Here is a 57,671-nt window from a genome sequence, read left to right as displayed (position 1 = left end):
AGAGTTTCAACGTCAAGGTCGTTGGTGGGCTCATCCAGCACCAGAATATTAGCGGGTTTGCTGAACAGCTTGGCCAACAGCAAACGCGCACGCTCACCACCGGAGAACACGCTGACCGGAGAGCGAGCGCGCTGGGGACTGAACAGGAATTCCTGCAAATAGCCCAGCACGTGCTTACTCTGACCATTGATCTCGATAAATTCCCGGCCTTCTGACAGGTTATCCAGGGCATTGCGCTCCAGATCCAGTTCTCCCCGAAGTTGGTCAAAATACGCCACCTCGAGATTGGTGCCGAGCCGGATAGTGCCACCGGTAGGCTGCAAATCCCCCAACAGGAGTCGCACCAGGGTTGTTTTGCCGGTGCCGTTTTCCCCCACCAGGCCGATCTTGTCGCCACGCAATACGGTCAGGTTCAGGTTATTGACGACGTCAAAGCCATCCGGGTAGGAGAACTCTGCCTCCCGGGTTTCCACTACCAATTTGCCCGAGCGTGCAGCGTCCTCCACCGCGAAGCTGGCTGTGCCGCCCCTCACTCGACGCTGCCGGTGTTCCTCGCGCATGGCCTTCAACGCCCGAACACGCCCCATATTGCGCGTCCGACGCGCCTTGATACCCTGACGAATCCAGGTTTCTTCCTGTTTGAGGCGCTTGTCGAAAAGCGCGTTTTGACGCTCTTCTTCCTCGAGTGCTTTTTCCTTCAGCTCAAGGTATTTGTCGTAAGTTGCTGAAAAACTTATCAGGCTGCCACGGTCCAGCTCGACCACCCGCGTCGCCATTTTGCGAATGAAGGCCCGGTCGTGGCTGACAAACAGCATCGCCCCCCGGAATTGCCCAAGCGCCTCTTCCAGCCAGGCAATCGCCGGCACATCCAGATGGTTGGTCGGCTCATCGAGCAACAGAATATCCGGCTCCGACACCAGCGCTTTTGCCAGCAGTACCCGGCGCTGCCATCCGCCTGACAGCGTGTTCAGCCTTTGTTCCGGGTCAATCACGTACTGCGCCAGAATAGCGTTCACTTTCTGATCAAGACGCCAGCCATCCAGCGCCTCAAGACGCTCCTGAACTTTCATCAGCTCATCCAGGCTCGCCTCATCCGCTTGCTGAGACAGAGCATGAAAACGCGCCAGCACTTCCCCGGTTTCCGGAAAGGCACTGGCAACGGCTTCATAGGCGGTGCGGGTATCGTCTGCAGGAAGGTTCTGCGGAAGTACCGCCAGCACCGCGCCGTCATCGAGGCGGACAACACCCCCATCAGGCACCACCTCACCACTGACGATTTTCAGCAGTGTGGATTTTCCCTCTCCGTTTCGCCCCAGAAGGCACACTCGCTCGCCTGCTTCAACATTGAGCGAGGCCTTGTCCAGCAAAGGCTGCATACCAAAAGCCAGTGAGATGGCATCCAGCGTTAATAATGGCACGTTTCATTACTCCAAAGTTCTGTTGATAACCGGATCGCCGACGCTGATCACACCCGGTGATTGATGAATGGCATTCTTGCCGAAGATGACACCGTCATCAGTACGCCGATACTGCCCCAGCGTTCTCAGGGGTTGCAGGTCAGCCGCTTTCATTCCGGTGGCAGGATCGACGGTTGTCATGACACACCGGGAACAGGGTTTGACAAGACTGAGCTGTTGATCGCCCACCTGCAGGCTGCGCCAGTGGTCTTCTTCCCAGGGGTCTGCTCCGGCCACGACGATATTGGGGCGAAAGCGCCGCATCTCGACGGGATTGTCCAGACGTCGGTTTAGCTCATCCAGCGAGGCCTGGTTTGTCACCAGCAATGGAAACCCATCGGCAAAGCTGACTCGCCGGACATCCGTGACGCGATCGGCAGCCACCCGGCGAAAACTGTCGTCCGGCATATAAACAAACTGTACATCCGCGCCGCAAAACCGGCTGAGCGCACTTGAGGCGTCGACAGCGCCATAGGCCGCGATGGTCCAATCCTGCCATACCCGCACCCGATCGCGAATGGTGGTGGGCCGCAAACTGAATTCTCCCTCACCGGGGATGGATACCGTAACACAGTGGTTCCTGATCGCCGTGGTCACTCTGGCCAGTTCGGGCCTATTGCGCTGGGTAACGAATTGGCGGTCGGCATCAATGATCATCCACCGCCGGTCGCCCTGCGGCCCGAAATCATCGAACATAAAGGAGGACACTGAAATCCCTGCAAGGGATTTTACCGGATAGAGAAACAGGGATTGGACACGCACTATGGCTCTCCCGACGTTGCAAAAATGAGAAGTACGGGCCAGAGAGTATACCCGAGTTGTCATGGCAAGAGCGGAATTTGCGCGGACCCGAAACGAGAAAACCCGGCCGTTTTAAGGGCCGGGTTTTCGGAATCTGGAGCGGGAAACGAGATTCGAACTCGCGACCTCAACCTTGGCAAGGTTGCGCTCTACCAACTGAGCTATTCCCGCATTTCGTTGGTGGCTTGATGCCGACAACGGAGGCGTATTCTACGGATTCAAAGGCAGCCGTCAACCACTTTTTTTCGGTTTTAGGCAGCCTGTTTCAGGATCGGTCAGCTTCTGTCCGACACACGTTCGTCCGCTCTGGCCAGGCGCCCGGAATTGCAATTGAGGTAATCCGAGGACTGCAACCACCGCTGGTCAGGGTAATACTTGAAAACCAGTTGACCACCCTTCAGGTTATCCACCACCTGCCTGATAACCTGCTGGTCCACCGCCGGGCACCCATGGCTCCGACCAATACGGCCGTAGTCCCGAACCCAGCTGTCGTTCACGTAGTCCGCACCATGGATCACGATGGCTCGCTGGCGGGCAAGGTCGTTAATACCAGGTTCAAGGCCATCAAGTCGCAGCGAATACCCATGCTTACCGCGATAGGATTCACTGGCTTTGAACAATCCGATGCTGGACTGGTAACTGCCTTCAACGTTGGAAAAAACCGTGGACTCCAGATTCCCGGAGTTGCGCCCATGGGCCACCAGATCCTTGAGCACCAGTTGGCCGTTGGCCAGATCGAAAATCCACAGGCGCTCTTCACTGGAGGGCAAGGAAAAATCGATCACGGCTAGACGTTCCGGCATGTCCACGCCATTGGTGACCGCACAGGCAGACGCCGAGAGCGCATTTTTCAGTACTTCGACGCTAAGCGTTGGTGCCTCACTCGCCAAACGAGCCAGCATTGACTGGTCGAACGGCGACGCAACCGTATGCCCCCCGGGCAAGCCCAGTGCCACCGCCATGGCAAGCGCGGAGATGACACCACGGCCTGATTGTTCACATTTAAGCATTCGGCAAACCCTGTTGGTAAAGCTAAACCTATGGCCGCGGGCAGAGACCCCAGCCTGAACTCAAGTGTCCGCCATATTATCAGGGAAGTTTGCGACGACCGTCATGGCGTACAATAATCATACAATTCGCCACATAATCTGCTCTTAAACCCCCATAACCAGACAGACCATTCGCTGAACAGATGCCTCCAGAGCGGCCTGGTCCGCGGTTCGACGGTTCAGCAACTGGTCATAGTCCAGGCCCAGCACCACTTTTTCGTCTACTCGTTATTCAGAAAAGCCTGGCGGCGATTACTGACCAAAGCGGCGACCGTGTTCAAGATAGGTGGCTTCCGCCGGCGTTGAGGGGCGCTTCAACACACCATTCCGGTGGGGAAATCGCCCAAATTCCTCAACGATGGCATGGTGATCGTGGGCAGCCTTAAGAAAACTCTGCATGAAGTCTCCCAGCAATCCCCCAGTAGCGGCCGCCAACTGTTCATAGCACTCCAGTGAAAGGCGCTGGTCCTCTCGCCGCTCAGAATGTTCCAGCGGCATATAAAGAAACGCTCTTTGCACTGGCGGCAGCAGCATATCCTGCCCTTTCTCCATGGCCCGCCGCGTGAGCTGTCTGGCAGTCCGATCCTGTTCAAACGCCAGCGCGCTGCCGCGGTAGATATTTCGGGAGAACTGATCCAGCAACAGGATTTCAGCGAGTGCACCACCTGGTTGTTGTCGCCAATGGGTCAGGCCGCTCTCGGACGCGAACAACACCAATGACAAAAAACGATGACGGATTTCCTGGTCAAATCGCCGGTCCGAACGAAACCAGCGATTGCGATGAAACTGGTCCGGCAAACCCTCGTCATCCAGTTCGCCGAACCAGAAATCCAGAATGTCTTTCCAATCGAACATATCGCGGTACCCTGATCTCTGAAAAATAGGAAGTTGCCACGTCAGGCTTAACGCCTTTACTGTTACACTCTAAAAGGAGCACTGATGGCACCGCTTACAGGAGAGCCCATGCCCGAACCCCATCGTATCATTCTTCTTGCTCACGGCAGCAGCGACGCGCGATGGTGCGAGACGTTCGAGCGCCTGGCAGCGCCAACGGTCGCCTCGGTGCCAGGCGCGCGCATCGCCTACATGGAACTGGCGGATCCATCGCTTGAAGCCATGATTGAGGAGGGCGTCTGGGAAGGCAGCCGCGCTTTCAAGGTGGTACCGCTGTTCCTCGCGGCCGGTCGTCACCTGCGAAAAGACGTGCCGGCAATGATCAAGGCACTGGAAGAAGCCCACGGCGTTCACATTACGCTGACACCACCCATTGGCGAAAATCCCCAGCTTGGTGAAGCCATTCGCAAAGTGGTGGAGCAGGAACTGGCAGACTGAGCGCTGTCTTAGTACCGAATCAGGATCATGGAGCTATCCAATGAGCAAGCGCATTCTTGTCACCGGCGGTACCGGGTTTATCGGGCAGGTTCTCTGCCCACGGCTTATTGCCCTGGGCCACAGCCTGACGGTGCTGAGCCGCCAGAACGAAGTCGACGTTAGGGCGCGCTGTGGGCGCGTGGAGGCGGTTGCCAACCTGTCGCTACTCAAGGACCACCCGGGGTTTGACGCCATCATCAATCTGGCGGGTGAAGGCATCGCTGATAAACGCTGGTCAGACCAACGTAAACAGACACTCAGAGATAGCCGGATTGCCCTCACTCGCGACCTGGTCGCCGTCGCCAAAACCTGGGCGTCCCCGCCAGATGTTCTGGTGTCGGGCTCTGCCGTGGGCTTTTACGGTGACCAGGGGCAAGCCCTCGTCACCGAGGCTACCGCTCCGCACGACGAATTCACACACCGCCTGTGTCGGGATTGGGAAGCAGAAGCGCTTAAACTCGAGGGCGTTGGCGTCCGGGTCTGCCTGTCGAGAACGGGCGTGGTTGCCGGCCCCGGTGGAGGCTTCCTTCAGCGCATGGTCTTGCCCTTCCGTCTCGGGCTGGGTGGTCGTCTTGGTACCGGAAGACAATATATGCCCTGGGTCCACCGTGACGACGTGGTCGCTGCGCTGATATTCATGCTGGCGACTGAAGACGCGTCCGGTGCTTACAACGTTGTCAGCCCCAACCCGGTGACTAATCGTGAGTTTACCCGCTGCCTTGCCAGCGCGGTGCATCGCCCTGCCCTGTTTCCGGCACCGGAACCTGTTCTGAAGCTGGCGCTTGGCGAAATGTCGCGGTTGCTGCTGACCGGCCAGCAGGCAATTCCTGAAAAACTGCTGCAACAGGGCTTCCGGTTTTCCCAACCGGAGCTCCCCAACGCTCTGGAGAACTGCGTCCGGTGAAAAAGTCTTAGGCCTCAGCATTAGCGATATCCGGCGCAATTTACCAGCTCTACGATTACGACTGCGCACTCGCTGTCTTCAATGGCCTTGCGACTGAATTGAAGCAATGTCTGAATAATCCCTCATCGTAGTTTTTTTCATGAAAACTGTTTGACAGGGAAATCATCGTTACTTAATATACGCGCCACCTCGACGAGGCAAGTCAGTTAAAACGTTGCGTCCCCTTCGTCTAGTGGCCTAGGACTCCGCCCTTTCACGGCGGCAACAGGGGTTCGAACCCCCTAGGGGACGCCAATTTTTTCCGACGTCATACTTGTCCATCGTCAAACCCGCTCCAACCTGCCCAGTCACTACCCTCAGCACAATCAAACCGGAACGCCCCCACATTTCTTCCTGTTTTTCCTGTATTTGCAAGGCACTTGAAAGAAACTGCTGCTATAGTCCTCAGGGTATTTAACGTTCCGTTTCACGTTTCCTGGTGAGGGTGGCCGAAGTACGACATGCTGAAACTGTCGACGCGTCTTCAACGTTTCCGAACAGGCTCTCCCCTGTCATTCAGGTTACTTGCCTGGATACTTCTATTCAGTTCCCTATTTACGCTGATCGCATCCGCCATCCAGCTATACACTGACTACCGCCAGGACCTGCTGCAGATAGACAACCGCATGTTAGTGGTTGAGACCGGGTACTCGCCCAGCCTTTCACGGAGTTTATGGGCGCTTGATCAGACACTCCTGCAGACCCAGATGGAGGGAATACTCAGCTTACCGGACATCGCTCACCTGCGACTCAGGATTGAACCCGACTCCGAACTGGTCATGGGCGACATTCCCAGACATTCCACAACCACGTCCCACAGTTTCGAGCTCATACACCAGGGCGATGAAAAGTTCAGGCTCGGGGAACTGACCGTCACTGCGGATCTTGAGCGAGTGTATAGCGAAATGAAGCAAAAAGTAGGCTTCATTCTTGTCACCCAGTTTTTCAAGACCTTTCTGGTGTCGATACTCATCATCTGGATATTCCAGCATTTTGTCACCCGACACCTGTCCACCATGGCCAATTATGCCAGGAAGTTTTCCCTGACCAATGCCACCAACCCCTTACGGCTGGACCGACCAGATACCCCGCTGAATCAAGGCGATGAACTCGCCCAGGTGACCGACGCCATTAACCATATGCGCGAACGGCTCAACGAAGACGTAGCGCGGCAAGAGCGGGATGCCGCAGAAATACGGAAGTTTTCCAAAGCGATCGAACAAAGCCCTTCCTCGGTTCTGATCTGCGACCGGCAATGGTGCATTGAGTTTGCCAATCAAAAATTCACTCAACTGACCGGCTACGATGCCAACACCATCCTTGGCAAACACCCCGGAGCACTGTCTGACAACGCCATGGAGCACCGCGAAACACGTCACCTGTGGCAGTCCATCCGTTTGCAGGTTCAGCGGGTTGGCGTCTGGCAAGGGGAAGTCAACAGCTCCAGGCGCAACGGCGAACGTTTCTGGGAACAGCTGATCGTCACACCCATCAAAAACTCCGATGGTGAGGCAACCGGATATCTGATCCTGGGCGAGGATATCAGTATCCGTAAACGGTACGAGCAACAGCTGCTCAGACAGGCAAACTACGACATCCTCACGGGTCTTCCTAACCGCATGCTGGCCCTTGATCGTCTGAAGCTGGCTCTGGCCCAGGCTCGACGGGAAAATTCCCTGGTCGGGGTCATGTTCCTGGACCTCGATAACTTCAAGCACATCAACGATACCCTTGGTCACGATGCGGGCGATAACATGCTGATTGAGGCCGCCCGCCGCATTTCCAGCTGCCTGCGCGGCACCAGCACGGTGGCCCGCCTGGGGGGTGATGAGTTTTTGGTGATCCTGCCGGGGCTGGCCGGACTGGAAGCCACCTCTCAGGTTGCCGACCGTATTCTTACGACCTTCCAGCCGGCTTACCGGTTGAACGATCAGGAAGTCTTCGTCACCACCAGCATCGGCATCGCCATCTTCCCAACCGACTCCGACAACAGCGGCACCCTGCTCCAGCATGCCGACGCTGCGATGTATCAGGCCAAACACAAGGGCAAGAGCTCTTTTGCCCACTTCGCCCCGGAAATGACGGAGGTGTCTCACGAGCGCCTGCAAATGGAGTCCAAAATGCGCCGGGCGCTCGAGCTGAACGAATTCGAGCTCTATTTCCAGCCCATTGTGCGCACCGACTCCGGTGCGCTTTACTGTGCCGAGGCGCTTATCCGCTGGAACAATCCCAGTATGGGCATGGTAATGCCTGACCGTTTTATACCGCTGGCGGAGGAAACCGGCCTGATCATTCCCATCGGCGAGTGGGTGTTGTATGAGGCCTGCAAATGGGCTGTTCAGTGGCGGGTCATCACCGGAACCGACATCGGGGTGTCCGTCAACGTATCACCGCGCCAGTTCCGGGATCCGCACTTCACCGCCTGCGTCATGAGTGCCCTTGAGAACAGCGGCCTTGCGCCCGAACAGCTGGAGCTGGAGATCACCGAACGGTTGATTCTCGACAATACCATCGAGACGGCGGAAATCCTGAAACAGCTGGATGCCAACGGCATCCGCCTCGCGGTCGATGATTTTGGCACCGGCTACTCCGCTCTCAGCTATCTCAAGAGCTACCCCTTTGACACTCTGAAGATTGATAAATCCTTCGTACAGGATGTCATGAAAGAGCAGGAAGACGCATCACTGGTCAAAGCGATTATTAATATGGCCCACAGCCTGGGCCTGAGCGTAATCGCGGAAGGGGTGGAGGAGGAAGCCCAGACCCATTTCCTGCAACAGCATGGGTGCGACTATTCGCAAGGTTATTTCTATAGCCGCCCTCTGCCGGAGGCCGAGTTCGAAACCTGGTTACGAACCAATCATCGCGTACAAGCCTGACTGAACAAAGATGCGGCTAAGGTCCATGGACGATACGGTAGGAGCGTCAGCGTTTCTTACTTTTCATCCGGGTTTTCTTCACACGGCGGCCCGCTTTCAGGTCGTTGTCTTTCTTCACCCTCTGGCGGGGAGTAAGCCGGTCGACCTTACCCGCAAACGGGTTTTCACTGGAACGGAACTCGAACCGGATAGGCGACCCCGTCACCTTCAAAACCTTGCGGAACATATTTTCCAGGTAACGCTTATAGGAGCCCGGCAATGCTGCGGTCTGGTTACCGTGCACCACAATCACCGGCGGATTGGATCCGCCCTGGTGGGCGTAACGCAGCTTGATACGCCGACCTTGCACCATCGGCGGCTGATGCTGCGCAATCGCGTCCTGCAGAATGACAGTGAGGCGGTTCGTCGGCCACTTTGCCATGGCGGACTCGTAGCAGGCCTGCACCGACCCGTACATGACACCAACACCGGAGCCGTGTAACGCAGAGATGTAGTGTTTGTCGGCGTAATCCAGGAAATCCAGACGGCGCTGGACCTGCTCTTTCACCCGTGCGCGGTCTTCCGGGTCCATTCCATCCCATTTGTTGACCGCGATCACCAGTGAACGGCCAGCGTCCAGCACAAAGCCAATCAAATGCAGGTCCTGATCCACCAGACCTTCGCGGGCGTCTATAACCAGGATGACTACGTGGGCGTCATCAATCGCCTGTAGCGTCTTGATGATGGAAAATTTCTCCACCACTTCGCTCACGTTCTTACGCCGGCGCACGCCAGCGGTGTCGATCAGCGTGTACTGTTCGCCCTGACGTTCGTAAGGAATATAAATGCTGTCGCGGGTTGTGCCAGGCATGTCGTAGACCACGACGCGGTCCTCACCCAGCATGCGATTCACCAGAGTCGACTTCCCCACATTAGGACGCCCGACTACACCGATTCGAATACCCGGGTAACGGTCGGCGCGATCCTGTGCTTCACGCTCTTCCTCCGACGGCAAAAGAATTTCCAACATGGAGCGGATGCCGCGGTTATGGGAGGCAGCAATCAGAAACGTTGAATCAAACCCCAGGCTGTAAAAATCTGCAGCGGCAATGTCAGGGTCCTGGCCGTCGGTTTTATTGACCACCAGCTGTGCCTGCTTGCCGGACTTCCTGAGGTGATTGGCAATCTGTTCGTCGCCTGCCGTCAGGCCGGCGCGGCCATCAACCAGAAACAGAACGATATCGGCCTCTTCCACCGCCTGCAGTGACTGGCGCGCCATTTCGCCATCCAGCCCTTCTTCATCCCCGGTCAGACCACCGGTATCGATGACGATGAAACGCTGGTCTTCATAGGTGCCCTCACCGTATTTGCGGTCACGGGTAAGCCCGGGGAAATCGGCAACCAGCGCTTCGCGAGAGCGCGTCATCTGATTGAACAGGGTGGATTTACCGACATTAGGCCGGCCGACAAGGGCGATTACAGGGGTCATAGTATTCCGCTACAAAAAAAGAGTAACCGGACCCTTGTGGGCCCGGCGGTGGAAACGGTCAGTCCGTTTCCTTAAGTTCAAATACGCTCATCTTACCACTGTTGCCGAACACCAGCAGATTGCCGTTACGCATGCGCTGCGCCGGCACACGAAGGCCATCGCTATCGAACTCCAACTGCCCCTGTAGCGAGCCATCTTCCAGGGAGAGCATGTGGATGTAACCTTCGAAATCACCCACCAACAGGTAATCATCGTACACCACCGGCTGGGTGGTCTGGCGCCAGGAGAGCTTATCCTGTGTCCACAGTTCACGGCGGTCATTGCCACGGTAGGCCATAATGTCACCATTGGCAGACGACACGAAGATTTTACCATCGCCGACCATCGGAGAATTCAGGCTGGATGCCTCTCGGCTCCAGATTTCCTCACCATTGCGCAGGTTAACCAGCGCCAGTTTGCCCTGGTACCCCACCACCAGCGCTGCACTTTCAAGAATCAGCGGCTGACTGGTGACGTCAACCAAACGTTCGAGCTCTGTGCGGCCCTGCGGCTGTCCTACTTCGTACTGCCAGATCGGCTGGCCGTTCTCAACGGACAGCGCCATCAGTTTGCCATTGGAAAAGCCAGCCAGTACCAGCTCGCTGCCCACCAGAGGGGGCGCGGCTGCGCGCATCGACAGCACTGGCACCACGCCATCGTACTGCCAGGTCTGCTCGCCGGAGGCTGCGTCAAACGACAACAGTTTGCCGTCGGTGGTCTGAACCACAACGATCTCGCCATTGGACTGAGGCGTTGCAAGCACCTCGTTTGGCAAAGCCGCCTCCCAGAGTACATCACCGTTCATCCTGGAAAGCGCCATGAGCCTGGCATCGCGGGTCACCAGATAAAGCTGGTCACGATCTCCGCCCAGCCCGGCAAACACCTCTTCGTCCAGATCTTTATACCAGTCTACCTTGCCGTTTTCGGCCTGCACCGCATACACATCGCCGTTGGCCGCAGCGGCGTAGAGCACGTCCCCGGTGTTCAGCGGCGTCAGATACAGGAACTGATCACCGTGGCCATCACCAACGCCCATGGTCCAGATCTCATCAAGCTCTACCGACGAGTCAATATCCGGGACCGGGGCCGGTTCCTCAATAGGCTCTTTCGTGCTGCACCCGGCCACAACAGCAGCAAACAGCACCGCCAAAAAGACACGGCAGGCAGAAGACCGCTTAAACAACCAGGGCATCAGGCACCCCCTTGAACGCCGAGATCCGACAGTTTAAGTTCAAGAACTCCGCTGCGACCCTGCCGGCTTTGCTCGGCGGCCGCCAGGTAGGCTTCGCGGGCACCGTCACGGTCACCCTGTGCCAGAAGGATGTCGCCCCTGAGTTCGGAATAAATCGCGGTGAAGGCTTCGTTCTCGCCTGCGCCGTCCAGGGTGGCAAGCGCTTCATCGTATTGTTCGGCCGCGAACTGGGCACGCGCCAGGCGATTGCGGATCACAAAGGACAGAGCACTGCCCTCCTCTACCTTTTCCCGGGCCCAGTTCATGGATTCGATGGCCGCCTCGGGGTCTCCATCATCCATCAACTGCTGACGGGCAAGGACCAGCATGCCGTATATCGCATAGGCACTGTCTGAAAATTCTTCCTGCAGGTTGCTGGCAACGAACGCAACGGTCTCGCCACGTTCTTCATCGGCCTGGGCGCTGTAGGCGTTCAACAGGTTGGCAAACTGAGATGCCGCCTCAGCGCGTTGCTGTTGCTGATGGTTCTGCCAGGTTTGCCAGCCGAATACGATGGCCAGGGCCGCACCGATACCAATAAGAAGAGACCCGCCGTTCCTCTTCCACCAGTCCTTGATTGCCTGAACCTGTTCTTCCTCAGTGCGCATTTCAGCCATGATGACTCCTGTAATGAACGTTTTTGTCAGTATTCCGGGTTAGCCTGATCAGGCACCCAGCAAAGTGTTGAGTGTGGAAGCCAGCTCCGCGAGGGGCAACTCCTGCTGCGCTTCATCGGAACGCAGCGGCTTAAGGCCGACCGTCCCGCTATCGATTTCATTATCACCAAGAATCACCGCGTAACGTGCACCGCTACGGTCGGCCTTTTTCATCTGGCTCTTGAAACTGCCACCACCACAATGGGATACAACCACCGCGCCAGGTAGGCCCGACCGGAGAGATTCAGACAGCGACAGCGCCGCGCTAACGGCACGATCACCCATAGCCGTCACATACACATCGGCATCGTTGTTCACATGTGCGGGAACAAGATCCAGAGTTTCAAGCAGCAGAATCAAGCGCTCCAACCCCATGGCAAATCCCACCGCTACCGTCGGTTTTCCACCCAATTGCTCAACCAGCCCATCATAGCGGCCGCCGGCACACACCGTGCCCTGGGACCCGAGGCTGTCCGTGATCCACTCAAAAACCGTCTTGCCATAATAATCCAGGCCCCGCACCAGTCGCGGATTGACGGTGTACTGAATGCCCGCCGCATCCAGCAATGCCCGCAGGCGGCTGAAATGGTCCACGGATTCTTCGTCCAGATAATCATCCAGCTTGGGCGCATCAACGAGAATGGCCTGAGTATCCGGGCTTTTGCTGTCCAGGATTCTTAGCGGGTTGCTCTCAAGCCGGCGCTGACTGTCGGCATCGAGCTGATCCTGAAAGTCAGACAGGTAATTCACCAACGCGTCGCGATAGGACCCGCGGGCAGCGGCGGTACCGATGGAGTTGATTTCAAGCCGGGTGTGCGGCTCAAGCCCGAGCTCTTTCCACAAGCGCCCGGTGAGAATAAGCAGTTCGGCATCAATGTCCGGCCCGCTCATTCCGAAACACTCGACCCCGATCTGGTGAAACTGGCGATAACGGCCTTTTTGCGGGCGCTCATGACGAAACATCGGGCCGGTATACCAGAGCCGTTGGGTCTGGTTGAACAGCAGCCCATGTTCCTCAGCCGCACGCACGCACCCCGCAGTACCTTCCGGGCGCAGGGTCAGGCTATCGCCGTTGCGGTCATCGAAGGTGTACATTTCTTTTTCGACGATATCGGTTACTTCCCCGATAGAGCGCTTGAACAGGTCCGTCTGTTCCACGATGGGCATCCGGATTTCCCGGTAACCGTAACCGGAAAGCACTTTACGAATTTTTCCTTCAACAAACTGCCAGACGGGCGTCTGCTCCGGCAGGATATCGTTCATCCCGCGAATTGCCTGAATCTTAGCCAAGTTAAACCCTTAATCTCGAATCATTGGTTGGACAGTGACCGCTTATTCGCCGGACCGGGCAATGATGGAATCTTCCTGTTCCTTGCGGCGGGCGACCTCTTCCCGGATCAGGCGCTCCAAGTCATCGGTCAGTGTCGCGTTATCCAGTTTCTGGTTTGGTTTCCCGTGCATGTAGAACAGGTTTTTTGGGCTACCGCCGGTCAGGCCGATGTCTGCCACTTTGGCCTCGCCGGGGCCGTTAACGATGCATCCGATGATGGCCACATCCATGGCTGAATTCACGTCTTCAAGGCGGGCTTCCAGATCGTTCATGGTCTGGATCACGTCGAAGTTCTGGCGCGAACAGCTCGGGCAGGCAATGAAGTTGATGCCTCGGCTGCGCAGACGAAGGCTCTTGAGGATGTCAAAGCCAACTTTAATCTCCTGAACCGGGTCGGCTGCCAGCGACACGCGAATCGTATCGCCGATACCGTCCATCAGCAGCATACCCAGGCCAATAGACGACTTTACCGTGCCGGAACGGAACCCGCCCGCCTCGGTAATTCCGAGGTGAAGGGGTTGCTCAATCTGCGCGGCAATTTTGCGGTAAGCCGCCACGGTCATAAACACTTCAGACGCCTTGAGGCTGACTTTAAAATCCTGGAAGTCATGACGATCCAGGATATCGATATGGCGCATCGCGGATTCAACCAGCGCCTCCGGCGTGGGTTCGCCGTATTTGCGCTGCAGTTCTTTTTCCAGCGAGCCGGCGTTTACCCCGATACGGATCGGAATGTTGCGGTCCCGCGCGGCGCTGATCACCGCACTGACGCGATCCTCGCGGCCGATATTCCCCGGATTGATGCGCAGGCAATCGACACCCAGCTCGGCGACCCGCAAGGCAATCTTGTGGTCAAAGTGGATATCCGCAACCAACGGTATGGAGACCTTCGATCGGATCTTCCCGAAGGCTTCGGCCGCTTCCATGCTCGGCACGGAAACCCGCACAATGTCGGCACCCGCTTCTTGCAGCGCTTCAATCTGGCCCACGGTCGCGTTCACATCGCAGGTGTTTGTGTTGGTCATGCTCTGCACCGCAATCGGTGCGTCACCGCCAACGGGTACGTCTCCCACCATGATCTGGCGGGATTTACGTCTTATGATCGGAGATTCCTGTTTCATCTGGTGCTGACCAAAAAATAAGTGTGTTCGAAAATATTCAGATTTCCAGTGAGAACTGGGCCCGGTTGTTTACCACCCGATAATCCGACAGCTCAACAGACTCGCCCTGAAACCGAATGGCTTCGACGGCGTCCACCGCCCCGATGACCACATTCAGCGGAACCTGCCCGGAAACATCTACGCGGTCGCCATCCTGCTGTAGCGAGCTTACCAGCCGGGCACCGCTTGAATCTGTCACCTCAACCCAACAATCCCTCAGAAACGAAATCTCAAGCCGGGCGGTGTCGGGCACATCGCCCGTTGTGGAGCTTTCCGTCAGCGCCGGATCGGTGGAACTCGTCACCTCCGGGAAACGGGATTCATCGACCTCACCGGATTCAACCGCACCCTCATCGTCAGAGGCTGGCGGAACGTCATCGGGGAGCGCTACATCTACTCTGGAAATCTCATTCTCGGGCTCAACGGATGCTTCGGGTTCTGGTTCTGGTTCTGGTTGCATTTCTGCACCCGATTCAGTGGCCGGCACCTGCTCAGTCTCGGTCGACGACGCTGACTCACTGAGCTCTGCGCCCTGGGAAGCCGATTCACTATCGGCTTCCGGTGCTCTGTCGTTCAGAACATAAAGCACCACCCCTGCAGCGATCGCAATGGCCACCAGAAAACCAAGAATGCGGGCCGTCTTACGTTTCTGGCGTTTGCGCCGTTCGATGTCTACCAGGGGATTTGCTTCCAGAGCCTCCGCTTTTTTCAGCCGCAGCGGCTCCAGTTCCTGATCCAGGGTCGCGACAACGGCATCGGCGTCTAATCCGACGTGTTTCGCATAAGCTCTGACATACCCTTTCAGAAACAGTTCGCTGTCTACCTGCTGATAATCCCCATTTTCGATCGCCTGAATGATCACCGGCCGGAGATGTTGGGCGTCCGCAATGTCGGATAGACTCAACCCTTTACGCTCTCTTTCCCGTCGCAGCAGGCTTCCGGCGGACTCACCGTGTATCTGCTGACCGCTTTCTTCATTACTCATTAGAAATCAGCACCCTGTATTGTTGGTATTCAACTGAGTCCGGAAAATTATTCTTCAACTGCAGTGCAAGACTGGACTCCCGGTCCCATTCATCAAAATAGCGGGCTATGCGAATTCCGGTAAACAGGCTCTCCGGGGAGTGCCGGTAATTGGAATTCTGCTGCATCAACGATGAAAGACGCGAATAGTGCCGGGACGCGGCACTCAAATCCCCGGCTTCCACCAGAACACGCGACAACGCCAGCAGCGACTTCGCGTCACCCCGGGACAATTCCACGGCACGCCGGTAAGCATTGGCAGCAGCCTCATCGTTATCCAGTCGCTCTTCGGTCATGCCGAGGTTGAAAAACACAGAGGCCCGATCTGAATAATTGGTGTCACCGGACGCCTCTTTAAACTGCTTTTGGGCATCTCCGAATCGGCGTTCGCCATACAGATAGGCACCGTAATACACCCTGCCCCGGGTGTAATCGCCATCGCTTGAAATGGCTTTGCGGAAGGTTTTGTCAGCGAGCTCATCTTCGCCGTCAGAACTGTAGAGAAGCGCCATCGCCGACAGCGCAGCGGCGTCGTCTGGTGCCAGTTCGAGTGCACGGTCCAGGTGGAGGCGGGCCCGATCCAGGTTGCCCTGGCTAATGTAGGCGGTACCGAGCTGAACGTAATTCTTAACGGCTTTGTCCCGATCCTCTTCTTTCGCAAACCGGCTGTCCGAGACAGTGACACAGCCCGCGGCAAGCATCATGACCAGTACTACGGTAACCACTGCACGGATGGTGTTCACTGGATTGCCTGCCACGGATTGCTAACCTCGCTTGATCGGATTATCGAATTCAGGTTCCGGTCAGGGATTAACCTGCTGAACCGCAATGTATCGTTGACTGCGTTTTGTGCGGTCGTCGACCCGACCGACCAACTGCCCACACGCAGCGTCAATGTCGTCACCGCGGGTTGTCCGCACCGTCGCGATGTAGCCTGCTTCGTTCAGAATTTTCTGAAAACGACGGGTAGCGGGCATCTTGGGCCTGCGGAAGTCGCTTTCCGGAAACGGGTTAAAAGGAATAAGATTGATCTTGCACGGCAGGCCCCGGAGCACAATCGCAAGCTCCCGGGCGTGCTCGGGCTGGTCATTCACGCCTTCAATCACCGTATACTCGATCGTTGCTTTCCGTTTGTCGGGAAGCCGGGCCAGATACCGCTTGGTCGCCGCCAGTAATTCCACAATCGGATACTTTTTATTTAATGGTACCAATTGGTTACGGAGTTCATCATTGGGGGCATGGAGCGAAATGGCCAGTGAAACATCGGTAACCTCGCCGAGACGATCAATAGCCGGTACAACACCGGACGTGCTCACCGTTACCCGACGCTTGGAGATACCATACGCAAGGTCCTCCATCATCAGGTTCATGGCATCAACCACGTTGTCGAAGTTCAGCAGTGGCTCCCCCATGCCCATCATGACGACGTTGGTAATGGGGCGATCAGGACCGGGCTCGAACGGCATAAATGCCTTACGGGCCACCCACACCTGCCCGATGATCTCCGCAGCGGTCAGGTTGCGGTTAAAACCGCGCTTGCCGGTCGAGCAGAACGTGCAATCCAGGCTGCAACCAATCTGCGAGGAAACGCACAGTGTGCCGCGCTCGCCGTCCGGGATGAGCACGGTTTCAACACTGTTGCCGTTGTCCATGCGCATGACCCACTTGCGGGTGCCGTCTTTGGACTTTTCGTCGTACACCACTTCCGGGCCACGAATTTCGGCGACCTCTTTGAGCTTTTCCCGCAGGGCTTTACTCATATTGGTCATTTGATCGAAGTCATCAGCACCTCGCTGGTGAATCCACTGCATCACCTGCGTAGCGCGAAAACGCTTCTCTCCCAGGGTTTCAAAGAAAGCCTCCATTTTGGCTTTCGGCATCCCCAGCAGGTTGGTTTTCTCAGCGTCCGCTGTCATTTCATAACCTCGATCAGATAACCAATCCGGGGCGGGCAGATGCCTGCCCCGGCAGCACAATCAACCGCGTGGGCAGATTTCGCTGTCATTGAAAAAATACGCAATCTCGCGCTCAGCCGAAGCGGCAGAGTCAGAACCGTGTACCGCATTTGCGTCGATGGAAGACGCAAAATCAGCGCGGATAGTGCCGGCGTCGGCTTCTTTTGGGTTGGTAGCACCCATCAGGTCACGATTTTTCAGAATCGCGCCTTCGCCTTCCAGGGCCTGGACCACAACCGGGCCAGACGTCATGAACGCCACCAGGTCGTTAAAGAAAGGGCGCTCTTTGTGCTCAGCGTAGAAGCCTTCAGCCTGCTCTTGGGTCAGGTGCATCATCTTCGCGGCGACAATGTTAAGGCCAGCCTTTTCGAAACGCGTGTAGATTTCGCCAATGACGTTCTTGGCGACCGCGTCAGGCTTGATGATCGAGAGCGTGCGCTCGTTTGCCATGATATTTCTCCAGTATGGTTCAGGTTGAAAAATTCAGGGTTGGGATTATACGCAGTCCAGAGGCTACTGCCTACCGCACCGATCTGAGACGCCCAACAACTTCAATGATTTGTGCGACTGCAAAATCGACTTCTTCGGGCGTAGTGAAACGCCCCATGGAGAAACGCAGCGCCCGATGCGCCTGCTCGTCATCTAGCCCGATGCCGCGCAGTACAAATGACGGCTCAACGGTCGCAGAAGAGCAGGCGGAGCCCGAAGACACCGCCAGTTGCCGCAACCCGAGCATCAGCGATTCCGCATCAACGCCGCTAAATGAGAGATTCACGATGCCAGGCACCCGATAATCCGCGCTGCCGTTAAGGGACACCCCCTGGAGCTCAGACAGACCCTCGAGGAAGCGGGCCCGCAGGCTTTCAAGGGTTTCCATTTCCTGCTCGAGCCGCGTTTCCGCCAGGGCAAAGGCCGAACCCATGCCGACAATCTGGTGGGTTGGCAAGGTGCCGGACCGCATGCCTCGCTCGTGCCCGCCACCATGAATCTGAGCGCTTATACGGACATCCGGTGACCGGCGCACATACAGCGCCCCCATGCCTTTTGGCCCATACACCTTGTGAGCCGACAGCGACAACAGATCGACCGGCATAGCGGTTACATTGACCGGAAGTTTGCCGGCCGCCTGGGCGGCGTCAACATGAAACAGCACACCCCGATCTCTCAGCAGGGTGCCGATGGGCGCAATATCTGTGACACAGCCCAGTTCGTTATTCACCATCATCAGGCTGACCAGTACGGTGTTCTCGCGAAGCGCTGACTCAACCTGACCGGCGGTAATCCTTCCGTCTGCCTGGGGTGTGAGCCAGGTCACATCAACGCCCTGCCCCTCCAGCCATTTGCAGGTATCCAGTACCGCTTTGTGCTCAACAATCGATGTCACCACATGAGCCGTGGTGGTGCCGGACACGACCCCCTTTATGGCAAGGTTATCGGCTTCGGTGGCACCGGAGGTCCAGACAATTTCCCTGGGGTCGGCATGAATGAGCCCGGCGACTTGCCTGCGGGCATTTTCAACAGCCGCCTCCGCCTGCCAGCCATAGGCATGGGTGCGTGACGCCGGGTTTCCAAACACACTATCGATAGTGAGGTATTTGGCCATTTCATCAGCAACGGCCGGATCAACGGGCGTCGTCGCCGCGTAATCCATATAGACGGGCTTTTTCATAATGGTATCGAGATATACTGGGTTCAGGCCGGCGTCTGTTCCGTCAGGCGCTCGGTGTTGATCGTCTGGGAATCGGATTCCGACTGACGGCGGTCCTGACGGTCCGCCACGCTTTGGATTTCCCGCTTTTTCATCAAATCAGCCAGACTGATATCGCTGAGGAACTGGTGGATCTGGTCGCTCAGATCCGACCACAGGTGATGGGTCAGGCACTTCTCGCCATTCTGGCAATCACCCTTGTTTCCACACCGGGTCGTATCGAGAGACTCGTTGACCGCGTCCACCACCTCGGCGACATACACTGAAGCTGCATCACGGCTAAGCCGATACCCACCACCTGGCCCGCGGATGCTGGTCACAAGTTTGTGCCGGCGCAGGCGCGAAAACAGCTGCTCAAGGTAGGAGAGGGAAATTTCCTGGCGGGCTGAAATATCTGCAAGACTGACCGGCCCGTGATCCCCGTGAAGGGCCAGGTCCAGCATCGCCGTGACGGCATAGCGGCCTTTGGTGGTCAACTTCATAGTCTCAGCCCCAATGAGGGAATGAATCAGAGTTCACAGCGCCGAGTATGAATTGACCTACCAAAACAGTCAAGTATTCAGCTGTCCCTGGGCGGGTCGTCTCGGACACAGTCAAAATCCTCTTCGTCCAATGGTGGCAGAGCACCATTCTGGTACTCGCTGTTCACTTTGCGAAGAGCCTTGCACATGTTTTCAATGCGGTCATCCACCACATGCATGTGGTCCAGTAAACTGCGCATGGCGCGAGCAACCGGGTCAGGCATTTCTTCCGTCACGCCATAGGCATCAAACCCCATGCGCTCTTCCATTTCCTTGCGACGCTCTTCTTCGCCTTCAGCGGGCTTGCGTTTGGCGATAATCCGGCCTGGAATACCTACCACCGTGGCCCCGGCTGGCACCGCTTTGGTGACCACGGAATTCGACCCCACCTTGGCCCCCTCACCGACCTCGAATGGTCCAAGGATTTTTGCCCCGGCACCCACCACAACCCCATTGCCAATGGTGGGGTGTCGCTTGCCTTTATTCCAGCTGGTACCACCCAGTGTTACACCCTGGTAGAGCGTCACGTCGTCACCAATAATGGTGGTTTCGCCGATCACTACGCCCATGCCGTGGTCAATGAAAAACCGCCGCCCTATGGTCGCACCCGGGTGGATTTCGATACCGGTCAACCAGCGCCCGAGCGTAGAAAGGGTTCGCGCCAGCCACTTCAGGCCGAGGTTCCACAGCCAGTGTGAAAACCGGTGAAGCAACAGCGCATGCAGCCCCGGGTAGTTGGTCAACACTTCAAACGTGTTCCTGGCAGCCGGGTCCCGGTGGAATACACTGGCTACGTCTTCCTTCAATCGCTCAAACATGATCGTCTTCCTGCCCACTCACGGAGTCGTCGGTTACCGCCGCTGGCTTAACCGTCGCGTTTGCTCCGGAGGATTTCTGCACCGCTGTGAGAATGCCTCTGAGTATGTTGATTTCCATCTGATCCAGCTTGGCCCGCTGAAAAAGCCGGCGGAGGCGGGTCATCAATTGCCTTGGATTTCCCCGTCGGTGGAAATCGATATCCACCAGTACCTGTTCAAGGTGCCCGAAAAATCCCTCGACGTCATTGACTGGCGCGGGCGGCACGTCCCAGCCACCATCGCCGGGTGCCGTCATAGCTTTTAGATATGGGCTACCCTCGCCACCTTCAAGTCCCCGCAAATAGTGCATGCGCAATTCGTAGGTCACGACCTGCACGGCCATCGCCAGGTTCAGCGAACTGTAATCCGGGTTTGAAGGTATGTGAATGTGAAAGTGGCAACGCTGAAGTTCGTCGTTGCTCAAACCGTGGTTCTCCCGGCCAAAAACCAGAGCAACCGGCCCCGCAGAAGTATGTTCTGAAGCTTTGGCGGCGGCATCTGGCGGCGCAATTACCGGCCAGGGTACCTTGCGGCCGCGGGCACTGGTACCCATCACCAGCACACACTCAGACAGCGCTTCATCAAGGGATGAGACCACGCGGGCGTTATCCAGCACATCGGATGCGCCGGTTGATCGTGCGTATGAGGTTTCATCCGGAAACGAGGCGGGATTGACCAGCCACAGGTTAGCCAGCCCCATGTTCTTCATGGCGCGGGCGACAGCGCCGATGTTGCCCGAATGGGACGTTTCCACCAGTACGATGCGGATCTGATCACCGAATGCGTCTGAGCCTTCCTGGGGAAGTGCCGATTTGTGCATGGAACTTTGTCTCTGTGATGGGTTTCAAGCCGGCAATGATAGCAGACATTGCACCGGGACTGCCCTCCGAACATCCCGAAACCCGGCACTATTCGTGACATTGCTAAGGCAAAAATCGTACAAATAAACCTATCTTTTGCTATGATACGCGTCCTTCACACACCCGGATAATGAACACTCAGATGCAACCAGCAATTAAAATGGCCCTGCGCGTTGCGCGTCAGGGGTCCGATTATCTGAAAGCACATTTCGAGCGCCAGGAGCCAGCGGGCAAAGACGACGCCGACCGGCGCAGCCAACTGGAGCGTGTCGAAACATCGATTTACGGCAACTTCACTGAACAGCTCGAGAAAGCCTACAAGGACCACACCATCGCGCCGATGGGTGAATCCGACGCTGCCGGCAACGACAGGAGCTGGCACATCTTCCCGCTGCTGGGCCGTGAAAACTTTCTCCGTGGCCTACCGGACTTTGCCCTGGCCCTGGTTCAGAAAAAGAACAACCGGGTGGAAAACCTGCTGCTGATCAACCCGATCACCGGCGAAGAGTTTTCGGCCAGTCGGGGGCATGGGGCCGCCCTGAACAGCCGGCGCATCCGGGCCAGTGAGATTAAGCATAGCCAACAGGCCGCCCTGTCGACCAACCTTCTGGATCAGGCCCGAAAGGGAGACGACCCGCTGGTATGGGGCGAGATGGCGTCCGTCCTCGCGAAGGACTCAGGCATGTTCCGCACATCCGGGTGCATAGCGCTGGATATCGCCCGGGTTGCCGCCGGCTACCTTGACGCGGCCATCGTTTTCCGCCCGGAAGCGGCAGACCTGGACATCGGCGTGACCCTCGCGATGGAGTCCGGTGCACTGACCGGTGACTTCTCCGGCAACCCCGCCACGGGCCAGGCCAGGCAGCTAGTGGTAGCCAATCCGAAGCTGTTCCGGGAAGTATTAAAAATACTGCACCCGTTTCGCGGTCGTCTGCCGCGCTGACAGCGCTCGCGCCCCGGCCACTCACAAAAAAGCCGCACCCATGACGGGTGCGGCTTTTTTGTGCGCGTTGAATTGGCTGCCGGGTGTTACATCCGGTTCAGCCATTCCGGTGCCTGCTCTTCCTCTTCTTCCTCACCGACGGCCCCTTCCTTGGCGGGCACCATCAGGTCCTCGCGGCTAACGCCGAGCACCATCAGCATATTGGCTGACACGTAGATGGATGAGTAGGTACCAACAACCACACCGATCATCAGGGCAAGGGCAAAGTTGTTGATCGCCTCACCACCGAAGAAATAGAGCGCCAGCAGCACAACCAACGTGGTACCGGATGTGTTAATGGTACGGCTGATGGTCTGATGAATGGACTCATTGATGATATACCAGGAATCGCCTTCCCTGAGCTTGCGGAAATTTTCCCGAATACGGTCCGCAACCACAATGGTGTCATTCAATGAATAGCCGATCACCGCGAGCAACGCTGCGAGTACCGACAGATCGAATGTCCACTGAAAGAGCGCGAATACGCCGAGGACAATCACCACGTCGTGAGCCAACGGAAGCACGGACGCAACACCGAACTTATACTGAAAACGCATGCCGACATAGATCAGCACCACCGCCAGGGCAATAAGCAGGCCCAGCCCGCTGTCTTCCTTGAGCTCATCGCCCACCTGGGAGCCTACGTATGCAGAACTGACCAGTTCCAGCTCAGCACCATTCTCGGTTAGGGTGCCCGTCACTTCTCTGGCCAGCTCGTCGTTTCCAGACTCCCTCATACGCACCAGGATCGTGGTGTCGGAACCAAAGTTCTGCACCACGAAGTTGTCATACCCAGCGGCATTCAAGGTGTCGCGCACCTCACTCAGCACTGGTGCTTCCTGATATTCCAGCTCCACGGACGTGCCGCCGGTGAAGTCCATGCCCAGATTCAGACCACGAGTGGCCAGCAGGGCAATAGAAACAATGATCAGGGCAATGGAGAATACCGAAGCAATCTTCCGTATTCCCATAAAATCAATAGGCTGCTTCTGTGTATCAGACATTAGCCAGCTTCCCTCCGATCGACAGCTTCTTGATCTTACGACCGCCGTATACAAAATTCACGATGCTACGACTGACCATCAGGCCGGAGAACATCGAGGTGAGAATACCCAGGCACAAGGTAATCGCAAAACCCTTGACCGGGCCCGAGCCCATGGCAAACAGGATAATCGCCACCAATAGCGTGGTGATATTGGCATCAACAATTGACACAAACGCTCTTGAGTAGCCAGCATTAATGGCTGATTGGGGCGGAACCCCAGTCTTCAGTTCTTCCCGTATTCGCTCGAAGATCAATACGTTGGCGTCTACCGCCATACCAACAGTCAATACAATACCGGCAATGCCCGGCAAAGTAAGCGTGGCTGACAGGATCGACATGCAGGCAATCAGCATCATCAGGTTCAGCGTCAGTGCCACGTTGGCAATCATGCCGAAACCACGGTAATAGAGCGCCATGTAAATCAGTACGAGCACAAAGCCCAGACCAACCGACATCATACCTGCATCAATGTTCTTCTGACCCAGGCTTGGCCCTATCGTGCGTTCCTGCACGAAATACATCGGTGCTGCCAGAGACCCGGCGCGAAGTAACAGCGCCAGTTCCGACGCTTCCGGGATCGAATCCAGACCCGTTATACGGAAGCTGCTGCCCAACGCGGACTGAATGGTCGCCAGACTGATAATGCCTTTTTCGACCACCCGCTCTTCAACGGTCTCGACCTTACCATCAACCACCTTTTGCTCGGTCTCGGTCTTGTACTCGATAAACAGGACCGCCATACGACGCTGAATGGCGTTACGGGTAGCCCGGTTCATCAAGTCACCACCGACGGAATCCATGGTGATATTCACCTGCGGCTGGCCGTTTTCGTCAAACGCCTGCTGCGCATTGGACACATTTTCGCCGGTCACGATGGTGTCTCGTTCAAGCCGTGCTGTGCGGTTCTGTTGATCACGGAAACCGAAGGATTCCGTCTCAGAGCTTGGCGCGTCTTGCCTCGCTTCCAGACGAAACTCAAGGTTTGCCGTGGCACCCAGCACCCGCTTGGCCTGGGCGGTATCCTGCACACCCGGCAATTCGACAATAATGCGATCCCCACCCTGGCGCTGAACCAGCGGCTCGGCAACACCCAGTTCATTGACACGGTTGCGGATGGTGGTCAGGTTCTGCTCAATGGCATAGTCCTGGATGCTTTTGACTTCCCCTTCGGCTAACGACAACACGATTTTCAGCTCATCGCCATCAGTCTGTTCGTCCATCAGGAACTGATTGTACTGATCACGGATGAGGCCGAATGCCTCGCTGCGGGACCCGTCATCGCGGAAGCTCAAAACGATTTCCCGCCCATTCAGATCACCGCCGCGGTAGCGGATGCGCTCTTCCCTTAATTCGCGCTTGATCTGGCCTGAAAGCGCCTCAAGGCGCTGTTCAACCGCGGTTTCCATATCCACTTCCAACAGGAAATGAACGCCACCGCGAAGGTCCAGGCCCAGTTTCATCGGACCGGCACCTAAACTGCGCAGCCAGTCTGGCGTGGAAGCCGCCATGTTAAGCGCCACCAGATAATCATCGCCCAGCGCTTCCTGGACAACTGGCCGTGCCTTGAGCTGGTCATCGCCGTCAAGCACCCGGATCAATCCGTTTCGGTCCTGCAGATCACTGCCCTTGATGTCGATACCTTCCGATTCCAGGGCATCGATTGCGCGATCGAGCATGCGCTGGTTTACCTCGGTGCTGCTTCTGGCACCGGTGATCTGAACCGCGTGGTCATCGGGAAACAGATTGGGTAATGCATAGATAAACCCGATCACCAGTGCAATCAGGATGATCAGGTTTTTCCAGAGCGGGTACTTGTTAAGCATGGGTTCCCTTTATAGCCGGCACCGGGGCCGGCTCTGAAATGTCAGCTTGGCAAATTCAGTCTGGCGAAAGGCCGGTTCAGATGTCTTTCAGGGTGCCTTTGGGCAGCGCAGAGGCTACGGCCACTTTCTGAACCTTGATCTCTACATTGTCCGCAACTTCGACCACGATGAAGTCATCGGTTACTTTGGTAATGCGACCGGCAACACCACCGGATGTCACTACTTCATCACCTTTCTCCAGACCCGACATCAGCGATTTATGCTCTTTTGCACGCTTGGACTGCGGGCGCCAGATCAGGAAGTAGAAAATCAGGATGAAACCGGCGAAGAAGATCACCTGTCCCATAACGCCCATGCCTCCAGCGGCACCCCCGTCTTGCGCCATCGCCAGTGAAGGCAGAGTGGCAATAAATGCAGCAATAAGCAGCTTGATTGAGTTCATTCAATATCTCCGTGGTTTCAGATAACTGTTACAGTCGTTGAGTTGATCGTTTTGTCTTGCCCGAGCCGGATTACCCGCCCGCCAATGGCGGCACAGACTCACCCCGACGGGCGTAGAAGTCGCTGATAAAGTCCGACAATGTACCTGCTTCAATGGCACCACGCAATCCGGCCATCAGGTTCTGATAATACCTGAGGTTGTGAATGGTGTTCAGTTGGGAACCCAGCATTTCTCCACATTTATCCAGATGATGGAGATAACTCCTCGAAAAGTTCTGACAGGTATAGCAGTCACAGGTGTTATCCAGCGGACCGGTGTCGTGTCGGTTCTTTGCGTTACGGATTTTCACGATCCCGGTGGCGGTAAACAGGTACCCATTGCGAGCGTTCCGGGTTGGCATGACGCAATCAAACATGTCCACGCCGCGGCGCACACCTTCCACCAGATCTTCCGGCCGGCCCACGCCCATCAGATAGCGGGGTTTGTCCTCGGGCATTCTGGGCGGCAAATGGTCCAGAATGCGAATCATGTCTTCTTTCGGCTCCCCGACCGATAGCCCGCCAATCGCGTAACCGTCAAAACCGATATCGGTCAGCCCCTCAAGGGACTGATCACGCAGGGATTCGTACATACCGCCCTGCACGATACCGAACAGGGCGGCGGGGTTACCAGCATGGGCTTCCTTGCTTCGTTTCGCCCAACGCAGTGAAAGCTCCATGGATTCTTTCGCCTGCTTCTCCGTGGCGGGATAAGGCGTGCATTCGTCAAAGATCATGACCACATCGGACCCCAGGTCCCGCTGAACCTGAATCGCAATCTCGGGGTTCAGTTTTACCGGCGAACCGTCTATCGGGGAGCGGAAAGTCACGCCTTCTTCTGTAATCTTGCGCATTTCCCCAAGACTGAACACCTGGAACCCGCCGGAATCGGTCAGTATCGGGCCCTGCCACTGCGTGAAATCGTGCAGGTCGCCGTGAGATTTGATCACTTCGGTTCCCGGGCGGAGCATCAGGTGAAAGGTGTTGCCGAGAATAATTTCCGCACCGATCTCATGGATATCACGGGGCAGCATGCCTTTCACCGTGCCGTAAGTGCCGACTGGCATAAACGCAGGCGTTTCAACCGTTCCACGGGGAAACGTGAGACGCCCCCGGCGCGCACGCCCGTCCTCACCCAGCTTTTCAAACGTCATAAAACAGGATTCACTCACGATGTCTCTCCACTGTGCTGATGGGCATCCCCGTTGTGCGCTATGTTATGCGCCATAAGAGTACCGAGGCTTGGCTCCTGGCCCGCAATAAACATGGCATCGCCATAGCTGAAGAACCGGTACTTTTCCCGTACCGCCTCCGCGTATGCCGCCATCACATTGTTATAACCGGCAAACGCACTGACCAGCATAATCAGCGTGGATTCAGGCAGATGAAAATTGGTCACCATCGCGTCGACGGTCTGGAACCGGTAGCCCGGATAGATAAAGATATCTGTCTCGCCCCGGAACGCTCTCAGTACGCCCCCCCGGCTGGCCGATTCCAGCGAACGAACCGAGGTTGTGCCCACCGCCACCACACGACCGCCCCGGGCCCGTGTTCGATTTACCGCCTCAACGGTGGCTTCGGGTACGTGAGCCACTTCACTGTGCATGACGTGGTTCTCTATGCGGTCAACCCGCACGGGCTGAAACGTGCCAGCGCCCACGTGCAACGTCACCCACGCCACATCGATACCGTCAGACTGCAGGCGTTCCAGCAACGCCTCATCAAAATGCAGACCCGCCGTCGGTGCGGCGACTGCGCCTGCTTCGCGGGCGTAAACCGTCTGATACCGCTCCCGGTCAGAGCTTTCGTCGGGTCGGTCGACATAGGGCGGCAACGGCATGTGGCCAATGCGGTCCAGCAGATCCAGAACATCTTCACCGCTGTCGCACTCCAGGTGGAATAGCGCGTCTTCGCGGCCGGTCATTCTCAGCGTGGTGCCGTCCTCAAGGATGACGTTCTGACCGGGCTTGAGCGCCTTGGAAGCACGAACGTGGGCAACGACTTCCCGCTCGCCCAGTACCCGCTCAACCAGAATCTCGACCTGACCACCGGATTCCTTGCGCCCAAACAGTCGCGCCGGAATAACCCGGGTATCGTTGAAGACCAGCAGGTCGCCGGGCTGGAGCAGATCAGGCAGATCGGTGAACCGCAGGTGGCTGACATTCCCGGACAGGCCGTTCAGGCTCAATAAACGGGACGCGCTGCGTTCTTTGAGGGGGTACCGGGCGATGAGTTCATCCGGCAGATCAAAGTGAAAATCGGAGACATTCATTGAATGGACTGTTCACGACACCGCGTATTGCGGCTTGTAAGTGGTAGCGGCGGGCGGACTCGAACCGCCACGGGTTTTACCCCAACGGATTTTGAATCCGTCGTGTCTACCAATTTCACCACGCCGCCATCGGAGAGTGCTGGGGATTATACTGAGCCTGATTCTGAAAGCAATAACCAACGCCGGACTTCCCTGCTCCGACGGCGATTATTTACAGCCGATCAAACAGCGACAGCTGCGATACCTTGGCAAACGACTGCTGCGCCGCCTGCAACACGAAACTCTGGAAGCTCAGATTACTGATCGCCTCGGCGTAATCCACATCCTGCAACTGGGAGCGGATGTCTTTACTGTAAACCGACGAATCCTCGAGGAACGCCTGGGTGGATTCCACGGCGTTCATGCGCCCGCCCAACTCGGTCTGCTTGAGTACGATCTTGTCCTGAGCGTTGTCCAGGTTGTTAAGCGAGCCGGCAATCAGTTCCTCATAGGCTTGCTGGCCACCTTTGAAGTTCGCTGACAGTACGCCGCCAACCACATCCAGATCGTCGGATTTGGCACCGGTGACCACAAGCGGCCCACCAAAGGTCTGCGTCGGCGGGTCTCCGCCATCCTCGGCAGACAGCGCCAGGTCACGCCCTTCGCTGGAAATCACCACCTCGCCGCCCTGCAACTCGGCCGTAATGCCCTGCTCTTTCAGAGCCGTGTTGGCGTTGACCGCGTCCACAAGCTCCTGATCACCATTGCCTGCATCAAAAGGTCCCAGCGCTTCGCCATTCAGGTAAAGAACGTCACCGGCATTCGGTGCAAAGTCTTCCACCGTCGCCGATGCGGGCCCTTTTACCTCGTTTTCCAACCCGTAAATCAGCTTCTCGATGCTGGCGAACACCGATTGTTTCTCGGTGGTTTTCAGAGTGAATTCCAGCGGCGAGTCAGCGGCATCGGGCGCATCGCCAAACACTTCAAACTGCATGCCCCGAAAGGTAATCGGTTCGCCGCTGGTGAAAGTGCCGCTCTCCAGAGCCGTTCCATCGCCATTGCGCTCGGTAATGGTGTACTCGTCATTCTCATCGATTGACACCACGTAATCGGTTTTGGAGTTGGCATAGGCAGCGTTGAACTCTTCCTGATCAACCACCGCACCGGAGGAAATCCGCGCCCCGGGAGCGTTGTCCGGTGAAGCTTCCGCAATGAACGTCGGCTCCGTGGAGGGGATATCCTCGAAGACATCACGGCCATGGTCACTGATCGGCACTGTAACGCCGTCATCAATTTCCAGCATCCGCTGGCCTTCATCGCCCTGATAAACCCAGTCACCGGAGACGTTCTGGGCAAACGCCTGCTGATTGCCCTGGAAGCCGCTGAAAATATACTCGCCTGACGCATCCTGGGTATTGGCTATATTGGCCAGTTGCCCCAGGCGCTCTCGCATTTCCGACGCGATGGACTGGCGATCGTTGGCTGACAGCGAGCCGCTGCCCGCCTGAACGGTCAGCTCCCGCACCCGCTGGATAACATCGATGGAGCTCCCCAACGCACTTTCTTCCTGCTTAAGGCGGTTGTCCGCCAGCTGGGCATTGCGCTGATAGGTGTCGACACGCCCCAGCTCCTGATTGAGCTTGAGGATACGCGCGGCAGCCACCGGATCGTCCGACGGGCGATTAACCCGCTTGCCGGTGGAGAGCCGCTCCGACGTTTTGTTCAGGCCGCTGTTCAGGTCCTGAATTCGGTCAATCCCGCCTGAAAACACCTGTTGTGATGAAATTCTGATCATGTCACATCACCTCTCTCTGTTACCGGAACCTGTTACCGGAAACTCTGTAACAGAGTGTTGAACAAATCCTGCGCCACACTCATCACCTTCGCGGAACCGTTATAGGCCGCCTGGAACTGAATCAGCTTACCGGCCTCTTCATCCAGATTGACCCCCGAGACTGACTCACGCTGGTTGGTCGACTGCTCCAGCAGCGTCCGGCCCGCGTCCAGATCAAGCTGGCTCTGGCGGGTTTTCACACCCACATCCTCCACGATTCCGGCGTAACCTTCGGTAAAGCTCTGAGTGCCACCGTTCATGGTGTTGGCAGTGCCAAGCGCGGCCATGAACTCGGCATTGCGGTTATCCGATACGCCGTTCTCGTTGAACTCGATGGAGAAAATATCACCCGCCGCCGGATTACCGGAAATCTCGAACTGGAAACCCTGATACTCGTCGCCATCGCGGGGATTTTCACTGAATAGTTTATTGGAAATACCCGGCTGATAGGGTTTCTCGTCAATGATGGCGTCACCGTTGTTATCCAGCACGCTGAACACCAGATTGCCAGCGCCATCATCAGTGAACCGGACTTCCAGAGGGCCGTTCGCCAGCTCCCCCTCTGACCGGAAACCCGGCAGCAGCGAATTGGTGAACGGATTGCGCACGTTCAGCATCTTGCCCTGATCAATCTTGCCGGTGCCGCTATTGCCCTGATCGGAACCGGCGCGCACCGGGCTGGCAAACGCCAGATCTTCTTCCCGATCCACTTCCAGATTCATATTGGCGGCAGCATTGCGGGTGGGCTGAATCAGGAACTTGTCGCCGGCATTAAAAGTGCCGCTCTCAACCCGGATATTGAAACCCGGCATGGAGATTTCAGATGCCACCGGATCAGGCAACCGGCCCTGATTGACGGTGTCACCCGTTACGCTGTCAATCACCTCATAACTGCGACCGTCGCCACTGAACTGGAGCGTCCAGCTTCCGGATTCCAACGCCTTACTGTCGGTAATTTCCACTGCGAGCTCTGCGTCTCTGGGGGCCTGGTTGTCCCCGTTCGCAATCACACGACCGCGCTGGGCTGCCGGGTCATTGATGTCGGAAAAGAACAGCCCGCCCAGTTCTCCTTCCAGGTCCAGGCCAATCTCATGCTGATGATTCATGGTGTCAGACAAGGCGATGGCAACACGGCCAAGCTCGTCGAATGCCGGCTTCAGGGCTTCGGTCTCGAACCGTCGCAGACCCCCGAGTTTGCCACCGCTGATCTGCTCATCCGCCACCACGGTGCGACCACCATTAGTCAGGGTGAACTCGAGGGAGGTCGGGTCATCCAAGCTTTCCCGTGTGCCCAATTGTGCCGCGTTGTCACCGACTACCAGTGCCTGCCCATTGCTCAGGGACACGTTCACCTGACTGCCCTCGGTCTCGGATACCCGGATACCGACCAGCTCTGATAACTCACGCAGCGCTTCGTCCCGCTTATCCAGCAGATTATTGGGCATCTTGCCTTCTGCCAGCCCCGGCGATTCGGAAATGGAGAGGTTCAATTCAGCGATGCGTTTCAGCAGCGTATTGGCATCCTTTGCACCCTGCTGCATTTGTGTTTTCACCGACTCGCGCTGCTGGACGAGCTCCTGATTCATCGCCTGAAAACGGTTCACCACCTGCTGTGCTTCGCTCATGACCAGCTGACGTTGCGGCAGGGAGCCCGGGTCCTCCGCCGCGTTTTGCAAGCTCGCAAAGAAATTGTTCAGTGCATCGCTGAGGCCCGTGGTTTCGCCACCCAGGAGGTTATCCAGACGGCTGAGCTCAGAGTTCAGCGCCTGCTGTTCACCATTGAGGGTAGTGTCCTCACGCAGCTGCTGAGTCAGGAACTCATTGGCCAGCCGCCGAATATTGGTCACGCTGACACCGCTGCCGATGTTGCCCGCACCGGTTTGCCGACCCGGTTGGGTGTCAAACTGAACTTCCTGCCGGCTGTAACCCGGGGTGTTGGCATTGGTAATGTTGTTACCGGTGGTGTTCAGCGCCGCCTGATGGCTAAGGATGCCTGTCAGACCAATTCCGATCAGTCCTGCCATAATGTGTTACTCCTCAGCCTCTGAATTGCCCATTGAGAGCGTCATCAGCGAATCGCGATCCATAATGCGCTGAATTTTTTCACCGTATTCAGGGTCGGTTGCGTAACCGGCATCCTGAAGTTTCCGGGCAAAGACCTCCGGCTGGTCCGCACTCGCCAGAACGTCCCGATAACGGGGATTGGATTCCAGGAACGACACATAATCCCGGAAACTGGATTCGTAATCCGGATACGAACGGAACGCCGCCCGCTCAGTCATTGGCAGGCCTTCACGATATTCCGTGGTGGTAATGTCCACCGCGTCACCCTGCCAGCGATGATCTGCCTTGATGCCAAACAGGTTATGGCTTGGCACGCCCTTTTCACCTTCAATCATGTGCTTGCCCCAGCCGGTTTCGAGTGCAGCCTGGGCGACCATCAACCGTGGGCTGATTCCGCTTTCCCCGGCCACACGCTCAGCCATGGGCAGCAACGTCTGTACGAATTCTTCCGGGCTGCTGAAGCGTGCAGGCAGGGCTGCGGCACCCTCGGCCAGGGACGGGGCCGAAGTAGTTTTCGCGTCGATGCCAGCTTCCTCAGGTGCCATCCGCTCAACTTCCTCTACCTGCTCCGGTAACTGTGTGGACAAGGCCGGTACCGTGCGCTCGTAATCCGCCAGCGAAGCCTTGTGACCGGAGAGCTTATCGCCCTCCTCATTCATGCCCGGGATCTGCCGGCTCAACTGCCGCACCAGCGCTTCCGCCAGACCCGTTCCCCGGTTCTGCGACATGCTCAGGCTGAGCTGGTTATCGAACATATCGCGATACTGCTCGGATTCATTGCTGTTCAGGTAGTTGTCTTGGGCAAACACATCACCGGCTTTGCGCATGGACTTCAACATTTCGCCCAGAAACAGGCTTTCGAACTGACGAGCCACCTCTTCCAGCGCGGCTTTTTTGTCCGTGCGGGCCTGGGTCTTGAGGTCATTCAGGCCGCTGAAATCGGTATAGATACCCGCCTTTTGAACGCTGGAATGCTGCATCACACCACCTAGATCACAATCAGCTCGGCACGCAGTGCGCCGGCCTGTTTGAGAGCTTCCAGAACCGCCATGACATCACCCGGCGCTGCGCCTACCTGATTCACCGCCTGAACAATCTCGTTCAGCGTGACCGCCGGGCCAAACTGGAACATACGGGCGGGGTCTTCAGTAATCGCGATCTGGGTATTGGGTTCAACCACCGTTTCACCACCGGCGAACGGGTTTGGCTGTTCTACTTCCGGATTTTCCTGGATGGTGACCGTCAGGTTGCCGTGGGTCACCGCCGCCGGGCTGACCCTGACGTTCTGCCCGACCACGATGGTCCCGGTACGGCTATTGATCACCACCTTGGCAGCGTCCTGAGCCGGGTTCACTTCAATGTTTTCCAGAATAGAAAGGAAGCTGACCCGCTGATTCACATCCCGCGGGGCCTTGACCGACACCGAGGTGGCATCGTGGGCGTAGGCCATGTCTGGCCCCAAGGTTCCGTTGATGGCTTCCACCACGCGGCGGGCGGTGGTGAAGTCCGAACGCAGCAAATTGAAGGTAATGGTGTCGCCTTTGCTGAAAGGCGATGTCACTTCCCGCTCAATGGTCGCCCCGTTGGGAATACGCCCCACCGACGGTACGTTCACCGTAATGCGCGAGCCATCGCGACCCTCAGCACCAAAGCCGCCGACCACCAGGCTGCCCTGTGCCATGGCGTACGCCTGACCGTCAGCGCCTTTCAGCGGCGTCATTAACAGGGTGCCGCCACGCAAGCTGTCGGCGTTACCGATCGACGACACGGTAATGTCCATTTCCTGGCCGGGCTTGGAGAACGGCGGCAGCGATGCGCTGACGGTCACCGCGGCAACATTCGCAAGGTTGGGGTTTACGCCTTCGGGCAGCGTAACGCCAAACTGATTCATCATGTTGCGGAAGGTCTGATTCGTGAACGGCGCTTTATCCCCTGTGCCATCCAAGCCGACCACCAGGCCATAGCCCACCAGCTGGTTGTTACGAACCCCTTTGATGCGTGCCAGATCTTTCAGCCGATCCGCCAGTACCGGTGCCGCCACGACAGACAACGCCAGAACCACCACACAGAAACGGATCATCTTCATAGCGGCCACCACTCACTGTTAAAGAAGCGGGCCAGCCAGCCCATCTGATTAGCCTGATCGAAATCGCCGGTACCGCCATAGGCAAAGCGTGCATCTGCAATACGGTTGGAGGCCACGGTGTTGTCGGGCGCAATGTCCTGAGGACGAACCAGACCGCTGAGGCGGATGTACTCATCGCCGTTGGTCAGCGACAGCCACTTTTCGCCACGAATATACAGCACGCCGTTGGGCAACACCTCGGTAACGGTCACCGTAATGCTGCCGGCCAGGCTGTTGCTCTGATCCGCTTCCGCCGAGCCTTCAAAATCCCGCGCCTGCTGCAGATCGGTATCCACATTCATGCCGGTTTTACCGAGCAGTTGCGCCGCCAGCAACGAAAGTTCCTGGTCCTTGGTGATGCTCGTTTCCGCATTTTTGCTGGCGCGAGTGGATTCTTCCAGGGTCACGGTCAGCACGTCGCCCACATTCAGGGCCACGGTATCGCCATACAGATTGTGGTTCCGCGAACTCTGGTAAATGGCACCGGAGTGCGGGTCACGTTGCATCATGGCCTCCGCCCGCACCGGCGAGTACGCGGGGTCATCCGGCATCGCCCGTGGCCGGCTCATCGCCGTGCATCCCTGCAACACGATCAACAGGCCCACCAGTGCCAATGTAGCGCCCGGAGTTCCTTTTCTCGATATCGTGATGCGTTTCATGTCGTTTCCCCTCACCGAACCGTCAACGGTTACCCGATGTTGTTCGTAATGAACTGCAGCATCTGGTCGGTAGCAGACACCACCTTGGAGTTCATTTCATAGGCGCGCTGAGTGGTGATCATGCTCACCAGCTCTTCCACCACTTCCACGTTGGAAGACTCCACCATGCCCTGCTCGAGCGTTCCCAGGCCGTCGAGGCCAGGTTCACCCTCGGCAGGATCGCCACTGGCGTTGGTCGCTTGGTAAAGGTTGTTACCCACGGCCTGCAAGCCCTGAGGATTGATGAAATTCACCAACGTGATTTCGCCGAGGTTGACCGGTGCTGCTGCGTCATCCGTAACCGCCGTTACGGTGCCGTCCTTGCCGATGGTGACACTGGTGGCGTTTTCCGGAATGTTGATATTCGGCTCAAGCGCAAAGCCACCAGGAGTAACGATATCGCCGTCGGCATTGACCTGGAACTGACCATCCCGGGTGTAAGCCAACTGGCCATCCGGCATCAGGATCTGCATAAAGCCACGACCATCGACCGCCACATCCAGGGGTTGCTCGGTCACTTCCAGGTTGCCTTGGGAAAACTGTTTGGTGGTACCCACCACCCGCACACCGGTACCCAGTTGAAGCCCGGAAGGCAGTTCCGAGTTCTCCGTGTTCATTCCGCCGGGCTGGCGGTTAACCTGATAGAGCAGATCCTGAAATACCGCGCGGTCACGCTTGAACCCGTTGGTATTCACGTTAGCCAGGTTATTGGAAATGGTGGACATCTTGGTGTCCATCGCGCTTAACCCGGTTTTACTGACCCAAAGTGCTGGATGCATGACTTTACTCCTTGCCGGGGGCGGGCTTATAGCGGCGATTAATTGCCGCTTTTCCGCCCTGCCGGCGAATGTTCCTGTGGTTTATCAGAGGTTCTGCAACAGCCGTGCCGAGGCCTCGGAATTCTCGTTGGCAGTGGTCATGACCTTCACCTGCATTTCGTATTGGCGGGACAACTGCAGGTTTGCGATCATTTCCTCCACCGCATTCACGTTGGAGCTTTCCAGAAATCCGGCGGCCACTCGCAGGTCAGCGTCCGGCGGCTCAGGGCCATCCAGTGCCTGGTCCGCTTTGCGGCGGATATAACCGTCCTCGCCTTTTTCCAACGCCTCGGGAGGCGGATTCACCAGTTTCAGGCGGTCCACTTCCACCAGCTGATCGGGCGGACCGCCCACGGGAATGATGGAAATGGTGCCGTCGGAGCCAATCTGCAGGTTATCGAAGGGCGGCAGAGCCACTGGCCCGCCGTTCCCCATGACCATATCGCCACTGGCGTTGCGGACCAGACCGTTAACGTCGACCTGCAGGTTGCCGGAACGTGTGAACACCTCCTCACCCTGCTGGTTCTGAACCGCCAGCCAGCCATCCCCCTTGACAGCCACATCCAGCTTGCGGCCAGTGTCCATCAGCGCACCGGCGGAAAGGTCTGTGCCCGGGCGTTCTGCCATAGCGTAGGCGCGGGTCGGGTGATGCTCACCAAACACCGGCATACTGCGGGCCTGTGCGAGATCTTTTTTAAACCCTGTGGTGCTGACGTTCGCCAGGTTGTTGGCATGGGCCTGCTGCGAGAGCATATTCTGCTTCGCGCCAGACATACCGATATAAAGGGCTTTATCCATGGGGAAAACTCCTGCCGGAATTTTGACTGTTTCCAGTCATCCTGCAGGAGTTGTGCCAGAATTACGGTTTAGGGATTACCGCAGGTTGATGATGGTCTGAGTGACCGCATCGGAGGTTTCGATGGTCTTGGCATTGGCCTGATAGTTACGCTGGGCAATAATCAGGTTAACCAGCTCTGCCGACAGGTCAACGTTGGATTCCTCCACCGAACTGGCCGCGATGGACCCGAGAGTTCCGGTATCCGGTGCACCGATGATCGGCTGTCCCGATTCAAAGGTTTCCACCCAGGTGGTGTCACCCACCGGCGACAGCCCATCGGTATTATTGAATGCAGCCAGAGCCACCTGCCCCAGCCCCTGGGACTGACCGTTGGTATAACGGGCAAACAGAATACCCTGGTCCGACACATCCAGCCCGGCCAGCCGACCGGTGGTGTAACCGTTCTGGTTCTGGTCATTCACCCCGAACGCGCTGCCGTACTGAGTGGTGTTGCCAAGGTCCACCACAAAGGCTGACGTGGTGGGTGGTTCGGGAATCGGCGTCAGCACCTCCTCGCCATCGGCGGGAGGCCCATCGGCACCGTTCGGAAGACCATTTTCGTCCTTCGGCACCCAGTCATCAATCAGAACCTCGCCATTGGGGTCGCCATTGATGGATTGCAGTTTACCGTCCTGGTTAAACCTGGCCGTGTAAGGTGTCTCGTCGGTACCGGCGACCACCTCACCATCGATCTGCATGTAGATGGACCACTCACTCTGCCCCACACCATTACCCGGAGAAGGCTCCTTCACGAAGAACTGCGTCAGTTCGTGGGAGTTGCCCAGGCTGTCGTAGATGGTGGTCGATGTAGCATGGTTGTAGGTACGCTGATCCAGCGGATTGAATTCGTTGGTGATGCGGGTTTCGCCGGCATCGAACGCGGCCTCGAATGCACCGGTTCCAGAGGGATCAGTCAGTACACCCGTCACTTCGCGCTCGGTGGTCACAAACAGATTACCGCGCTCACTCTCAGGGGAGGAGTCCGAGAACGATTGATTACCTGCGCCGCCGGTTGTATAGGTCATTTCGATAGTGAACCCGCGACTGTCGGTGATGGACATATCATCGCCGGTGCCGTCGCCGTCGGTATCAAGCACCTGCGCTTGCAGGGTATTCAGCTCCGAATCGTTGATGGCGGCAGCCATGGAATCTAGGTCGGTGATGCCGTCGCTACCACGAAACGTGACGTTATCACTGCCGTTCAGGGAGATGGTCAGCTCGAAATCCGGATCAGACAGGTCACTGACCAACTGACTCATGTCAAACTGTTCGGACAGATCAAACTGTGTCCTTGCGGAGGCATTGACCCCCTTCTGTGAACCCAGCAGCTCAGCCACTTCGTTGGCGGGCTGATCGGTACCAATCGTGATGGGCTGTGACGTGGTGCCATCGGAATACTCGATCTGAAAAATGTCACCATCCAAATCGGCCACACTCAGGTCCTCGCCCAGATCCCGTACCCTGTTCTCCAGAATGCTTTCACGGGAATCCAGGTTCAGATCCGAGCGCAGGTTGGTCGTGCGCTTGGGTGCCAGGTTGTCCGTTTCGACCTGCAGGTCACCGCGAACACCGGATAAATTACCATCACCATCGGCGGTATAACCCTGAACGCGCATGTTCTGGTTGTTGGTAACGAAACCTTCCTTATCGATACCGAACTGACCGGCGCGGGAATAGCGGGTTTCACCACCGTTACTCAAAACAAAGAAGCCGTCGCCGTTAATCGCCATATCGAGGCCATTGCCGGTATCGCTGATATTACCCTGGCCAAAGGACTGCTTCACATCCTGTACCCGCACACCGTTACCGACCTGGTTGTTACCGGAACTCAGAAAGCCACTGGCGTACAGATCACCGAATTGTGCCTTGCTACCTTTGAAGCCCACCGTGCTGGCATTGGCAATGTTGTTACCGGTGACATCCAGGTCAACGGACGCTGCCCTTAAACCGCTAAGCCCTGTGTTAAAAGCCATAATTCACCTCGTGGTTGTGCACCGGTATCAGTTAATTTGTTCAACGTCCGACAGAGCTATGGAGCCCATGCCTGCAAGATTCAATGTCACTTTGCCTTCCTTACCAAGGGACACACTGTCCACGTTGGCGCTAACCATGGTAGCGAGCTGCTCCTGGCCATCCGGGTAAGAACCTTCCGCCACAATTTTGTATGGGCCTGGCGGCAAGGCATTGCCGTTACCGTCTTTACCGTCCCACTGGAAGGAGGCCACTCCGGCCTGGCTGGACCCGAGATCAATCTGGCGAACACGCTCGCCGTTCGGGCCCTCAATGGATACCCTGAGCCCACCCGTGGAGGCAGGCACCTCAACAGTGCCGCTGATTTCGCCCTCAGCACCAAGAATGCCGATATCCGAAGGTGCCAGGACGGTACGACCCACCATGGCAGAGGCCTGTAGCGCCTGCGTGGAACGGAACTGGCTGGCGACATCGTCCACACTCCGTGACAGGCCCTGCATCTCCTCCAGGGAGCTGAACTGGGCCAACTGGGAGATGAACTCACCGTTATCCTGGGGCTCAAGCGGGTTCTGATTCTTAAGCTGGGCAATCATCAGTTCCATGAACTCATTCTTGCCCAGTTCGTTTTCACCGGTCGCCGACGAGCCCTGCTGAGCACGATACTGTGCCAGCACATCCGGTGTGTTTGTTGCGTTAATCGCGCTCATTGGTCAGTCCTCGCCCGTTTACTGCTGCCCAAGTGTAAGAATGCGCTGCATCATGGATTTCGCCGTGTTCATGATGTCCACGTTCATCTGGAAACTTCTGGAAGACGACATCATGTCGGCCATTTCCTCAACGACGTTCACGTTCGGATAAAACACATAACCATCCTCGTTAGCCGCAGGGTGATTGGGTTCGTAACGCATCTGCAGTTCGGCATCGCTTTCAACAACGCCTTCCACCCGCACGCCGGCACCCGGGCCCTCTTCACTTCCGAAAGCCTGGCCTTGCTGATCCGGACTCAGCATTGCCTGTTGAATGGAAGAAAATATCGGCTTGCGTGCCCGGTAGGTTTCCTCGGTGCTGGAACTGGCCGTTTCCGCGTTGGCGATGTTGGACGCAGTGGTGTTCAGCCGCAGTGACTGTGCGGTCATGCCGGAACCGGCGATATCAAAAATGCTACCCAAGGACATAATGCTGCTCCTGTGCTATCTGGCTGCGTCCGTTTTACTGGCCGGTCAGGGCTTTTTTCAGGCCCGAAAATTTACTGTCCAGGAACTGGAAACTGGCCTGGTAATCCATCGCGTTTCTCATGAACCGGCTTTGTTCCTGCTGGGCATCCACGGTGTTGCCATCCACTGACGGCTGATGCGGGGTGCGATACAGCAATTCGCTGTCGGCACCGCCCATCGAGGTGTCCATATGACCGTCATCCGTGCGGGACATACCAAAACCGCTGGCGTCCTGTTGGGCCCTTTCCATCATCGCGCGGAAATCGACGTCCCTTGCTTTGAAACCCGGTGTGTCTGCGTTCGCCATATTGTTGGCCAGCACTTCTGCGCGCTTCTCCCGCGCTAGCAGTGCCTGCGGGTGAACACCCAGTGCGTTATCAAAGGAAATTGCCATACTGCCTCCAGAACCTTGTGCCCGGCCCTGCATCGGTTTGCCGGTTCAACTCGTTGGAATAGACAAAGCAACGTCGGTGCCAGTTTTCAGAAAGGGGCTGTTTCAGGGGGCTGGGGGGAATCAGATAAACATTGAGGGGTACGCGGCGCGCGTATGCGGCAGGGGAAGCGGCAAACGCTTTCCCCCTTGCGTGCAGCGTCGCCCGTTACTCCGGCCAGCGGCTTACAAAATCGGACGTCGCCGGGCGGGGAACCGGTGGTTTTTCGCTGGCAACCGTTCCGGTGTAAAGAAAGCCAATGATCCGCTCATTAGCCGCCAACCCAAGGCCGTCCAGAAGAGCCTGACGATAGGCGATACCACCGGTGCGCCACATAACCCCGTAACCCGCTGCCTGCAACGCCAGGGAAAGCTGACCCATGCCGACGGCGGCTGACATCGCCTGCTCGCTGTCCGGAACCTTAGGGTGCGCCCGGTAAGCGGCGATGCCCACGATGACCATCGGTGCGCGCAACGGTGCCCGCCTGAGTTTTTCCCGCTCTTTTTCCGTGCTGTCTTCACCACAGGTTGAGGCAAACAACTCCCCCAACGCCTTCAGGCCCTCGCCTTCAACCACCAGATAACGCCAGGGTCTCAGCAGCGCATGGTCCGGCGTGTTCGCCGCACACTGAAACGCCTGTTCCAGGATGTCAGGCTGCGGGGCCGGGCTTTCCAGTTTGGGTTCGGAGCGTCTGTTAAGCATGAAATCAATGACGGCGGTCATAAATGCTGCGGTCCTGTGTCGTATAAAGATGGGCTTGTCGCCAGAAAGGCCCCTTCTAAATTGTGACTTTCCTGTAATACTGTTAATCTTTAGTCGTAGTCCGACTGCCAACAAAATTATAAATTAGCCGGTAGCGAAACCATGAGTAACCAAAGCCCTTTGCGCCCATATCATCGGACGGGCCCGTTTCTGACATGTTGAGTGCTCCGGTGGAAATGAGCGCTGCCAGTGCCAACGCTGGTAAATCCGCCGTCGCGGACGCGCAGAACAATCCCATCGCCATCCCCCCAATGCCGGACTACAACGGCCGTATACTCGCCTACACCGCAACAGCTGTCATTATTGCCGCTGGCGTGATTCAGGGCGCATTCCCGCAATGGCTAGTGTACACCATTGCCGGCGCACTGAGCTGGCCCCATGTGGCGAACCTGCTTACCCGACGCACCTTCCTCAGGCACTCCCCCCGCATTCGCCAGAAGATGCTGATCATTGACTGCCTGATCGGCGGCAGCTTCGTGGGTGCCGTCGGGCTGGTGGCCATTCCATCGGTCTCGGTCATGCTGATGCTGATGTTCAGTTGCCTGATTATTGGCGGGCTCAGGCAATGGTTGTTCGGAACGGTGTTCATGTTTACCTCCCTGTCTATCGCGCTCGCCGTTTTTGGCCCGGCGGATAATTTTCAGCCACCGCTGCTCACCAGTATTCTTTCCATCCTGGCAACCGGTCTTTATATCTGCGTAACGGCGTTCTATTCCCACCAACAGGCTCGCGCCCTGATGATGGCGAAAACCCAGATCCAGAACCAGCGGGAGCAGTCCATAGCGCTGTCCCACAAGCTTTCCAAATACCTGTCTCCGCAGGTGTGGCAGTCCATTTTTACCGGTGAGCGCGACGTACGCCTGGAAACTCAGCGCAAGAAGCTCGCTGTGTTTTTCTCAGACATCAAGGGCTTCACTGAACTGTCTGAGGAAATGGAGCCGGAAGCGCTGACCGAACTGCTCAATCACTACTTCAACGGCATGTCCGAAGTGGCCCTGAAATACGGCGGCACCATCGATAAGTTCGTCGGGGATTCCATCATGGTGTTCTTTGGCGACCCGACCAGCCGGGGCCAACGGGAAGACGCGTTTGCCTGCGTATCCATGGCCATCGATATGCGTAAACATATGAAAATCATGCGGCAGAAGTGGCGAAGCCAGGGCATTAAAACGCCACTGGAAATCCGTATGGGCATCAGCACCGGTTACACCACCGTGGGCAACTTCGGCGCGGAAAACCGCATGGACTACACCATTATTGGCAAGGAAGTGAATCTGGCCAGCCGGCTGGAATCGCTGGCGGAGCCGGGGGAAATTCTGGTCTCCTACGAGACCTTCTCGCTGATCAAAGACCGCATTATGTGCCGGGACAAAGGCGAGATTACCGTAAAGGGCTTTGGTAAGCCGGTTCCCATATACGAGGTGGTGGACTTCCGCCGTGACCTGGGCCCCAACCGCAGTTTCCTCGAACATGAACACAGCGGCTTTGCCATGTATCTGGATTCCGACAAGATCACCGAACGGGAACGCCAGTCGATTCTTACGGCTCTCGAGGACGCCGCAGACCGACTGCGTCAGGAAGAAGAAATCCGCTAACTCCCCCGTGATGCGTTACCACGGTTACTGACGAATCAGCCGCGCGCCCGCGCCATCTTCCGGCTCGGTACTGCGCCACGGATTGATGTCCAGCCCCCCCCTGCGGGTATAACGTGCACACACCATCAGCTGCTTTGGCGCGCACCGGTTCATGATGTCGGTGAAGATTGTCTCCACGCAGTGCTCATGGAAGTCCTGCTTCTGACGAAAGCTGACGATATACCGCAGCAACCCCTTGCGGTCGATTGCCGGCCCGGTGTATCGAATCATCACCGTGGCCCAGTCGGGCTGACCGGTGACCGGGCAATTGCTTTTGAGCAAATGCGAGCAGAGGCTTTCGGACACCTCACTCTCGCCAGCCTCGCCGCCTGAAACAATCAGCGATTCCGGAGCGTATTGGTAGGTCACATCGTCCAGGGTTTCTTCGTCGATCAGCTGATACCCCTGTGGCCGCCCTTCCGCAACGCCGCCTTCATCTACACTGAGCATGCTGACCTGCACAGCCGAGCCGCTGGCGCTGGACAGATCGCGAATCATCACATCGGCCACCTGCTGGGGCGAGGTGAATACCGCCTGATTCAGCGAATTCAGGTAAAGCTTCAGCGACTTTGACTCGACGATGCAGGGTGCGGCCGCCGGAAACCGGATTTCCGCCCAGGCCACCGCTGGCACACCGTCTGCCCGCAACCAGGAAACCTCCCAGGCCTGCCACAGATCTTCACCGAACCACGGCCAGCGGCCATCGTCGATCCCAATGCGCCGGCGATTCTCTTCCCGTGGAACCGGAAACAGCAAGGCCGGGTCGTAGCGGTCGGGGTAGTCACTGGATTTGCCCAGTGGGGCATCGTTAAGCGCCATGCGGTGTCCTGCTGAAGAGACCTGAAAACTCAGTGTCGAATGCCTTTGCCACGCTGCAACATCCGCAACGCGATGACGGAAAGCAGCGTGATGAACACCACAATCATCCCCAGCGCCACGAATGGATTGACATCGGAAACCCCGAGAATACCAAAGCGGAAGGCATTCACCATATACAGAATGGGGTTAATCATCGACACGCCCTGCCAGAAATCCGGCAGCATACTGATGCTGTAAAACACGCCGCCAAGGTACGTCAGCGGTGTCAGAATGAACGTGGGCACGATGGAGATATCATCAAACTTCGTCGCCAGCATGGCGTTGATAAACCCACCCACGGCGAACATCGCCGAGGTCAGAACCACCGTAATCACCACCATCGGCAGGTTATGGATTTCCAGCCGGGTAAACGCCAGCGACAACAAGGTCACGATCAACCCAATGCCCAGCCCCCGCGCCATACCGCCGCACACGTACCCCGCCAGAATGATCCAGTTGGGCACCGGCGATACCAACAGCTCTTCAATGCTGCGCTGGAATTTCATGGAGAAAAACGACGACACCACGTTGGCGTAGGTGCTGGTAATCACCGACATCATGATCAGCCCGGGTACGATGAACGACATATAATCAAAGCCGCCCATGTCACCGATCCGCGAGCCGATCAGGTTACCGAAAATAATGAAATAGAGCGTCATGGTGACGGCAGGCGGCAGCAACGTCTGCGGCCAGATACGGGTAAAACGGCGTATTTCACGAGTAACGATGGTACTGAACGCCGTCAGCATGGCTTGTGGGGTCATACGGCGTCTCCCTTGGCTTGTTCTGCGACCTCGGATTTCTGAGAGTCCCTGGCGTCGGCCGCGTTGTCTTCCACCATTCGGATAAACAACTCTTCCAGCCGATTGGCCTTGGTGCGCATACTCATTACCTTGATGCCCTTATCTTCAAGTTGCACGAACACCCGGTTCAGGCCCTGGCCTTTTTCGACATCCACTTCCAGCGCGCCCTCATGATCCAGGCGACACGGAAAGCCCTCCAGAGCCGGTGCGGTTTCCAGTGCCGAATCGGTATCGAGCACAAACGTCTCAACGTGAAGCTGCTGCAGCAGCTCGCGCTTGCTGGTGTGCTTGATTATCCGGCCGCGATCAATAATTGCGATGTTACGGCACAAGGCTTCTGCTTCTTCCAGATAATGGGTGGTCAGAATAATCGTGGTGCCCTGCTGGTTCATCTCCTCAAGGAATGTCCACATGGAGCGTCGCAGTTCGATGTCCACCCCGGCAGTGGGCTCATCCAGAATCAGCAGTTTCGGCTCGTGCACCAGAGCGCGGGCAATCATCAGCCGGCGCTTCATTCCGCCAGACAACATGCGCGCCGGCGTGTCTTTTTTGTCCCAGAGACCCAGTTTGCGTAGGTATTTTTCGGCAGAGATTTTGGCTTTGTTCAGCGGAATGCCGTAATAGCCCGCCTGAGTGGTGACAATGTCGAACACCTTCTCAAACTGATTAAAATTGAACTCCTGGGGTACCACGCCAAGATTCAGTTTGGCATCGGAGAGGTGCGTATCGATGTCATTCCCGAACACCCGGACCTTGCCAGCACTCTTGTTAACGAGAGAACAGACAATCCCCAGCGTGGTGGATTTGCCCGCCCCGTTCGGCCCCAGCAGGGCAAAAAAATCGCCCTGCCTGACGTTCATATCAATACCCTTGAGTGCCTCAAACCCATCACCATAGGTTTTGGTCAGGCCCTCAATCTCCAGCGCGTTGGTCATAAACTACCCAGAATAGTGGCTTGCCAGGCCAGAATGGCCCGCCGATGTCGTGTTCCGTACAACCGGAGTTTCCATAAGTTGTGGCAAGCACGAAATTTTCAAGGCTCTGGGCCGGTTTGAGGTGAAGCGGAAAAACACCAAACTGCGACAGCGAGGACGAAGATCTGCGGGACCCGAAGGGGGAATACCAGGAAGATCCGGAGAACAAGCGCAACAGGATTCTGGACGGCGTCAGCTTCCGCCCCGACAACACCTACCGCTGGCTGCGCAAGAGCCTGAGGGTGATCATTCTCTGATCAATCACCCCTCATCCGCCCACGAGGCGAGACAGATTCCAGCGCGATTCGGTACCGGTCACATCGTAGTGCGCAGGATTGAGACCCGAGGTTCCGTGGGGCAGGCACTCAGCAATGATCAGCGTGCTGCCTCCTTCCTGCTCGGCGTTGAAGCTGGCCAGATCGATAACCCGGGCCGATTTCAGTGGCTGCTGTTCCTGATCCGTCATCACCATCACTCTGGGCCACAGGCGTCGCGCCGGCGAGTGAGAGACCACGATCCCGCGCTGGCCGTCGTTTAGCTGAACCAGAGTACCGGTCGGATAAATACCCACGGCCTGAATAAACGTCTCAATGAGATCTTCCTGAAACTCGATATTGCGCATGTCGTAGAGCAGGTTGACGGCTTTGGCCGGCGTCATTGGCTCGAAGGTGTCCCGCGGGCCAATCAATGTTTCGAAATACTCAGCCAGCCCGGCGACCTTTGCGAGCAATGGAATGCGGTCACCACGAATACCTTCCGGGAAACCGGAGCCGTTATGCCGCTCACGGTGGCCCTGAACCACGCTGACCACCGCCCTGGAAACACCGGAGCCCTCGAGCATGGCCACACCGCGGTTCACGTAGCCGCGATAGCGGGCGAAATCGTCTGACTCCAGCCTGCCTTCGTTTTCCAGCATGGCCTTGGGCAGTTCTGTCTTGCCGACCTGTGACAACAGGCACCCCAAACCGAGGTGGTTCAGCAGCCCCTCATTCAGCCCCAGTTCACGGCCGCAAACCAGTGCCCACACCGCCGCGTTCATCGCGTGGCGGTAGATAAAGTCATCGTGCTGGCGGGTACGGCTCAGCCACAACAAGGCATCGGGGTTACGTGCCACACTGGCGACCATATTGCGGGTCACACCTGCCATTTCGCGCAAGTCGGGCGTTTCCCGCCGATTGACCGCCGCAAACACGCGCTGCAACGCGGCCTCGGCGTCCTCCAGCACCATTTTCGATAGCTTCAGTTCTTTTTTAAGCGTGGACGAGGTGCTGTATTTTACCGGCTCGCGAATGTGAAGCGGCGGTAACTGGATGACTTCCCGGCCCACGGTTTCCTTGCGGGTGCGATGACCGAACAGCGGCGAGGCCGACTTGCCAGACTCCTGATTTTCTCGCTTTTCGGCAACGTCAATCACCACCCACTTACAGTGGGACACCAAGGAGCGCATGTCGTCCTGGGAACGAATGTGGAAGCCCTGGATGGGGAACGGGGTCTGGTGCCACGGCCGGTCCAGGTCGGACACAAACATGCCGATTTCCAAATCATGAACGGCGATTTTCTTTTGACGAACGCCCACGGTGCACCTCAAATCTTGCGACAATCGATGCTGACTATTCTGACGGCTTCAGTGATAGAGTCCATTACATATTTGTAGTGCAAAGTAACCCGAAAGCAACAGGGGGTAACGCTTGCTATCAAGAGGAAACAAAATGTAGCAACGTGACGCGACTCACACTTTTGGTACAAAACTGTCACTCTGCGTCACACACCGCCTCATCCATTTCAAGCGGACGCCCGCACAGCGCACCCACCCAGGGTAAAACTCAGGGCAAGCAACAACAGGCAGCGACGCATAGAACGGCAAAGCGTCATCATCATTGGTCCGCAAACTGCAATCCGAAGCCATCAACGGTCTGGCGAACGACTTCCATACTCAATACCGGTGCCGACACCGGCAGGCCCTGCACCTGAACTTCCACCTCATCTCCGATGGCAGGCTCGAAGGGGTCGCTTTCAACTACAATAAAGATGCCCCCATCCGAGATATCCCGGGTGACGAACACAAACTCGCCCTGAGTGGGGTGACTCACCCTGACTTTCGCACTCATGGCAGTGCGGTTGTGTGTTCTCCGGTCATCAGCCATAGGCCGTGTTTCCACCACTTTTTGCATAGTTTTTATAGTCTTCGGAAGCATAGCACCATTTCCTTCCGAATTTGCAACGCTGGCTTGACTTACCCCTGAACACAAATGAGAATAGTTGCTGTTTTTAATGTTGTCGCGACTTCAGATTGCGAATGCATCCATCCGCCCGATAAAGGACTTCACACCATGCGAATGAAACTGGCTGCTACTGCCGCAATGGCTCTCTCTGCCATGCCCATGACTGCCTCCGCAGACGGCGAAGTGAACATCTATTCTTACCGTCAGGCCTACCTGCTTGAACCCCTGCTCAACGCCTTTGAGAAAGAGACCGGCATCACCTCCAACGTGGTCTTCGCCAAGCAGGGTCTGGCGGAACGCCTCGAACGTGAAGGCCGCAACAGTGCTGCCGACGTTGTCATGACCGTGGACATCTCTCGTATCAACGAACTGGTCGAGCGTGATCTGGTTGCCGGCGTGGAAAGCGACACTCTGACCGACAACATTCCGGACAACCTCCGCCACCCTGACGGCAAGTGGTTCGCACTGACCACCCGCGGCCGGCTGATCTACACCTCCAAGGAGCGTGTCGAAGAAGGCGAGATCACCACGTACGAAGAACTGGCCGATGACAAATGGAACGACCGCATCTGTACCCGCAGCGGCAAGCACCCTTATAACATCGCGCTGATCTCCTCAATGATTGCCCACCACGGCGAGGAAGACACCCAGGAATGGCTGCAAGGCGTGAAAGACAACCTGGCACGCAAGCCCCAGGGCGGCGACCGCGATCAGATCAAAGCCATCGCCGAGGGCGTGTGTGACGTTGCCATCGGCAACAGCTACTACTACGGCAACATGCTGGTCGATGAAAATCAGCGTGACGCCGCCGAAGCGGTTCGCCTGGTCTTCCCGAATGCGGACGATCGCGGCACTCACGTCAACATCAGCGGCATTTCCCTGACCAAGAGCGCGCCTAACCGCGACAACGCCGTGCGCCTGATGGAGTTTCTTTCCACCGACCAAGCGCAGCGTATTTACGCAGAAGCCAATACCGAATACCCTGCCAACCCGGATGTAAAGCCAACTGGCCTGGTTGCCGAATGGGGTGAAATCAACCCGGACGATCTGTCGCTGCAAGAGATTGCCAACCATCGCAATGCGGCCGTAAAACTCGCTGACCGCGTCGATTACGACGGCGAATAAAGGAAACCGATGACTGAGGCCGTCGCCAGCAGTGAACAAGGGCTGAATCCGCCACTGCTGGCGAAACGCACCTCAAACCGTTGGCTGATATCCGCGGCAGTGACCACGGCCATCGTGGCACTGCCGGTTCTGTCCGTGATTTTCCTGGCGTTCTTTCCGGATGAGAACATCTGGCCACACCTGCTCGATACCACCCTGCCCCGCTATCTCTCAACCACCATCAAGCTCATGCTCGGCGTTGCCGGCATCACCCTGCTGATCGGGCTGGCAACGGCCTGGGCGGTGACTATGTGTGAATTCCCCGGCCGTCGTTTTTTCGAATGGGCCATGTTGTTGCCGTTTGCGGTGCCGGCTTATGTGATCGCTTACGTCTACACCAGCCTGCTCGACTACGCAGGGCCGGTTCAGATCGCCTTGCGGGAATGGTTCGGTTGGGAAAATGCCCGGGATTACTGGTTTCCCGAGATCCGCACGCTGGAAGGTGCCACGCTGATGATTGGTCTGGTGCTTTACCCCTACGTATACCTGCTGGCGCGGGCGGCGTTCCTGGAACAATCGCCGTCACTGTTTGCCGTCAGCCGTAGTCTTGGGCACTCAGCGATCAGCACGTTCTTTCGCGTGGTGTTGCCCATCGCCCGGCCCGCCATTGCAGTGGGCCTGTCGCTGGTGTTGATGGAAACCCTGAACGACTTTGGCACCGTGGACTTTTTCGCCGTGCAAACCCTGACCGCCGGTCTGTTCGACACCTGGATGAACCTCGGCAACCTGGGCGGCGCAGCGCAAATCGCCACCACCATGCTCATATTCGTGGTGATTCTGGTCACTCTTGAGCGTTATTCCCGCCGTCGCCAGCAGCAGTTCGCCGCCCGGGATAACCGCGAGCCGATTCGCCGCTTCACCCTGTCAAAACCCCGCCAGTATGTGTGTGTGGCGGTCTGTGCCATTCCGGTCATCCTGGGGTTTGTCATACCCGCCGTCACATTGGGCCAGTATGCCTGGGAATACTTTGATGAGAGCTGGAACCCGGCTTTCGTACGCAACACCCTGAACAGTCTGCTGCTGTCCAGCGCCGCCGCGCTGACAACCCTGATCATCGGCGTTACCCTCGCCTACAGCCGCCGCCTGCACAACACCCGTGGCATGCAGATCATGATGCGGCTCTCGAGCCTGGGTTATGCCATGCCCGGTGCGGTGCTGGCAGTAGGTGTCATCATTCCCCTCGCGGGCTTCGACAACTGGCTGGATTCCATGATGCGCAGCGCCTTCGGCATCAGCACGGGCCTGCTGCTCAGCGGCTCGGCGTTTGCGCTGATCTTCGCTTACACCGTGCGCTTCCTGGCGGTATCCGCTGGCAGTGTGGAAAGTGGCTTGCAGAAGATTACCCCGAGCATGGATATGGCATCCCGCTCACTGGGCCACAGTCCCGGCAACACCCTGGTGAGAGTTCACCTGCCGATGTTGCGGGGTAGCTTGATGACCGCTGCTCTGGTGGTGTTCGTGGACTGTATGAAGGAATTGCCCGCCACGCTGATTCTACGGCCGTTTAACTTCGACACCCTGGCCACGTACGTGTACCAGTTTGCCTCCGATGAAAAGCTCGCTCAGAGCGCGCTGCCGGCGCTGGTGATCGTGCTGGCGGGGATCGTACCGATCATATTGATGAGCCGGTCAATTGCCGGCACTCGCAGCATCGCCTGAAGCTGAAAAATCAATACCAGGCGCTCAGAGCACCGGCCGGGAACCGGCATCCTGAACCACGAAACGGCCCTGGAACGTCGCGACCGGCGCGCCTTTCGGTTCCATCGTGGGTTCGCCGCAATACACATCCGCGTGTAACGCTATCCGGCCCTTGCCATGACGGGCCAGGCTCTTGCGGAACCGGTCTGGCACTTCTCCGGCAGGCAGCCGGCACAGGGCGTAAAAATCACTTTTAACGGGTGTCATGTAATCGATACTGCCACTCTGAACCAACACATTGCCTTTCAGCCCCATGTCGGCAATGGCCAGTTCAATTAACCCCCAGGCCGCGGTGACCGCCACCGAATACACGCTACCACCAAAACCGGTGGCCTGGTGATTATGGTTGGGCTCCAGCGGTGCACTGACCAACAGCGTACGGCCATCGTACGCAAGCACCTCCAGACCCATGGCCTGGGTAATCGGAATCGTATCGTTAAGGCGCTTCTGGAAACGGCCTAATTGAGTCATGGTTCCTCCTTGTATTACCTCCAGTTTAGGCCGGGGTGCGGATTCGCCCTATGCGACTTATGTAGACATTGTGTGACCAAACGCAAAAGACCCGGCCAATGGCCGGGTCTTTTGCTTAACACTATCGTTGCCGTTACTCCCAGATGACGGCCTGACGCTGGCCATACCAGCCGTCTACCTTCTCCTGGTAGGCGTCTTCCACCACGTTACGCTTCAGCTTCAGCGTCGGCGTAAGGAAGCTGTTCTCAATCGACCATTCATCACTGACCACCGTGATGAATGCCAACTGCTCGTGGGGATCCACGGTTTTGTTCACATCAGCAATCAGCTGGCTGAAACTTTCCTCAATTTCCTTGCGGAAGGCTTCATCGGCCATTTTCGGGCGAATTTCCTCGCCCAGCATCACCAACGCGTGGGGGTGAGTCTGGTTAGCACCAGACACACACACCATTTCGATGGCATCGTGCGACATCAGGCGGTTCTCGATGGGCGCAGGCGCGATGTATTTGCCCTTGCTGGTCTTGAAGATTTCCTTGAGACGGCCTGTCAGTTTCAGGCGGCCCATCTCATCAATCTCGCCTTTGTCACCCGTTCTGAGGAAGCCGTCCTCAGTAAAGGCTTCGCGGGTTTTCTCTTCATCCTTGTAGTAGCCCATCATGGTCGCCGGACTTTTGATCAGCACTTCGCCAAGCTCGCCGATTTTCACTTCCACGCCCGGCAGCGCTTCACCCACATACCCGGTACGGGAACGTCCCGGCTTGTTCATATGGGAGTACGCAAAGTTCTCGGACATGCCGTAACCTTCAAGCAGTTCCAGCCCCAGGTTGCGGTACCAGTCCAGCACATCGCTGGACAAAGGCGCGGAGCCACTGCCGGCCAGTTTGACTTTACCCAGGCCTAGTCCTTTCAGAATTTTCTTTTTAATCAGACCACTTACTACCGGAATCTTAAGCAGTTTCTCAAGTTTTTGCTTGGGCAGTTTTTGCAACACACCGTGCTGGAACTTCACCCACAGACGCGGCACAGACAGGAACAATGTCGGCTGTGCACGCTGCAAATCCTGCACAAAAGTATCCAGCGATTCCGCAAAATACAGCTGGAAGCCAGAGTACAGCGAGCCCAGCTCAACAAACGTACGCTCGAACACGTGGGCCAGCGGCAGGTACGACATCATCCGCTCTTCAGGTCCGACACCCAGCACTTGCGCGCCGCCAGCTGCGGAGTAGGCCATGTTGCCGAAACTCAGCATAACGCCCTTCGGCCGACCGGTGCTGCCGGAGGTATAAACGATGGTCGCCATTTCGTCCGCTTCCCGGGTGGTGTTCTCTTCCATCGGCGGGTATGTCGCGATCAGATCGTCCCAGGTCTCGAAATCGTTGGGCGGGCTCAGCGGATAAGACACGCAACGCAGGCTCTCCGGCACGCCCGGCTTCATCACATCCCAGTCATCCAGCTTGCCGACAAACAGCAGTTCGCAACCGCTGTGTTCGAGGATATAGCTAACGGTATCGGCGTTCAGAGTCGGGTACAGCGGTACGGAAACATGGCCGGCCATCCAGATCGCCCAGTCGGACATGATCCAATGGGCACAGTTTTTGGAAATAATGCCGATCCGGCTCTTCTCCGGAAGATTCAGAGACTTCAGGTAAGACGCCATACGACGGGCTTCGTCAACGGCCCGATTCCAGGTGTAATCCACCACCTTGCCATCGCCAATCGGTTGGGTCATGTACAGGGAATCCGCTTTGGCTTTTTCCCAGTAATAGACCATATCCAGTGGCAGTTTATTTGATGTGTCCATGGATCTTTCCTTGCTTGCTTTATTGGTGTTATTCCGCGTTTGACGGTGTCACTTGAGAGCCAGGCCTCTTGGCGGGCTTATAAGACTTTCGTAGGGTATTCCAACACACAGCCCTGCGTCAAAACGTGATCGCAATATAACTATTGCACTTATCATGTATTTTTCCGCCTGTTTCCCCTGCCCCATAAGCGATTGGGCTGTGATAAACTCCCGCACCTTTCGTAAAGCACGTTCATATAGTGCGCTCATGAAAACGACAGCTCATTACACTCGGGAGAAAGGGCTTATGGCCAAGAGAACTCTGAGAACCCTGATTGGTGCAACGCTGCTGGCAGCGGCCAGCCTGGCGCAGGCAGACGAACAAAAAGTGGTAGCGATCACCCAGATCGTGGAACACCCGGCGCTGGATGCCGTGTATCAGGGCGTCAAGGATGAGCTTGCCGAAGAAGGCTTCAAGGAAGGCGACAACCTGCGGATCATGCACGAGAGCGCCCAGGGCAACTCCGCCATCGCCTCTCAGATTGCCCGCAAATTTGTCGGTGAAGGTCCGGATGTCATCGTTGCCATTGCGACGCCTTCGGCACAGACCATGGCCGCCGCCGCCCGGAACATTCCGGTGATCTTCTCCGCCGTCACCGACCCGGTCGGGGCCAAGCTGGTCAAGAGCCTGGACAAGCCCGGTGCCAACATCAGCGGCGTGACGGACATGCTCCCCATCGAACGCCATATGGACCTGCTCGAGCGCCTGGTGCCAGACGCCAAAACCATCGGCACGGTTTACAACCCGGGCGAAGCCAACGCGGTTGCGCTGGTGGAACTGCTGGAAAAAAGCCTGGAAGCCCGCGGCATGAGCCTGGCCAAAGCCGCCGCCACCAAAACCTCAGAAGTGCTGGGCGCGGCCCGCTCGCTGGTCGGCAAGGCAGACGCCATCTACCTGACCACCGACAACACCGTCGTCAGTGCAGCCGAAGCCGTGGTCTCTGTGGGTGAGCGCGCCAAGATTCCGGTATTCGCCGCCGACACCGCCACCGTCAGCCGTGGCGCGGTCGCCGCTCTTGGCTTTGACTACTACGATCATGGCCGCCAGACCGGCAGCATGGTCGCCCGTGTACTGAACGGAGCCGACACCGCCGACATGGCCGTGGAATCCGTCGATACACTCAACCTGTTCGTCAATCCGGAAGCGGCCGAGCGCATGGGCATTACCCTGTCCGCCGACGTGCTCGAAGACGCCCAGGAAATCGTCAAAAGCGATCGGTAAGACCTGATTCACAACGGGCGGGCCTCACAAGGGCACCGCCCGTTCTATTTTGGAAGCGAACCTACCCCATGCTTAGTGAAATAGCCCTGTACGGCGCAATCGAAACCGGCCTGATATACGGCCTCGTTGCTTTCGGTATCTACATCTCCTTCCGCGTTCTGGATTTTCCGGACCTGACCGTTGACGGCAGCTTCCCCCTGGGTGCCGCCGTTGCCGCCATGTTGATTGTTGCCGGATGGAACCCCTGGGTTGCCACCGGTGCCGCCGTGCTGGCCGGTATGGCAGCGGGTGCCGTCACCGCGATTCTGAACGTGAAACTGAACATTCTGAATCTGCTGGCGTCGATCCTCACCATGATCGCGCTTTACTCCGTTAACCTGCGCATCATGGGCCGCCCCAACGTGGCTCTGCTGTCGGAGGAAACGGTGCTCACGCCCTGGTACGACCTCGGCCTGGCCTATCATCAGGTGCCGGTCCTGCTGTTCGTCATCGTCGCGGTGGTGTCACTGATATTGCTGTGGCGTTTCATGAAATCCGAAACCGGCCTGGCGATGCGAGCCACCGGTGCCAACGCTCGCATGGCAAGAGCCCAGGGCATTGCCACCGGCGGCATGATCATTCTCGGCGTTGCGCTGTCCAACGGCCTGGTCGGGCTGGCGGGTGCCTTGTTCGCCCAGAGCCAGGGTGCCGCAGATGTCACCATGGGTGTGGGCGTGATCGTGATTGGCCTGGCCTCGCTGATTGGCGGCGAGGCGGTGATTACCCCCAACACCGTGATCAAGGCGCTCATCGCCTGCGTGGTGGGTGCGATTATCTACCGGCTGGCCATCGCCTTCGCACTGAACGCTGATTTCCTCGGGCTGAAGTCTCAGGACCTCAACCTGATTACGGCGGTTCTGGTCACCCTGGCCATTGTTCTGCCGGGGGTGCGCACAAAGATCATCACCCGTTTCACCCGCAACAAGGCCTGAGAGGTATAGCATGATTAGCGCAACGGATCTCAGACTGACCTTTGGCAAGGGCACGCCCCTTGAAAATCCGGCCCTGCGGGGCATGAGCCTGACCGTCAACCAGGGCGAATTCGCCACCGTGATCGGCAGCAACGGCGCGGGCAAGTCCACCTTCCTTAACGCCCTGGCCGGCGAAGTGATGGTCGACAGCGGCAAAATCATTGTCGATAACCTGGACGTCACCAAACTGCCCACGCACAAACGCGCCGACCGCGTAGCGCGGGTCTTCCAGGACCCATTAGCCGGCACCTGCGAAGGCCTGAGCATTGAGGAAAACCTGTCACTGGCCATCAAGCGCGGCCAGCACCGGGGCCTGACCTCTGCGGTTAAAAAGCAGTACATGGAGAAGTTCCGCGACAGCCTGTCGTCCCTGAACCTGGGCCTGGAAAATCGCCTGGGCGACAAAATGGGCCTGCTCTCCGGTGGCCAGCGCCAGGCAGTGAGCCTGCTGATGGCCAGCCTCACCCCGTCTGCCATTCTGTTGCTGGATGAGCACACCGCCGCGCTGGACCCGAAAACCGCCGCGTTCGTGCTGGATCTCACCACCCGCATCATCGAAGAACAGAACCTGACAGCGCTGATGGTCACCCACAGCATGAAACAGGCGCTGGAAGTGGGTGACCGCACGGTGATGCTGCATCAGGGCGAAGTGGTGTTTGATATCGAAGGCGAAGACCGCAAGGGCCTGGAAGTAAAAGACCTGCTCGAACTGTTTGAAAAACAGCGCGGTCTGGAAGTGGATGACGACAGCTTGCTACTGGGCTAATCGGGGCAAGGTCGAATGTGATCGGTAAAAAAAGTGGGGCCTCGGCCCCACTTTTTTATTTACCCCAAACCTTCAGTGACCGTAAATGATCATCTGGGTGTCCCTGATGGCCAGGTCATCCATAAAAATACTGCCAATGGATGTGCCGCCAACAATTACACTGCCAATGCTCATGTCCGCTTCGAACTCCGGAATTTCAATCGCAAGGCTACTGATACCCTGGGAATTGGCGGTTTTATAGATACCCATTTCCACCCGGGTGAACACGTCCAACGGCTGGGGTGCGTCCAAGTCGTAATCGGCACCGGTCAGTCTCAGGTCTTCAATACCCAGGGCCAGAAAGGGCACCTCGAAATCCATATCGTCAATCGCGATATCCGCCCGGAAACTCAGCACATCCGTAGCGGTGTCCACACGAAGGGTGCCCGAGCCGATCAGCGCATCCATATGGAAGTTATCCATGATAGTGGTGCTGTTGCTATCGCCTACCAAATTCCACGCACCGGTGGAGATGCGCATATCCACGGCACCGAAGGTCATCGGCAGTATGTTGATAATGGCGTCGCCGTCGCTGGCGATATCGATGTTGATGCGAATGTTATCCAGAAGATCACTGGGGGCCGCGCCGGTCAGGTTCGTGCCCATCTCCGAGAACATATCAACACGGTTGGTGCCACCCACCGAGATATCGTTGATCTCCAGAGTTCCTTCATCGGTATAAAGGAAGCGATCAATGTTGAGCCTGGTTTCCAGTTCAATCGTCACACCGACCTGGCCGGTGATGTTTCCCATGGCGCTGTCGTCCAGCATCTGGATGTCCGCCATGGCCATGGCCGGCACCCCCGCGATGCCCAGCGCTATCAACGTATGTTTCAGGCCTTTCATTATTATGTTCCTTTTATGGTGTTATCACTTCCTGTGGTCCACTGCAGTTTTCAACACCACCCTCATACTTTAACGACACGTCTGCGAGCGGTACGTGCACCGGTCACAATTACCTGACTTTATCAACTAACAGACGCATTTTTCAGAACATTTTTTAACCACTACATATTGTGCTTACCGGCCAATGCCCTGTACACGCGGGTTTCACAGGCCATTCAGCGGATACAAGCCCATATCCATTGATTTTCTTTGCCACCCAGACCCAAGCGATAGTTGTCTTCTTCTTCACAGACCACTATATCCTGTTATACTTCTTGAAAAGACGCCTATATATGGGGCTGACCGTCAATGTCCAACACGGCAGCCCCAGCCGCCTTACAGGCTGCTCCGGCGCGACAATAACGGGCTTCAACGCCCATCCCGCCCATCAACACCGGGCGGGGCCAACACCACATCTAGTGGCTTTGTTCGACAAGAGCACAATCCGGCTGGGGTTACGCCCAGGCACAGGTTTTACACACAGATTGACAGGGGTAAGGCGGAATGAACGCTAAGGCACAGGCAGTGATAACAACAATTCCAATGCAGGAAGCTTCGCTGGATATTTGGAACAGCAAGTATCAGCTGAAAACCAAAACCGGCGAGCCCGTCGATAAGGACATCAACGCGACCTATGAACGCGTGGCCGTTGCCCTGTCACAGGTTGAAGCCAAGGCGGACCGCGCCAAACACATGAAAGACTTCGCCTGGGCGCTCAAGCACGGCGCGATTCCCGCGGGGCGCATTACCTCCAACGCCGGTGCCGAAGCCCACAAGCCTGCCACCTCCACCATTAACTGCACCGTGTCTGGCAGCGTTCGTGATTCCATGAACGACATCCTGGAAAAGAACCACGAAGCCGGCCTGACCCTGAAAGCCGGCTGCGGCATCGGCTACGAATTCTCTACCCTGCGCCCCCGTGGCGCGTACGTGGCGGGCGCTGGCGCAACCACATCCGGCCCGCTGTCGTTCATGGATATCTTCGACCGCATGTGCTTCACCGTGTCGTCCGCCGGTGGCCGCCGTGGTGCCCAGATGGCCACCTTCGACGTGCATCACCCGGACATCATCGACTTCATCCAGGCTAAGCGTGAAGACGGTCGCCTGCGCCAGTTCAACCTGTCGCTGCTGATCACCGAAGACTTTATTGACTCAGTACGCAACGATAAAGACTGGCACCTGTCCTTCCCGGTCACCGAAAAAGAAGTGGCGGAAGAAGGCCTGGACCTGAACGACCCCTCCCAGTTCGTGTACCGCGACTTCCCCATTCTGGACGGCTATGTGGTCAATGCCGAAGGCAAAGTGGCCTGCCGCATCTACCGCACCCTGAAAGCCCAGTTCATCTGGGACACCATCATGACCAGCACCTACGACTACGCTGAGCCAGGGTTCATCCTGATCGACAAGGTCAACCAGATGAACAACAACTGGTTCTGCGAAG

Annotated in this window: 53 protein-coding genes and 3 tRNA genes (1 of these 56 running past the window's edge); 12 read left to right on the top strand and 44 right to left on the bottom strand. The window is 57.1% G+C overall.

Going from position 1 to position 57,671, the window contains the following annotated elements:
- From WD429_RS08230 to WD429_RS08210, 5 genes are all read right to left on the bottom strand, one after another.
- A protein-coding gene (locus WD429_RS08230) for an ATP-binding cassette domain-containing protein (RefSeq protein ID WP_368421693.1) crosses the window boundary here: on the bottom strand, positions 1–1,418 show its 5' portion. 511 nt of this gene lie to the left of the window's left edge; 1,418 of the gene's 1,929 nt are visible here — the first part of the coding sequence; the start codon lies at positions 1,416–1,418; its stop codon lies beyond the left edge, outside the window.
- Positions 1,419–1,424: 6 nt separating this feature from the next.
- The gene (locus tag WD429_RS08225) at positions 1,425–2,219 is read right to left on the bottom strand and encodes an MOSC domain-containing protein (RefSeq protein ID WP_368421692.1); all 795 of its coding nucleotides are present in this window, start codon (positions 2,217–2,219) and stop codon (positions 1,425–1,427) included.
- 134 nt (positions 2,220–2,353) lie between these two features.
- Positions 2,354–2,429: transfer RNA gene (locus tag WD429_RS08220), tRNA-Gly, on the bottom strand.
- Positions 2,430–2,533: 104 nt separating this feature from the next.
- Positions 2,534–3,220, bottom strand: coding sequence for a murein L,D-transpeptidase catalytic domain family protein (locus WD429_RS08215; RefSeq protein WP_368421741.1), 687 nt, complete (start codon positions 3,218–3,220; stop codon positions 2,534–2,536).
- A gap of 339 nt (positions 3,221–3,559) precedes the next feature.
- Complete coding sequence (locus WD429_RS08210) at positions 3,560–4,162, bottom strand: DUF924 family protein (protein WP_368421691.1); 603 nt, start codon at positions 4,160–4,162, stop codon at positions 3,560–3,562.
- Positions 4,163–4,246: 84 nt separating this feature from the next.
- On the opposite strand from WD429_RS08210, the gene WD429_RS08205 reads away from it, so the two are divergent.
- The 4 genes from WD429_RS08205 (at position 4,247) to WD429_RS08190 (ending at position 8,500) form a co-directional block, all read left to right on the top strand.
- Positions 4,247–4,639, top strand: a complete 393-nt coding sequence (locus WD429_RS08205) for a sirohydrochlorin chelatase (RefSeq protein ID WP_368421690.1) — start codon at positions 4,247–4,249, stop codon at positions 4,637–4,639.
- Positions 4,640–4,679: 40 nt separating this feature from the next.
- Entirely contained in the window at positions 4,680–5,582 is a 903-nt protein-coding gene (locus WD429_RS08200; RefSeq protein WP_368421689.1) for a TIGR01777 family oxidoreductase, read from the top strand.
- 218 nt (positions 5,583–5,800) lie between these two features.
- A tRNA-Glu gene (locus WD429_RS08195) sits at positions 5,801–5,876 on the top strand.
- A 206-nt stretch (positions 5,877–6,082) separates the two neighbouring features.
- Positions 6,083–8,500: an EAL domain-containing protein gene (locus WD429_RS08190; protein ID WP_368421688.1), complete on the top strand. Its 2,418-nt coding sequence runs from the start codon at positions 6,083–6,085 to the stop codon at positions 8,498–8,500.
- A gap of 46 nt (positions 8,501–8,546) precedes the next feature.
- Here WD429_RS08190 and der read toward each other — a convergent pair whose 3' ends face one another.
- The 13 genes from der to trmJ all read right to left on the bottom strand — a co-directional run bounded on the left by der (position 8,547) and on the right by trmJ (position 21,268).
- Positions 8,547–9,968 (bottom strand): ribosome biogenesis GTPase Der, encoded by a 1,422-nt coding sequence (der, locus tag WD429_RS08185; RefSeq protein ID WP_368421687.1) that lies wholly within the window; start codon positions 9,966–9,968, stop codon positions 8,547–8,549.
- Positions 9,969–10,026: 58 nt separating this feature from the next.
- Positions 10,027–11,199: an outer membrane protein assembly factor BamB gene (gene bamB / locus WD429_RS08180; protein WP_368421686.1), complete on the bottom strand. Its 1,173-nt coding sequence runs from the start codon at positions 11,197–11,199 to the stop codon at positions 10,027–10,029.
- The gene (locus tag WD429_RS08175) at positions 11,199–11,855 is read right to left on the bottom strand and encodes a YfgM family protein (RefSeq protein ID WP_368421685.1); all 657 of its coding nucleotides are present in this window, start codon (positions 11,853–11,855) and stop codon (positions 11,199–11,201) included. The genes bamB and WD429_RS08175 overlap by 1 nt, the downstream gene beginning before the upstream one ends.
- Before the next feature lie 48 nt (positions 11,856–11,903).
- Positions 11,904–13,184, bottom strand: coding sequence for a histidine--tRNA ligase (gene hisS / locus WD429_RS08170; RefSeq protein WP_368421684.1), 1,281 nt, complete (start codon positions 13,182–13,184; stop codon positions 11,904–11,906).
- A 42-nt stretch (positions 13,185–13,226) separates the two neighbouring features.
- Positions 13,227–14,345 (bottom strand): flavodoxin-dependent (E)-4-hydroxy-3-methylbut-2-enyl-diphosphate synthase, encoded by a 1,119-nt coding sequence (gene ispG / locus WD429_RS08165; RefSeq protein ID WP_368421683.1) that lies wholly within the window; start codon positions 14,343–14,345, stop codon positions 13,227–13,229.
- A 37-nt stretch (positions 14,346–14,382) separates the two neighbouring features.
- Positions 14,383–15,369, bottom strand: a complete 987-nt coding sequence (locus WD429_RS08160) for a RodZ domain-containing protein (protein ID WP_368421682.1) — start codon at positions 15,367–15,369, stop codon at positions 14,383–14,385.
- Positions 15,362–16,111 (bottom strand): type IV pilus biogenesis/stability protein PilW, encoded by a 750-nt coding sequence (pilW, locus tag WD429_RS08155; RefSeq protein ID WP_368421740.1) that lies wholly within the window; start codon positions 16,109–16,111, stop codon positions 15,362–15,364. Before pilW ends, WD429_RS08160 begins: the two co-directional genes overlap by 8 nt.
- 99 nt (positions 16,112–16,210) lie before the next feature.
- A complete protein-coding gene (gene rlmN / locus WD429_RS08150) occupies positions 16,211–17,323 on the bottom strand; it encodes a 23S rRNA (adenine(2503)-C(2))-methyltransferase RlmN (RefSeq protein WP_368421681.1) in 1,113 nt (370 codons plus the stop codon).
- Positions 17,324–17,383: 60 nt separating this feature from the next.
- On the bottom strand, positions 17,384–17,812 hold the full coding sequence (ndk, locus tag WD429_RS08145) for a nucleoside-diphosphate kinase (protein ID WP_368421680.1): 429 nt from the start codon (positions 17,810–17,812) through the stop codon (positions 17,384–17,386).
- 70 nt (positions 17,813–17,882) lie between these two features.
- Positions 17,883–19,031, bottom strand: a complete 1,149-nt coding sequence (locus WD429_RS08140) for an IscS subfamily cysteine desulfurase (RefSeq protein WP_368421679.1) — start codon at positions 19,029–19,031, stop codon at positions 17,883–17,885.
- Between the two features lie 23 nt (positions 19,032–19,054).
- Complete coding sequence (gene iscR, locus WD429_RS08135) at positions 19,055–19,552, bottom strand: Fe-S cluster assembly transcriptional regulator IscR (RefSeq protein WP_368421678.1); 498 nt, start codon at positions 19,550–19,552, stop codon at positions 19,055–19,057.
- A gap of 77 nt (positions 19,553–19,629) precedes the next feature.
- Positions 19,630–20,409, bottom strand: coding sequence for a serine O-acetyltransferase (gene cysE / locus WD429_RS08130; RefSeq protein ID WP_368421677.1), 780 nt, complete (start codon positions 20,407–20,409; stop codon positions 19,630–19,632).
- The gene (gene trmJ, locus WD429_RS08125; protein ID WP_368421676.1) at positions 20,402–21,268 is read right to left on the bottom strand and encodes a tRNA (cytosine(32)/uridine(32)-2'-O)-methyltransferase TrmJ; all 867 of its coding nucleotides are present in this window, start codon (positions 21,266–21,268) and stop codon (positions 20,402–20,404) included. The genes cysE and trmJ overlap by 8 nt, the downstream gene beginning before the upstream one ends.
- Before the next feature lie 182 nt (positions 21,269–21,450).
- Between trmJ and WD429_RS08120 the strand changes: the two genes are divergently transcribed.
- Positions 21,451–22,251: an inositol monophosphatase gene (locus tag WD429_RS08120; RefSeq protein ID WP_368421675.1), complete on the top strand. Its 801-nt coding sequence runs from the start codon at positions 21,451–21,453 to the stop codon at positions 22,249–22,251.
- Positions 22,252–22,337: 86 nt separating this feature from the next.
- Here the strand turns inward: WD429_RS08120 and secF are convergent, their stop codons facing one another.
- The 18 genes from secF to WD429_RS08030 all read right to left on the bottom strand — a co-directional run bounded on the left by secF (position 22,338) and on the right by WD429_RS08030 (position 40,605).
- Positions 22,338–23,294, bottom strand: a complete 957-nt coding sequence (gene secF, locus WD429_RS08115; protein WP_368421674.1) for a protein translocase subunit SecF — start codon at positions 23,292–23,294, stop codon at positions 22,338–22,340.
- Positions 23,287–25,158, bottom strand: coding sequence for a protein translocase subunit SecD (secD, locus tag WD429_RS08110; protein WP_368421673.1), 1,872 nt, complete (start codon positions 25,156–25,158; stop codon positions 23,287–23,289). The genes secF and secD overlap by 8 nt, the downstream gene beginning before the upstream one ends.
- Positions 25,159–25,234: 76 nt before the next feature.
- Entirely contained in the window at positions 25,235–25,600 is a 366-nt protein-coding gene (yajC, locus tag WD429_RS08105) for a preprotein translocase subunit YajC (RefSeq protein WP_368421672.1), read from the bottom strand.
- Positions 25,601–25,670: 70 nt separating this feature from the next.
- Positions 25,671–26,792: a tRNA guanosine(34) transglycosylase Tgt gene (gene tgt, locus WD429_RS08100; protein ID WP_368421739.1), complete on the bottom strand. Its 1,122-nt coding sequence runs from the start codon at positions 26,790–26,792 to the stop codon at positions 25,671–25,673.
- Between the two features lie 14 nt (positions 26,793–26,806).
- Positions 26,807–27,910 carry a tRNA preQ1(34) S-adenosylmethionine ribosyltransferase-isomerase QueA gene (gene queA / locus WD429_RS08095; RefSeq protein WP_368421671.1) on the bottom strand — a complete coding sequence of 368 codons (1,104 nt, stop codon included), beginning with the start codon at positions 27,908–27,910 and terminating at the stop codon, positions 26,807–26,809.
- Positions 27,911–27,951: 41 nt separating this feature from the next.
- A tRNA-Leu gene (locus WD429_RS08090) sits at positions 27,952–28,038 on the bottom strand.
- 83 nt (positions 28,039–28,121) lie between these two features.
- Complete coding sequence (flgL, locus tag WD429_RS08085) at positions 28,122–29,684, bottom strand: flagellar hook-associated protein FlgL (protein WP_368421670.1); 1,563 nt, start codon at positions 29,682–29,684, stop codon at positions 28,122–28,124.
- A 32-nt stretch (positions 29,685–29,716) separates the two neighbouring features.
- The gene (gene flgK / locus WD429_RS08080) at positions 29,717–31,747 is read right to left on the bottom strand and encodes a flagellar hook-associated protein FlgK (RefSeq protein ID WP_368421669.1); all 2,031 of its coding nucleotides are present in this window, start codon (positions 31,745–31,747) and stop codon (positions 29,717–29,719) included.
- A 6-nt stretch (positions 31,748–31,753) separates the two neighbouring features.
- Complete coding sequence (gene flgJ, locus WD429_RS08075) at positions 31,754–32,767, bottom strand: flagellar assembly peptidoglycan hydrolase FlgJ (protein ID WP_368421668.1); 1,014 nt, start codon at positions 32,765–32,767, stop codon at positions 31,754–31,756.
- Positions 32,768–32,775: 8 nt separating this feature from the next.
- Positions 32,776–33,873 carry a flagellar basal body P-ring protein FlgI gene (locus WD429_RS08070; RefSeq protein ID WP_368421667.1) on the bottom strand — a complete coding sequence of 366 codons (1,098 nt, stop codon included), beginning with the start codon at positions 33,871–33,873 and terminating at the stop codon, positions 32,776–32,778.
- Positions 33,870–34,571 carry a flagellar basal body L-ring protein FlgH gene (gene flgH, locus WD429_RS08065; RefSeq protein WP_368421666.1) on the bottom strand — a complete coding sequence of 234 codons (702 nt, stop codon included), beginning with the start codon at positions 34,569–34,571 and terminating at the stop codon, positions 33,870–33,872. The genes WD429_RS08070 and flgH overlap by 4 nt, the downstream gene beginning before the upstream one ends.
- Before the next feature lie 29 nt (positions 34,572–34,600).
- On the bottom strand, positions 34,601–35,389 hold the full coding sequence (flgG, locus tag WD429_RS08060) for a flagellar basal-body rod protein FlgG (RefSeq protein ID WP_368421665.1): 789 nt from the start codon (positions 35,387–35,389) through the stop codon (positions 34,601–34,603).
- Positions 35,390–35,473: 84 nt separating this feature from the next.
- Positions 35,474–36,226, bottom strand: a complete 753-nt coding sequence (locus WD429_RS08055; protein ID WP_368421664.1) for a flagellar basal body rod protein FlgF — start codon at positions 36,224–36,226, stop codon at positions 35,474–35,476.
- A gap of 75 nt (positions 36,227–36,301) precedes the next feature.
- On the bottom strand, positions 36,302–38,239 hold the full coding sequence (locus WD429_RS08050) for a flagellar hook protein FlgE (protein WP_368421663.1): 1,938 nt from the start codon (positions 38,237–38,239) through the stop codon (positions 36,302–36,304).
- A 27-nt stretch (positions 38,240–38,266) separates the two neighbouring features.
- Positions 38,267–38,944: a flagellar hook assembly protein FlgD gene (locus WD429_RS08045; RefSeq protein ID WP_368421662.1), complete on the bottom strand. Its 678-nt coding sequence runs from the start codon at positions 38,942–38,944 to the stop codon at positions 38,267–38,269.
- Positions 38,945–38,962: 18 nt separating this feature from the next.
- Positions 38,963–39,412 carry a flagellar basal body rod protein FlgC gene (gene flgC / locus WD429_RS08040; RefSeq protein WP_368421661.1) on the bottom strand — a complete coding sequence of 150 codons (450 nt, stop codon included), beginning with the start codon at positions 39,410–39,412 and terminating at the stop codon, positions 38,963–38,965.
- Between the two features lie 34 nt (positions 39,413–39,446).
- Positions 39,447–39,845: a flagellar basal body rod protein FlgB gene (gene flgB, locus WD429_RS08035; protein WP_368421660.1), complete on the bottom strand. Its 399-nt coding sequence runs from the start codon at positions 39,843–39,845 to the stop codon at positions 39,447–39,449.
- A 205-nt stretch (positions 39,846–40,050) separates the two neighbouring features.
- Positions 40,051–40,605 (bottom strand): nitroreductase, encoded by a 555-nt coding sequence (locus tag WD429_RS08030; RefSeq protein ID WP_368421659.1) that lies wholly within the window; start codon positions 40,603–40,605, stop codon positions 40,051–40,053.
- 194 nt (positions 40,606–40,799) lie between these two features.
- On the opposite strand from WD429_RS08030, the gene WD429_RS08025 reads away from it, so the two are divergent.
- Positions 40,800–42,239, top strand: a complete 1,440-nt coding sequence (locus WD429_RS08025) for an adenylate/guanylate cyclase domain-containing protein (protein ID WP_368421658.1) — start codon at positions 40,800–40,802, stop codon at positions 42,237–42,239.
- Between the two features lie 24 nt (positions 42,240–42,263).
- Here WD429_RS08025 and queF read toward each other — a convergent pair whose 3' ends face one another.
- The 5 genes from queF to WD429_RS08000 all read right to left on the bottom strand — a co-directional run bounded on the left by queF (position 42,264) and on the right by WD429_RS08000 (position 47,057).
- A complete protein-coding gene (gene queF / locus WD429_RS08020) occupies positions 42,264–43,097 on the bottom strand; it encodes an NADPH-dependent 7-cyano-7-deazaguanine reductase QueF (protein ID WP_368421657.1) in 834 nt (277 codons plus the stop codon).
- Positions 43,098–43,126: 29 nt separating this feature from the next.
- Positions 43,127–43,900: an ABC transporter permease gene (locus WD429_RS08015; protein WP_368421656.1), complete on the bottom strand. Its 774-nt coding sequence runs from the start codon at positions 43,898–43,900 to the stop codon at positions 43,127–43,129.
- Positions 43,897–44,874, bottom strand: a complete 978-nt coding sequence (locus WD429_RS08010; RefSeq protein ID WP_368421655.1) for an ABC transporter ATP-binding protein — start codon at positions 44,872–44,874, stop codon at positions 43,897–43,899. The genes WD429_RS08015 and WD429_RS08010 overlap by 4 nt, the downstream gene beginning before the upstream one ends.
- A 307-nt stretch (positions 44,875–45,181) precedes the next feature.
- Positions 45,182–46,489: an HD-GYP domain-containing protein gene (locus tag WD429_RS08005; RefSeq protein WP_368421654.1), complete on the bottom strand. Its 1,308-nt coding sequence runs from the start codon at positions 46,487–46,489 to the stop codon at positions 45,182–45,184.
- Positions 46,490–46,787: 298 nt separating this feature from the next.
- Entirely contained in the window at positions 46,788–47,057 is a 270-nt protein-coding gene (locus WD429_RS08000) for a PilZ domain-containing protein (protein WP_368421653.1), read from the bottom strand.
- Positions 47,058–47,243: 186 nt separating this feature from the next.
- Between WD429_RS08000 and WD429_RS07995 the strand changes: the two genes are divergently transcribed.
- Both WD429_RS07995 and WD429_RS07990 read left to right on the top strand, forming a co-directional pair.
- Positions 47,244–48,260 carry a Fe(3+) ABC transporter substrate-binding protein gene (locus tag WD429_RS07995; RefSeq protein WP_368421652.1) on the top strand — a complete coding sequence of 339 codons (1,017 nt, stop codon included), beginning with the start codon at positions 47,244–47,246 and terminating at the stop codon, positions 48,258–48,260.
- Between the two features lie 9 nt (positions 48,261–48,269).
- A complete protein-coding gene (locus WD429_RS07990; protein WP_368421651.1) occupies positions 48,270–49,958 on the top strand; it encodes an ABC transporter permease in 1,689 nt (562 codons plus the stop codon).
- A 24-nt stretch (positions 49,959–49,982) separates the two neighbouring features.
- On the opposite strand, the gene WD429_RS07985 is transcribed toward WD429_RS07990, so the two are convergent.
- Both WD429_RS07985 and WD429_RS07980 read right to left on the bottom strand, forming a co-directional pair.
- Positions 49,983–50,468 carry a thioesterase domain-containing protein gene (locus tag WD429_RS07985; RefSeq protein ID WP_368421650.1) on the bottom strand — a complete coding sequence of 162 codons (486 nt, stop codon included), beginning with the start codon at positions 50,466–50,468 and terminating at the stop codon, positions 49,983–49,985.
- 133 nt (positions 50,469–50,601) lie between these two features.
- Entirely contained in the window at positions 50,602–52,269 is a 1,668-nt protein-coding gene (locus tag WD429_RS07980; protein ID WP_368421649.1) for an AMP-binding protein, read from the bottom strand.
- A gap of 286 nt (positions 52,270–52,555) precedes the next feature.
- Here WD429_RS07980 and WD429_RS07975 point away from each other — a divergent pair, with 286 nt between their 5' ends.
- The 3 genes from WD429_RS07975 (at position 52,556) to WD429_RS07965 (ending at position 55,306) form a co-directional block, all read left to right on the top strand.
- The gene (locus tag WD429_RS07975; RefSeq protein ID WP_368421648.1) at positions 52,556–53,530 is read left to right on the top strand and encodes an ABC transporter substrate-binding protein; all 975 of its coding nucleotides are present in this window, start codon (positions 52,556–52,558) and stop codon (positions 53,528–53,530) included.
- Positions 53,531–53,598: 68 nt separating this feature from the next.
- Positions 53,599–54,501, top strand: coding sequence for an ABC transporter permease (locus WD429_RS07970; protein ID WP_368421647.1), 903 nt, complete (start codon positions 53,599–53,601; stop codon positions 54,499–54,501).
- Positions 54,502–54,511: 10 nt separating this feature from the next.
- Positions 54,512–55,306 (top strand): ABC transporter ATP-binding protein, encoded by a 795-nt coding sequence (locus WD429_RS07965; protein ID WP_368421646.1) that lies wholly within the window; start codon positions 54,512–54,514, stop codon positions 55,304–55,306.
- Positions 55,307–55,378: 72 nt separating this feature from the next.
- On the opposite strand, the gene WD429_RS07960 is transcribed toward WD429_RS07965, so the two are convergent.
- A complete protein-coding gene (locus WD429_RS07960; RefSeq protein ID WP_368421645.1) occupies positions 55,379–56,191 on the bottom strand; it encodes a DUF6160 family protein in 813 nt (270 codons plus the stop codon).
- A 543-nt stretch (positions 56,192–56,734) separates the two neighbouring features.
- On the opposite strand from WD429_RS07960, the gene WD429_RS07955 reads away from it, so the two are divergent.
- Positions 56,735–57,671, top strand: a 937-nt coding sequence (locus WD429_RS07955; protein ID WP_368421644.1) for a ribonucleotide reductase N-terminal alpha domain-containing protein, incomplete at its 3' end; no start/stop codon positions are given.

The organism is Marinobacter sp. (assembly GCF_040904845.1).
GTDB lineage: Bacteria > Pseudomonadota > Gammaproteobacteria > Pseudomonadales > Oleiphilaceae > Marinobacter.
The sequence above is the reverse complement of the archived record's forward strand: the minus strand, read 5'-3'. Positions and strand labels throughout refer to the sequence as shown.

Bases quoted from the DNA above. Each gene is read 5' to 3' on its own strand.
- WD429_RS08215 (WP_368421741.1), bottom strand. From the start codon at position 3,220: ATGGCGGTGGCACTGGGCTTGCCCGGGGGGCATACGGTTGCGTCGCCG.
- WD429_RS08210 (WP_368421691.1), bottom strand. From the start codon at position 4,162: ATGTTCGATTGGAAAGACATTCTGGATTTCTGGTTCGGCGAACTGGAT.
- WD429_RS08205 (WP_368421690.1), top strand. From the start codon at position 4,247: ATGGCACCGCTTACAGGAGAGCCCATGCCCGAACCCCATCGTATCATT.
- WD429_RS08200 (WP_368421689.1), top strand. From the start codon at position 4,680: ATGAGCAAGCGCATTCTTGTCACCGGCGGTACCGGGTTTATCGGGCAG.
- WD429_RS08190 (WP_368421688.1), top strand. From the start codon at position 6,083: ATGCTGAAACTGTCGACGCGTCTTCAACGTTTCCGAACAGGCTCTCCC.
- der (WP_368421687.1), bottom strand. From the start codon at position 9,968: ATGACCCCTGTAATCGCCCTTGTCGGCCGGCCTAATGTCGGTAAATCC.
- bamB (WP_368421686.1), bottom strand. From the start codon at position 11,199: ATGCCCTGGTTGTTTAAGCGGTCTTCTGCCTGCCGTGTCTTTTTGGCG.
- WD429_RS08175 (WP_368421685.1), bottom strand. From the start codon at position 11,855: ATGGCTGAAATGCGCACTGAGGAAGAACAGGTTCAGGCAATCAAGGAC.
- ispG (WP_368421683.1), bottom strand. From the start codon at position 14,345: ATGAAACAGGAATCTCCGATCATAAGACGTAAATCCCGCCAGATCATG.
- WD429_RS08160 (WP_368421682.1), bottom strand. From the start codon at position 15,369: ATGAGTAATGAAGAAAGCGGTCAGCAGATACACGGTGAGTCCGCCGGA.
- pilW (WP_368421740.1), bottom strand. From the start codon at position 16,111: ATGATGCTTGCCGCGGGCTGTGTCACTGTCTCGGACAGCCGGTTTGCG.
- rlmN (WP_368421681.1), bottom strand. From the start codon at position 17,323: ATGACAGCGGACGCTGAGAAAACCAACCTGCTGGGGATGCCGAAAGCC.
- ndk (WP_368421680.1), bottom strand. From the start codon at position 17,812: ATGGCAAACGAGCGCACGCTCTCGATCATCAAGCCTGACGCGGTCGCC.
- WD429_RS08140 (WP_368421679.1), bottom strand. From the start codon at position 19,031: ATGAAAAAGCCCGTCTATATGGATTACGCGGCGACGACGCCCGTTGAT.
- iscR (WP_368421678.1), bottom strand. From the start codon at position 19,552: ATGAAGTTGACCACCAAAGGCCGCTATGCCGTCACGGCGATGCTGGAC.
- cysE (WP_368421677.1), bottom strand. From the start codon at position 20,409: ATGTTTGAGCGATTGAAGGAAGACGTAGCCAGTGTATTCCACCGGGAC.
- trmJ (WP_368421676.1), bottom strand. From the start codon at position 21,268: ATGCACAAATCGGCACTTCCCCAGGAAGGCTCAGACGCATTCGGTGAT.
- WD429_RS08120 (WP_368421675.1), top strand. From the start codon at position 21,451: ATGCAACCAGCAATTAAAATGGCCCTGCGCGTTGCGCGTCAGGGGTCC.
- secF (WP_368421674.1), bottom strand. From the start codon at position 23,294: ATGTCTGATACACAGAAGCAGCCTATTGATTTTATGGGAATACGGAAG.
- secD (WP_368421673.1), bottom strand. From the start codon at position 25,158: ATGCTTAACAAGTACCCGCTCTGGAAAAACCTGATCATCCTGATTGCA.
- yajC (WP_368421672.1), bottom strand. From the start codon at position 25,600: ATGAACTCAATCAAGCTGCTTATTGCTGCATTTATTGCCACTCTGCCT.
- tgt (WP_368421739.1), bottom strand. From the start codon at position 26,792: ATGACGTTTGAAAAGCTGGGTGAGGACGGGCGTGCGCGCCGGGGGCGT.
- queA (WP_368421671.1), bottom strand. From the start codon at position 27,910: ATGAATGTCTCCGATTTTCACTTTGATCTGCCGGATGAACTCATCGCC.
- flgL (WP_368421670.1), bottom strand. From the start codon at position 29,684: ATGATCAGAATTTCATCACAACAGGTGTTTTCAGGCGGGATTGACCGA.
- flgK (WP_368421669.1), bottom strand. From the start codon at position 31,747: ATGGCAGGACTGATCGGAATTGGTCTGACAGGCATCCTTAGCCATCAG.
- flgJ (WP_368421668.1), bottom strand. From the start codon at position 32,767: ATGCAGCATTCCAGCGTTCAAAAGGCGGGTATCTATACCGATTTCAGC.
- WD429_RS08070 (WP_368421667.1), bottom strand. From the start codon at position 33,873: ATGAAGATGATCCGTTTCTGTGTGGTGGTTCTGGCGTTGTCTGTCGTG.
- flgH (WP_368421666.1), bottom strand. From the start codon at position 34,571: ATGAAACGCATCACGATATCGAGAAAAGGAACTCCGGGCGCTACATTG.
- flgG (WP_368421665.1), bottom strand. From the start codon at position 35,389: ATGCATCCAGCACTTTGGGTCAGTAAAACCGGGTTAAGCGCGATGGAC.
- WD429_RS08055 (WP_368421664.1), bottom strand. From the start codon at position 36,226: ATGGATAAAGCCCTTTATATCGGTATGTCTGGCGCGAAGCAGAATATG.
- WD429_RS08050 (WP_368421663.1), bottom strand. From the start codon at position 38,239: ATGGCTTTTAACACAGGGCTTAGCGGTTTAAGGGCAGCGTCCGTTGAC.
- WD429_RS08045 (WP_368421662.1), bottom strand. From the start codon at position 38,944: ATGAGCGCGATTAACGCAACAAACACACCGGATGTGCTGGCACAGTAT.
- flgC (WP_368421661.1), bottom strand. From the start codon at position 39,412: ATGTCCTTGGGTAGCATTTTTGATATCGCCGGTTCCGGCATGACCGCA.
- flgB (WP_368421660.1), bottom strand. From the start codon at position 39,845: ATGGCAATTTCCTTTGATAACGCACTGGGTGTTCACCCGCAGGCACTG.
- WD429_RS08030 (WP_368421659.1), bottom strand. From the start codon at position 40,605: ATGACCGCCGTCATTGATTTCATGCTTAACAGACGCTCCGAACCCAAA.
- WD429_RS08025 (WP_368421658.1), top strand. From the start codon at position 40,800: ATGTTGAGTGCTCCGGTGGAAATGAGCGCTGCCAGTGCCAACGCTGGT.
- queF (WP_368421657.1), bottom strand. From the start codon at position 43,097: ATGGCGCTTAACGATGCCCCACTGGGCAAATCCAGTGACTACCCCGAC.
- WD429_RS08015 (WP_368421656.1), bottom strand. From the start codon at position 43,900: ATGACCCCACAAGCCATGCTGACGGCGTTCAGTACCATCGTTACTCGT.
- WD429_RS08010 (WP_368421655.1), bottom strand. From the start codon at position 44,874: ATGACCAACGCGCTGGAGATTGAGGGCCTGACCAAAACCTATGGTGAT.
- WD429_RS08000 (WP_368421653.1), bottom strand. From the start codon at position 47,057: ATGGCTGATGACCGGAGAACACACAACCGCACTGCCATGAGTGCGAAA.
- WD429_RS07995 (WP_368421652.1), top strand. From the start codon at position 47,244: ATGCGAATGAAACTGGCTGCTACTGCCGCAATGGCTCTCTCTGCCATG.
- WD429_RS07990 (WP_368421651.1), top strand. From the start codon at position 48,270: ATGACTGAGGCCGTCGCCAGCAGTGAACAAGGGCTGAATCCGCCACTG.
- WD429_RS07985 (WP_368421650.1), bottom strand. From the start codon at position 50,468: ATGACTCAATTAGGCCGTTTCCAGAAGCGCCTTAACGATACGATTCCG.
- WD429_RS07980 (WP_368421649.1), bottom strand. From the start codon at position 52,269: ATGGACACATCAAATAAACTGCCACTGGATATGGTCTATTACTGGGAA.
- WD429_RS07975 (WP_368421648.1), top strand. From the start codon at position 52,556: ATGGCCAAGAGAACTCTGAGAACCCTGATTGGTGCAACGCTGCTGGCA.
- WD429_RS07970 (WP_368421647.1), top strand. From the start codon at position 53,599: ATGCTTAGTGAAATAGCCCTGTACGGCGCAATCGAAACCGGCCTGATA.
- WD429_RS07965 (WP_368421646.1), top strand. From the start codon at position 54,512: ATGATTAGCGCAACGGATCTCAGACTGACCTTTGGCAAGGGCACGCCC.
- WD429_RS07960 (WP_368421645.1), bottom strand. From the start codon at position 56,191: ATGAAAGGCCTGAAACATACGTTGATAGCGCTGGGCATCGCGGGGGTG.